We start from the raw sequence: 55,185 nt of genomic DNA, 5'->3' as shown, positions 1-55,185 counted from the left end.
TGGTCAAGGAGAAGGGCGTTCGTCCGCTGGGCGAAGAAGGCAAGGGCGACAGCGACTGGGTGCTGCTGGACCTGGACGACGTCATCGTGCACATGATGACCGCCTCGGCCCGTCAGTTCTACGACCTGGAGCGCCTGTGGAAAGGTGCCGAGCAGAGCCGTGCCGCCGATGGCAAGCACCACAGCCCGGAGCACACCCACGAGCACTTCGCCAAGCTCAACAAAGACCAGGAATAAGGTAGCCCCGTGCGTCTGCGTCTGATCGCGGTCGGCTCGCGCATGCCCAAATGGGTCGAGGACGGCTGGCATGAATATGCCAAGCGCCTGCCGTCGGAGCTGTCCCTGGAGCTGGTGGAGATACCGCTCAACACGCGCGGCAAGAATGCCGACGTTGCCCGCCTGATCCGTCAGGAGGGCGAGGCCATGCTGGCCAAGGTCCAGCCGGGCGAGCGTATCGTCACCCTCGAGGTGCACGGCAAGCCGTGGAGCACCGAACAGCTGGCGGTCGAACTGGACCGCTGGCGCCTCGACTCGCGTACCGTCAACTTCATGGTCGGCGGCCCCGAAGGGCTGGCGCCGGAAGTCTGTGCGCGGGCCGAGCAGCGCTGGTCGCTGTCGCCGCTGACCTTGCCGCACCCGTTGGTAAGGATACTGATCGGCGAACAGCTGTACCGCGCCTGGACCGTGTTGTCCGGGCACCCTTACCACAAATAGTCGTAAGCCTTTTCAATGTCGCAGCCGATTCGCCTCAAGGACCACGAGAAAGACGCCCGCCTGGTGCGTAGCCGCGTCGTGGTCGGCGCAGTCGCGATCGTGCTGCTGATTTGCGTGTTGATCGCCCGGCTGTACTACCTGCAGGTCATTCAGTACGACTACCACTCCACGCTGTCGGAGAACAACCGGGTGCATGTGCAGCCGATCCCGCCGACACGCGGGCTGATCTTCGACCGCAACGGGGTGATCGTCGCCGACAACCGGCCAAGCTTCAGCCTGACCATGACCCGCGAGCGTTCCGGTGACTGGCAGCAGGTGCTCGATTCCATCGTCGAGGTGCTGGAGCTGACCGAGGACGACCGGGCACTGTTCGAAAAACGCATGCGCCAGGGGCGTCGGCCCTTCGAGCCGGTACCGATCCTGTTCGAGCTGACCGAAGAGCAGATCGCCCGGATAGCGGTGAACCAGTTCCGTCTGCCGGGTGTGGAGGTGGCGGCGCAGCTGGTACGCCATTACCCGCAGGGTGCGCACTTTGCGCATTCGGTCGGCTATGTGGGGCGCATCAACGAAAAAGAGCTCAAGTCCCTCGACCCGGTCAACTACAGTGGCACCCACCATATCGGCAAGACCGGTATCGAGCGCTTCTACGAAGCCGAGCTGCATGGCCAGGTCGGCTACGAAGAGGTCGAGACTAACGCCCGTGGCCGGGTGCTGCGGGTGCTCAAGCGTACCGATCCGATCCCCGGCAAGGACATCGTCCTGAGCCTGGACATCAAGCTGCAGGAAGCTGCCGAAGCGGCGCTGGGCGGTCGTCGTGGCGCGATCGTGGCGCTCGACCCGAACACAGGTGAAGTGCTGGCGATGGTCAGTCAGCCGAGCTTCGACCCCAACCCCTTCGTCACCGGCATCAGCTTCAAGGCCTATGCCGAGCTGCGCGACTCGATCGACCGCCCGCTGTTCAACCGCGTACTGCGCGGCCTGTACCCGCCGGGGTCGACGATCAAGCCGGCAGTGGCCATCGTCGGCCTGGACACCGGCGCGGTCACGGCCACCTCGCGGGTGTTCGACCCGGGCTACTACCAACTGCCCAACTATGACCACAAGTACCGCAACTGGAACCGCACCGGCGATGGCTGGGTCGACCTCGACACGGCGATCATGCGTTCCAACGACACCTATTTCTACGACCTGGCGCACAAGGTCGGCATCGACCGGCTTTCGGCCTACATGAACCGCTTCGGCATCGGCCAGAAGGTCGCGCTGGACATGTTCGAGGAATCCTCCGGGCTGATGCCGTCGCGTGACTGGAAGCGCGCGACCCGGCGCCAGGCGTGGTTCCCCGGCGAGACACTGATCCTCGGCATCGGCCAGGGCTACATGCAGGCCACGCCGCTGCAACTGGCCCAGGCCACCGCGCTGATCGCCAGCAAGGGCAAGTGGAACCGCCCGCACCTGGCCAAGACCGTCGAGGGCGTGCGCCCGGTGGACGAGAACCCGATGGAAGACATCGTGCTGCGTGACAAGGCCGACTGGAACAGGGTCACCCACGGCATGGAGATGGTGATGCACGGTGCCCGTGGTACCGCGCGCAAGGCCGCCATCGGCGCGCAGTACCGCATCGCCGGCAAGAGTGGTACCGCGCAGGTGGTCGCGATCAAGCAGGGCGAGAAGTATGACCGCAACAAGGTGCAGGAGCGTCACCGCGACCACGCCCTGTTCGTGTCCTTCGCCCCGGCCGAAAACCCGAAGATCGTGGTGTCGGTGATGGTCGAGAACGGCGAGTCCGGCTCCGGCGTGGCCGCCCCCGTGGTGCGCCAGGTGATGGACGCCTGGCTGCTCGACCAGAACGGTCGCCTCAAGCCTGAATACGCCAACCCCGCGGGCGCCCCGACCAATGTGTCGGTGACCACCCCGGCCGCCCCGCCAGCCAACCCTACAACCGCGCAGGAAACGGCCCGTGAAGAGTAATTTCGATCGCATGCTCTCCAGCGAGGACGTGATGCGCCGCCGCGCCAGCTTCCTGCAGCGCATCCACGTCGACGGCCCGCTGCTGGTGCTGCTGCTGACCCTGGCCGCCGGCAGCCTGTTCGTGCTGTATTCGGCCAGCGGCAAGAACTGGGACATGCTGCTCAAGCAGGCGTCCTCGTTCGGCCTGGGCCTGGTGTCGATGTTCGTCATCGCCCAGCTGGAGCCACGCTTCATGGCGCGCTGGGTGCCACTGGCGTACGTCGGCGGGGTGATCCTGCTGGTGGTGGTGGACGTGATGGGCCACAACGCCATGGGCGCCACGCGCTGGATCAACATCCCCGGGGTGATCCGCTTCCAGCCGTCGGAGTTCATGAAGATCATCATGCCGGCGACCATCGCCTGGTACCTGGCCAAGCGCACCCTGCCGCCGCACCTCAAGCACGTGATGATCAGCCTGATCCTGATCGGTGTGCCGTTCATTCTCATCGTGCGCCAGCCCGACCTGGGCACCGCGTTGCTGATCCTGGCCTCGGGCGCGTTCGTGCTGTTCATGGGCGGGCTGCGCTGGCGCTGGATCCTCAGCGTGCTGGCGGCGGCAGTGCCGGTGGCGGTGGCGATGTGGTTCTTCGTCATGCACGACTACCAGAAGCAGCGCGTGCTGACCTTCCTCGACCCGGAAAGCGACCCGTTGGGCACCGGCTGGAACATCATCCAGTCCAAGGCGGCGATCGGCTCGGGTGGGGTATTCGGCAAGGGTTGGCTGCTCGGCACCCAGTCGCACCTGGACTTTCTGCCCGAGAGCCACACCGACTTCATCATCGCCGTGCTCGGCGAGGAATTCGGCCTGGTGGGCATCTGCGCGCTGCTGCTGATCTACCTGCTGCTGATCGGTCGCGGCCTGGTGATCACGGCCCAGGCGCAGACGCTGTACGGCAAGCTGCTGGCCGGCAGCCTGACCATGACCTTCTTCGTATACGTGTTCGTCAATATCGGTATGGTGAGCGGCCTGTTGCCCGTGGTGGGCGTGCCGCTGCCCTTCATCAGCTATGGCGGAACTTCGCTCGTGACGCTGCTGTCAGCGTTTGGGGTTTTGATGTCGATCCACACGCACCGCAAATGGATCGCGCAGGTTTGAATAAGGTGAACAATTCAATGCAAGCAATGCGTGGCTGGGTGGCTCGCTGTGCCCCCTGGGTCGGGCTGTTGGGGCTGCTGGCCCCAGGTCAGCAGGCGAGTGCCGCCGATTATGACGGCTCGCCCCAGGTGGCCGAGTTCGTCGGCGAGATGACCCGCGACTACGGCTTTGCCGGCGAGCAACTGATGGCGGTGTTTCGCGAGGCGCAGCGCAAGCAGTCGATCCTGGATGCGATCTCGCGCCCGGCCGAGCGGGTCAAGCCGTGGAAGGAATACCGGCCGATGTTCATCACCGACGCGCGTATCGCCCGCGGTGTGGACTTCTGGCGCCAGCACGAGGCCACCCTGGCGCGCGCCGAAAAGGAATACGGCGTGCCTGCCCAGGTGATCGTGGCGATCATCGGCGTGGAGACCTTCTTTGGCCGCAACACCGGCAATTACCGGGTGATCGACGCGCTGTCGACCCTGGGCTTCGATTACCCGCCGCGGGCCGAGTTCTTCCGCAAGGAGCTGCGCGAGTTCCTGCTGCTGGCCCGCGAAGAGCAGGTCGACCCGCTGACCCTCAAGGGCTCGTACGCCGGCGCCATGGGCCTGCCGCAGTTCATGCCCAGCAGCTTTCGCGCCTATGCCGTGGACTTCGACGGCGACGGCCACATCAATATCTGGACCAACCCGGACGATGCCATCGGCAGCGTGGCCAGCTACTTCAAGCGCCATGGCTGGGTGGCCGGCGAGGGCGTGGTCAGCCGCGCCCAGGTGCGTGGCGAACGTGTCGACGAGGGCCTGAGCCCGGGTATCGAGGCGGTCAAGACCGTCGCGCAGTTGCGGGCACTGGGCTGGTCGAGTCATGATGCGCTGCGCGATGATCTGCCGGTCACCGCCTTCCGGCTCGAAGGCGACAACGGCCCGGAATACTGGCTGGGCCTGAAGAATTTCTACGCGATCACTCGCTACAACCGCAGCGTGATGTACGCCATGGCGGTACATCAACTCTCGGATCAGCTGGTCCAGGCAAGGGGCGCCAGGTAATGCGCGTACTGTTTACTGACACATCTCTCAAACTGATCGGTTGCGCGGCCCTGGGCCTGTTGCTGGTCAGCTGCTCCTCCAGCCGCCCGACGCCGCAAGGTGGCAGCAACGTGGTTCGCGCCAAGCCGGGCCTGGACATCAACCGGGCCCACAAGGACGGCGCGCCGTGGTGGGACGTGGATGTCTCGAAGATCCCCGACGCCACCCCAACGGTGCACACCGGCAACTACAAGGCCAACCCCTACACGGTGCTGGGCAAGACCTACTTCCCGATCCAGGACTCGCGCAATTACCGCGCCGAGGGTACGGCGTCGTGGTACGGCACCAAGTTCCACGGGCAGAACACCGCCAATGGCGAGGTGTACGACCTGTACGGCATGAGTGCGGCGCACAAGACCCTGCCACTGCCGGCCTACGTCAAGGTGACCAACCTGGACAACCAGCGCAGCGTGATCCTGCGGGTCAACGACCGTGGTCCGTTCTATTCGGACCGCATCATCGACCTGTCCTACGCCGCGGCCAAGAAGCTCGGCTACGCCGAAACCGGTACCGCCCGGGTGCGCGTCGAGGGCATCGACCCGCAGCAATGGTGGGCCCAGCGTGGTCAGCAGGCGCCGATGGTGCTCAACCAGCCCCAGGTGGCCCAGACCCAGCCGCTGCCGGCCAGTACCGGCACCGTCGAGCAATGGACCCCGCCGCCGCAGCAGCACGCGGCGGCCGTGGTGCCGGTGCAGGTTGCCAACAACGGCAGCGGGCCGGCCAGCAATGGTCTTTACTTGCAGGTCGGCGCGTTCGCCAACCCGGATGCGGCCGAACTGCTGCGCTCCAAGCTCAGCGGCATGGTCAGCGCGCCGGTGTTCATCAGTTCCATCGTGCGCAACCAGCAGACCCTGCACCGCGTGCGCCTGGGGCCGATCAACAGCCAGGGCGAGGCCCAGCAGATGCAGGACAGCGTGCGCCTGGCCAACCTGGGGCAACCCAAAGTCGTCACGGCAGACTGATCGGGGGGACTGATCGGTTTGTCATGCAGTCGGGCAGAGCAGCCATGTACAATGGCCGTTTTGCTCGCCAGGCCCAGCGCCTGGAATACGTTTTGCCCGCGAGGGCATGAGCCCAATAGCCATTTCGAGAGACGGATGAACATAACCAGCTTTGCCAAACGCCTTTGCCTGCTTGTACCGCTGATGATCGCTCCTGCCGCTTTCGCGGCAGAGCAGATGATGCCGTCGCCGCCGCAACTGGCAGCCAAGTCCTACGTGCTCATGGAAGCCTCCAGCGGCAACATCCTGGTCGAGAACAATGGCGACCAGCGCCTGCCTCCGGCGAGCCTGACCAAGCTGATGACCGCCTACATCGCCACCCTGGACATCCGTCGCGGGCAGATCGGCGAGAACGATCCGGTCACCGTCAGCGAAAACGCCTGGCGTACCGGCGGTTCGCGCATGTTCATCAAGGTCGGCACCCAGGTCAGCGTCAGCGACCTGCTGCACGGCATCATCATCCAGTCCGGCAACGACGCCAGCGTCGCCCTGGCCGAGCACATCGCCGGCAGTGAAGACGCCTTCGCCGACATGATGAACAAGACTGCCACCGACCTGGGCATGAGCAACAGCCACTTCATGAACCCCACCGGCCTGCCGAACCCCGAGCACTACTCCTCGGCGCACGACATGGCGGTGCTGGCACGGGCGATCATCCACGAGGATCCGGCGCACTACGCGATCTACTCGCAAAAGGAATTCTTCTGGAACAACATCAAGCAGCCCAACCGCAACCTGCTGCTGTGGCGCGACAAGACCGTCGACGGCCTGAAGACCGGCCACACCGACGAGGCGGGCTACTGCATGGTGTCCTCGGCAGTACGTGACGGCATGCGCCTGATCGCCGTGGTGTTCGGTACCAACAGCGAGCAATCGCGCGCTGCCGAAACCCAGAAGCTGCTGACCTACGGTTTCCGCTTCTTCGAGACCCAGACCTTCTACCAGAAGGGCACCGAACTGGCCCAGGCGCCGGTGTGGAAGGGCAAGACAGCCCAGGTCAAGGCAGGTCTTGCCGAAGACCTGAGCATGACTTTGCCTAAAGGCCAATTGAAGAAGCTGGCTGCAAGCATGACCATGAACCCGCAGCTGACCGCGCCCATCGCCAAAGGTGACGTGATCGGTAAAGTGGAAGTCAAACTGGATGACAATGTGGTACACAGCGCCGACCTGATCGCGCTGGACGACGTGGAGGAAGGTGGTTTCCTGCGTCGTGCGTGGGATAGCATTCGGCTATTCTTCTACGGGCTGTTCAACTGATATCGTGACCTGCCATGCCCCCGCACACTCACGCGGGGGCATTGTTGTTGCCACGGCTTACGAGGCCGTTACTGCCATGACCGAACCAGACGTCAAGTCGCACAAGATCGAATTCCCCTGCGCCGATTACCCGATCAAGATAATCGGCGACACCGTGGTCCATTTCAGGGACACGGTGATCGAGATTCTCAAGAAATACGCCGAGGTCGACCTCAAGACCCTGGCCGAGCGCCAGAGCAAGGAAGGCAAGTACACCACGGTGCAGCTGCACATCATTGCCACCAGTGAAGACCAGTTGCAGAACATCAACAGTGCCCTGCGCGCGACCGGAATCGTGAAAATGGTGCTCTGATGTCGGCCAGCCTCGGCTTTCGCGACCTCGGCCTGCTGCCTTACACGGCCGTGCTCGAGGCCATGCGTCGGTTCACCGACCAGCGTGGCCCGGGCACGGCCGATGAAGTGTGGCTGGTTGAACACCCGCCGGTGTTCACCCAGGGCCAGGCCGGCAAGGCCGAGCACCTGCTGCTGCCGGGAGATATCCCGGTGGTGCAGACCGACCGCGGTGGCCAGGTGACCTACCATGGACCGGGTCAGCTGGTGGCCTACCTGTTGCTCGATGTACGCCGCCTGGGCTTTGGCGTGCGTGACCTGGTCAGCCGTATGGAGCGCTGCCTGATCGAGCTGCTGGGCAGTTATGGCGTCGAGGCGGCGGCCAAGCCCGACGCGCCTGGCGTCTACGTCGACGGGGCGAAGATCGCCTCCCTCGGCTTGCGCATTCGCAATGGCTGTTCTTTCCATGGCCTTGCCTTGAACGTGGACATGGACCTTGCGCCATTCCGCCGGATTAACCCCTGCGGGTATGCGGGGCTGGCCATGACCCAGCTGCGCGATCAGGCAGGCCCGATCGAACTCACCGAGGTAAGGGCAAGGCTGCGCGGGCAGCTGGTCAAGCACCTCGACTATGCTGAGCAGACGACCCTTGCGGGCGGAATCGACTGAATATGAATACTGTTGTGCAAGAACCGCAGCAAACCCTTATTCCCACTCAGGACGTCAGCGCGCGCCCGGCCCCACGGCCCAAGGTCGAAGCTGGCGTCAAGCTGCGTGGCGCCGAAAAGGTTGCACGTATCCCGGTCAAGATCATCCCGACTGAGGAACTGCCGAAAAAACCTGACTGGATCCGCGTGCGCATCCCGGTGTCGCCGGAAGTCGACCGCATCAAGCAGCTGCTGCGCAAGCACAAGCTGCACAGCGTGTGCGAAGAGGCTTCCTGCCCGAACCTGGGCGAGTGCTTCTCGGGCGGCACCGCCACCTTCATGATCATGGGTGACATCTGCACCCGTCGCTGCCCGTTCTGCGACGTCGGCCACGGCCGGCCCAAAGCGCTGGATGTCGACGAGCCGATGAACCTGGCCGTGGCCATCGCCGACCTGCGCCTGAAGTACGTGGTGATCACCTCGGTGGACCGCGACGACCTGCGTGACGGCGGTGCCCAGCACTTTGCCGACTGCCTGCGCGAGATCCGCAAGCTGTCGCCGGGCGTGCAGCTGGAAACCCTGGTGCCGGACTACCGCGGACGCATGGACGTGGCACTGGCGATCACGGCGCAAGAGCCGCCGGATGTGTTCAACCACAACCTGGAAACCGTGCCGCGCCTGTACAAGGCCGCGCGTCCGGGGTCGGACTACCAGTGGTCGCTGACCCTGCTGCAGAAGTTCAAGGAGCTGGTGCCGCACGTACCGACCAAGTCCGGCCTGATGCTGGGGCTGGGCGAGACCGACGAGGAAGTGATCGAGGTGATGCATCGCATGCGCGAGCACAACATCGACATGCTGACCCTGGGCCAGTACCTGCAGCCATCGCGCAGCCACTTGCCGGTGCAGCGTTTCGTGCACCCGGACACCTTCGCCTGGTTCGCCGAGGAAGGCTACAAGATGGGCTTCAAGAACGTCGCCTCGGGCCCGCTGGTGCGTTCGTCGTACCATGCCGACCAACAGGCGCACGAGGCCAAGATCAAGCTGTGACCGGCGTGTGACTGGCTGAAAAAAGGCCCCCGTACCAGCGATGGTACGGGGGCCTTTTTGTTGATGGCTTCACTGGCTTCTTCGCCGGCAAGGCCGGCTCCTACAGGCTGTGGGAGCCGGCCCTGCTGTCGCGCTGTCAGCGCTTGCGCAGGCTTTCCAGCAACTTGTGCGTCGGGTAGCCATCGGCCGGCCAGCCCTGCGCCTGCTGCGCACTGCGGATGGCCTTGCGCGTGTTGGCGCCGATGATCCCGTCTGCGGTGCCCGCGTCATAATTGTTGGCGCTGAGCAGTTGCTGCAGCTCGATCCGCTCGCTGCGGCTCAGCGGCAGGTCATCCTTGGGCCACGACCCGCGAATGAAGCCCGAGTTGTCGAAGCGTTCCGCCAGCAGGCTTACGGCCAGCGCATAGGACGACGAGTTATTGTACTTGAGGATCGCGCGGAAGTTGTCCAGCACCAGGAATGCCGGGCCACGGGCGCCCGCCGGCAGCAGCAGGGCGGCCGACAGCTGTTCGGTACCAGCCGGGGCACGGGCACCGGCTGGCAGGGTCACACCCAGTTGCTGCCACTCGGCCACGCTCTTGCGCAGGCTGCCATCGGCCAGCCAGTAGTCGAAGCTGCCTGGCACCTGGACTTCGAAGCCCCAGGGCTCGCCACGTTTCCAGCCGGAGCTTTGCAGGTAGTGCGCGGTGGAGGCCAGCGCATCGGCCGAGCTCTTCCAGATGTCGCGGCGACCGTCGCCGTCGAAGTCCACGGCGTGGGTGTTGTAGGTGGTCGGAATGAACTGGGTCTGGCCCATTGCGCCGGCCCACGAACCCAGCATGGCCTCGGGCTGGATATCGCCGTTCTGCAGGATCTGCAGGGCCGCGATCAGCTGCGCCTGGGCAAATGCCGGGCGGCGTCCTTCATAGGCCAGGGTGGCCAGGGAGCGGACCACCGACTTGCTGCCCTGGAACTGGCCGAAGTTGCTCTCCATGCCCCATACCGACACCAGTACGCTGCGGTCCACGCCATAGCGTTGCTCCAGCTGGCTGAGCAGGACGGCATGCTGGTCGAGCAGCTTCTTGCCGTTGCGAACGCGCAGGGGCGACAGCGCGCCCTCGAGGTATTCCCACACCGGCCGGGTGAATTCGGGTTGGCTGCGGTCGGCCTTGATCACGTCCATGTCGGGGGTGATGCCGATGAACGCGCGGTCGAAGGTGGCCGGGGTGATGCCGGCCTGCAGGGCCTGCTGACGAAAGCCGGCTTGCCATTGGGCAAAGGTCTGCAGGGGCTGGATTTCCGGGCTGGCGTCGGTGTTCGGGGTGGGCAGGGTGACCACCGGGGCAGGTTGCGCGGGAGCCAGGGGCAGGGTGTCGGCGACGGTAGGTTGCTCGGCACAGGCGACGAGCAGGATAAGGCTGGAAGCTGCGGTCAGCTGGCGAAGTTGCCGGCGACGGGAGGGGCATAAGGGCATGCATGGGTCCAGGTATTTCAGGTCAGGTGACGACCATATCATGCCTGTGGGTTTCTTGCTTTCATGCGGCCAAAAAGTGAGAAGCCTCCCAATCTCTCGATTGGAAGGCTTCGCGGCGGTAGCTGCCTTTGCCTTTGCCGGCGGGTTCCTGACGGCTGCGGAACAAGGGCTGGGCGATGATCGATTTGGCCTTGTTGGGCCGGTGCTTTGCGGGCTTTTTGCTCATGGCAGAGGTCCTGCTCAGATGGGTGTGGGCGCAATATAGGCGCTGAACCCCTCGCAGGCAAGGGCAGAGCCGGCATTGCCGGCGATGGGTTGCGCAGCGGCCCCCGGAAGCTTCGCCGGTGCTGACCGTCAGGGGGGTTACTCGGCAGGCAATGCCAGCCGCTGACCTGCCATCAACAGCGACAGCCGCGACAGGCTCACCCAGGGCGAGCCCTGGGCCTGGCCCTTTATTTGCGCATCGATGCGCTGGGCATCCTGCAGCAGCTGCGCCCAGCGTTGCGCCGAGTAACGCTGCAGGGCCTTGCTCATCAACGGCTTGCGCTTGTCCCACACTGGCGGGCGAGCCTGGCTGAACGCCTTGTCCAGCGGCACGCCCTGGGCGAACTGCTGGGCCAGGCCGGCCAGTACACGCAGCTCGCGCGCCAGTGCCCAGAGGATCACCGGTGGCTCGACCCCTTCGCCGCGCAGCCCCTCGAGCATGCGCAGCGCATGCGCGGCCTCGCCGTTGAGGATCGCATCGACCAGGCCAAACACGTCGAAACGTGCACTGTCGGCCACTGCTGCCTGCACGGTTTCCACGGTGATCGTGTTGCCGTCGGCCAGCAGCTTGAGCTTTTCGATCTCCTGCGCTGCGGCCAGCAGGTTGCCTTCGACCCGTGCGGCGATCAGCTCCACCGCATCACGCTGGGCCGAGAGCCCGGCCTGGGCCAGGCGCTGGTTGATCCATTGCGGCAGCTGCTGGGTGTCGACCGGCCAGATCTGCACGAACTGCACCTGCTGGCCTTCGATCAGGGCCTTGCCCCACTTGGTCTTCTGCGCGCTGCCATCAAGTTTGGGCAGGCTGACCAGCAGCAGGGTGTCGTCGGCCGGGCGCACACAGTATTCGATCAGTGCCGCCGCGCCCTTGTCGCCGGGCTTGCCCGATGGCAGGCGCAGCTCCAGCACACGCTTTTGCGCGAACAGCGACAGGCTGGCACCGGCCTGCAGCAGGGTGCCCCAGTCGAAGTTGGCGTCGGCGCTGAACACCTGGCGTTCGTCGAACCCTTGCTGGCGAGCCGCCAGGCGCACCGCATCGGCGGCTTCCTGGCACAGCAATGGGTCGTCGCCACTGATCACGTAGACCGGTGCGAGGTTGCCTTGCAGGTGTTTGGGCAGTTGGGCAGGTGTGAGCTTCATAGGACAGATAGACGGGGCGCCGAAGCGCCCCGTTCAGGCTCAGTTGGCCGGCAGTTCCAGCGGCGATTGCTGGGGGGTTGCATCCTGGGCACGGCGTGCAGCTTCAAGCGCCTGGGCTTCGGCCTTGGCCCGCTCATCGGCCTGCTGTTGCAGGCTTTCGAGCTGCTCGGGGGTCAGTTGCTGCAGGCGCAGCACCATGCGCTGTACCAGCTCGCGACGAATCTCGTCACGGATCTGGCCCGCTTCCTGATCGGAACCGGTCAGGTTGTTGCTGTCGTGCACGTAGACCTTCTGCACTTCGATCTTGTCGTTCAGCAGGCTCAGGTTGTCCAGGCCCTTGATTTCGTAGCTAAGCTCGGTGGTCAGCTCGTACTCCACCGAACGGCCGGCGCCGGCATAGCTGGCCGCGCGCTGGTTTTCCTGTTCGTTGGTCAGGATCAGCTTGTACGGCGCACCTGTGTGCACGTTGACGCCGCTGGTTTGCAGTACCTGGCGCAGCTGGGTCACGGTTTCGCCATAGGCGTTGCGCGCGCTCAGGTCGAGTTCCTTGAGGCTCAGCTCGGTGACACCTGTGCCGCGCAGCTGGAAACCGCAGGCGCTGAGCAGGACCGCCAGGCCCATCACCAGCAGATTGCGTTTGATCATCTTGTTGCTCCCTTGAACCTTGTAGGCGATGCGGGCGCCATCAAGGCGCCCGTTGCTCTCAGTTGGCGACGATATTGACCAGCTTGCCAGGTACCACGATGACCTTGCGGATGCTCAGGCCTTCGGTGAAACGCAGCACGTTCTCGTTGCTGCGCGCGGCGGCCTCGATTTCTTCACGGCTGGCGCCGGCCGGCATTTCGATGTGCCCGCGCAGCTTGCCGTTGACCTGGATGACCAGTTCGAGGGTGTCCTGCACCAGCGCGCTTTCGTCGACCGCCGGCCAGCCGGCATCGATGATGGCCTGGGTGTGGCCCAGACGCTGCCACAGCTCGTGGCTGATGTGCGGGGTGATCGGCGCCAGTATCAGGGCCACGGTCTCCAGGCCTTCCTGGATCAGTGCACGGTCCAGGTCGGTGGCTTGCGAGGCCTTTTCCAGCACGTTCATCAGGGTCATCACCTGGGCGATGGCGGTGTTGAACTTGTTGTGCTGGCCCACGTCGATGCTGGCCTGGCGGATCGCCGAATGGGTGGCACGGCGTACCAGCTTCTGTGCGTCGTTCAGGTTGCCCAGCTCCAGCTTGCCCGGCAGGCCCTGGCCGACGTGGGCCTGGGCCAGGCGCCAGACGCGGCGCAGGAAGCGGTTGGCACCCTCGACGCCGGAGTCGGACCATTCCAGGCTCATGTCGGGCGGCGAAGCGAACATCATGAACAGACGGCAGGTGTCGGCACCGTAGGCTTCGATCATCGATTGCGGGTCGACGCCGTTGTTCTTGGACTTGGACATCTTCTCGGTGCCACCGATGATCACCGGCAGGCCGTCGGTCTTCAGGCGCGCACTGATGGCCTTGCCCTTGGCATCCAGCTCGACTTCGACGTCGGCCGGGTTGAACCAGTCCTGGCCGCCGTTGCTGGCGACACGGTAGTAGGTGTCGGCCACGACCATGCCCTGGGTCAGCAGGTTCTTGAACGGCTCGTTGGAGGTGACCAGCCCTTCGTCGCGCATCAGCTTGTGGAAGAAGCGTGCATACAGCAGGTGCAGGATCGCGTGCTCGATACCGCCGATGTATTGATCGACCGGCAGCCAGTGGTTGGCCGCTTTGGGGTCGACCAGGCCCTGGTCGTAGTTGGGCGAGGCATAACGGGCGAAGTACCAGGACGACTCGACGAAGGTGTCCATGGTGTCGGTTTCGCGCTTGGCCGGCTGGCCGCATTTCGGGCAGCTGCATTCGTAGAATTCAGGCAGGCGCGCCAGCGGCGAGCCGGCGCCGTCCGGAACCACGTTCTCCGGCAGGATGACCGGCAGTTGGTCTTCCGGCACCGGTACGTCGCCACAGGCGTCGCAATGGATGATCGGGATCGGGCAGCCCCAGTAGCGCTGGCGGCTGATGCCCCAGTCGCGCAGGCGGAACTGGGTGCGAGATTGGCCCAGGCCCTTGGTGATCAGGGCGGCTTCGATGGCATCGAAGGCGCCAGGGAAGTCCAGGCCGTCGAACGCGCCGGAGTTGATCAGCTGGCCGTGCTCGTTGTAGGCGGCCTGCCATTCGCTGCCCACTTGATCGCCGGCACTGGTGCGCACCACGGTCTTGATCGGCAGCTTGTACTTGGTGGCGAACTCGAAGTCGCGTTCGTCGTGGGCCGGTACGGCCATGACTGCGCCGTCGCCGTAGTGCATCAGCACGTAGTTGGCGACCCACACCGGGAGCTTCTCGCCGGTCAGCGGGTGCTCGACCAGCAGCGAAGTGGCCAGGCCCTTCTTCTCCTGGGTGGCGACGTCGGCTTCGGCAACGCTGCCGCTCTTGCACTCGTCGATGAACGCCTGCAGCTCAGGGTTGCCCTTGGCTGCGAGGGTCGCCAGCGGGTGCTCTGCGGCCACTGCCACGTAGGTGGCGCCCATCAGGGTGTCGGGGCGGGTGGTGAAGACTTTCAGCGTGCCCGCTTCGCCGATGCTGGCCTGGTCGTAGGGGAACTGCACTTCCATGCCGCGCGACTTGCCGATCCAGTTGCGCTGCATGGTCTTGACCTGTTCAGGCCAGCCCGGCAGCTCGTCGAGGCTTTCCAGCAGCTCGTCGGCGTAGGCGGTGATCTTGAAGTAGTACATCGGGATTTCGCGCTTTTCGATCAGCGCGCCGGAACGCCAGCCACGGCCGTCGATGACCTGCTCGTTGGCCAGTACGGTCTGGTCGGCCGGGTCCCAGTTCACGGTGCCGTTCTTGCGGTAGATCACGCCCTTTTCGAACAGGCGGGTGAACAGCCACTGCTCCCAGCGGTAGTAGTCCGGCTTGCAGGTGGTGATCTCGCGGGTCCAGTCGATCGCCAGGCCCAGGCTCTTTAGCTGGGTCTTCATGTAATCGATGTTTTCGTAGGTCCACTTGGCCGGTGCCACGTTGTTCTTCATCGCGGCGTTTTCCGCCGGCATGCCGAAGGCGTCCCAGCCCATTGGCTGCAGGACGTTCTTGCCGAGCATGCGCTGGTAGCGCGCGATCACGTCGCCGATGGTGTAGTTGCGCACGTGCCCCATGTGTAGCTTGCCGCTTGGGTAAGGGAACATCGACAGGCAGTAGTAGGTGTCCTTGCCTGGCTGTTCACTGACGTCAAAAGAGTGGTGCTCGTTCCAGTAAGACTGGGCGGCGGCTTCGATTTCGCGGGGCTGATAGAGTTCGTGCATGGCTACTTTGCGCTGAGAAATGGGAGACCTTATCCAGGCTGGTTCAAAACCGTTGTGCCCGGCAATCCGGTGTCAAGAGTGAACGCCGTAGCATACATGACCCCCGTCCATCGTGGGAAACCCTGATTGCACCGGATCGGCCGGCGTTCCGTTGGTCGCGGCAACGGGCTGGTTTTGGGAGTGCCGCTAAGCTGACGTGTGGGGGGAGATGAATCTTATCTTCAATGAGGTGAACGGATGGGAGAGTCGCAGCTGGAACCACTGAAGCCGGAGATTTACGAGCGGTTGCTCGATCGCCTGGGGCTTGCCCTGGATGTTGCCCGTACGGCCGCTCGATTGCGTGATGAAATGCCTGCCGAACTGGAACTGCGTGGCCTGAGCCGCGCCGAATTCGACGTGATCAGGGCCTATCTGGCGTCGTTGCCGGAGGGTGCGCCGGGTCGTGCCGAGGCGATGCAGCAAGCGCAGCCGCCGTCCAGGGCCAAGGTCGTCTGGCTCAAGCAGGCGGCGCGTTCCACCCACACGGCAAAGCCCGGAAAGCTGCACTGCAAATAGATAGGCAGTTGCCGGGCACAATCAGGCGCAGGCGGAGTGCGCCACTGGCACCATGATTCCCATTGATCGGCGCCTGGCGGCATTGTTGCCAGGCGCCGTTTGTCTGTAGCCTTGGGCATCCATGGAGGTGCCTGATGCCATTTCGCTATTTCATCAAACAACTGATTCTGCCGCCCGGCGTGCTGCTGTTGCTGCTGCTGGCAGCGTGGTGGCTGCGCCGGTCCTGGCCGCGTACCTCGCTATTGTGTTTCATCGCCGGCCTGGGCGGGCTGTGGCTGATGAGCCTGCCGGTGGTGGTGGAGTTCACGGCGCGCCAGCTGGAGCGTGTGCCGCCGCTTGCGCCGCAGCATTGGCAGGCGCTGGCCGGGCAGGCCGACGCGATCGTGGTGTTGGGCGCCGGGCGCGAGCGCGGTGATCCGGCCTGGGGTGGCGCCGACCAGCCCACCGGCGTGGCACTGGAGCGCATGCGCTACGCGGCGCAACTGGCCAAGGCCAGCGGCCTGCCGCTGTTGACCAGCGGTGGGCTGCACTACGGTACGCCGCCGAGCGAGGCGCGATTGATGGCCGATTCGTTGCAGCGCGATTTCGACGTGCCGGTACGCTGGCTCGAAGAGCAGAGCCGTACCACCTGGGAGAACGCCCAGATGAGCGCCGCGCTGCTGTTGCCGCAGGGCGTGAAGCGTGTGGTGGTGGTCACCCAGGCCTGGCACATGCCGCGTGCGGTGTGGAGTTTCGAACAGGCGGGGTTCGACGTGGTGGCGGCGCCGGTTGGCTATCTGGGGCATGCCTATGCACGCCCGTTCGGCGGCTGGATGCCCGAGAGCCGCGCCATGTGGCAGAGCGGCCAACTGCTCAACGAAGCAGTCGGCCTGCTGGGTTATCGCCTGTTCTACTAGACCGTCTTGGCAATGCGGCTGGCCAGCAGGGCCCAGCCGAACAGGCCCAGGCACAGGAGGGTCAGCGGCCAGGAGCGCCAGTGCAGGTAGGGCGTGAGTTTCTGCATCGGCACCACTTCACCGTAGAGGATGCCGCGTTCGAACTGCGGAATCTGCGCGGTGATCTTGCCGAACGGGTCGATCAGGCCGGTGACGCCGTTGTTGGTGGCGCGGATCATCCAGCGCCCGGCTTCCAGCGCGCGCATCTGCGCCATCTGCAGGTGCTGGATGGGGCCGATCGACTTGCCGAACCAGGTGTCATTGCTGATGGTCAGCAGGATGTCGCTCTTGGCGGCAAGGCTGGCGGCCAGTTCCGGGTAGACCACTTCGTAGCAGATCATCGGCGCCAGGTGGTAGCCCTTGGCCTGCAGCATGGCCTGGTCTTCGGGGCCGCGAGCGAAGTCCGACATCGGCAGGTCGAAGAAGGCGATCAGGCCACGCAGCATGTCCTGCAGGGGCACGTACTCGCCAAAGGGCACCAGCTTCTGCTTGAGGTAGGTGCCGTCACCCTCGCCGACCACGGTGATGCCGTTGTAGTAGCGTCGCTGCTGGTGCACCACCTCACGTACCGGCACACCCGTGATCAGCGCCGAATGCCGGTCAGTGGCGAAGCTGCCCATCATGTCCAGGTAGCCCTGGGCCTGCTCCTTGAGCACCGGCACTGCGGTTTCGGGCCACACGATCAGGTCCACGGGCCGGGAACTGAAGCTCATGTCGCGGTACAGCGCCAGTTGCCGGTTGAGCTGCTCGGGGTCCCACTTCAGTTCCTGCTCGATGTTGCCCTGGATTGCCGCGACCTTCAGCGGCTCGCCCGAAGGCACGGTCCAGGCATGGCCCTTGAGCGCCAGGCCGATGATCCACGGGGCGAACAGCAGCAGTGCGCCGATGGCCATGAAGCCCTTGCGCTCGCGCAGGCGATGCAGGTTGCACAGCAGGGCGGCGGTCAGGGCCAGGGTGAAGGACACCAGCCACATGCCGCCCAGCGGGGCCAGGCCCGCCAGCGGACCGTCCAGCTGACTGTAGCCGGCATAGAGCCACGGGAAACCGGTGAGAAACCAGCCGCGGAACGCCTCCTGGCCCACCCACAGGGCGGCAAAGCACAGGGCGTCGGCCAGCGGTGCTTCAGGGCGGCGCAGCCAGCGCGCCCACAGCCAGGCCGGCAGGGCGAAAAACCACGCGATGGCGGCGAAGAACAGCAGCATCAGGCCGCCGGCCAGCAGCGCCGAGGCGCCGCCGTAGTCGTGGATGCTGACGTAGATCCACCAGGTGCCAGCACCGAACAGGCCGAAGCCGTAGCACCAGCCGCGCCACAGCGCCTGGCGCGGGCTCAGCTCGCGCAGGCCCAGGTAGAACAGCGCCAGCGACAGCAGCGACAGCGACCAGATGTCGAATGGGGCCAGGCTCAGCGGGGTGAGGGCGCCGGCCGCCACGGCCAGCAGGTTACCGGGCCAGCCGGGGCGGGTGATCCAGCGCATGGTTGTCCTTAACGGGTGATGGGGGTCAGGCGCAGCAGGTGAATCCGGCGGCTGTCGGCATTGAGGATGCGAAAGCGGTACGGGCCGATCTCGGTGGTTTCGTTGCGCTTGGGCAGGTGGCCGAAGGCGCTCATGACCAGGCCGCCGACGGTGTCGAACTCGTCGTCGGAGAACTCGCTGTCGAAGAATGCATTGAAGTTCTCGATCGGCGTCAGGGCCTTGATCAGGAAGTCGCCGCTGGGCAGCGGCTTGATGTAGCTGTCTTCCTCGACGTCATGCTCGTCCTCGATGTCGCCGACGATCTGCTCCAGCACGTCCTCGATGGTCACCAGGCCCGCCACGCCGCCGTATTCGTCGATGACGATGGCCATGTGGTTGTGGTTGGCGCGAAACTCGCGCAGCAGCACGTTCAGGCGCTTGGACTCGGGCACGAAGGTGGCCGGGCGCAGCAGGTCCTTGATGTTGAAGCTGTCGCCGTTCTCCTTGAGGATCAGCGGCAACAGGTCCTTGGCCAGCAATACGCCAAGCACGTCGTCGTGGCTCTCGCCGACCACCGGGTAGCGCGAATGCGCGGCGTCGATCACTGCCGGCAGGAACTCGCGCGGGGTCTGCGACGCCTTGATGCTGATCATCTGCGAGCGCGGCACCATGATGTCGCGCACCTGCAGGTCGGCGACCTGGATCGCACCTTCGACGATGGTCAGGGCCTCGCTGTCGAGCAGCTTGTTCTGGTGCGCTTCGCGCAGCAGCTCGAGGAGCTCCTGGCGGTTTTTCGGCTCATGGGCAAAAGCCTGGGTCAGTTTGCCCAGCCAGGACTTTTGCCCGTTGCTCGATCGATCTTCGCTCATGGCGGTTACTCGTGATCCTTGCAGATATCAGTGTGGGGTGCGTCGTGTTCGTCGTCGGCGTACGGGTCGGGGTGACCCAGTTCGGCAAGCAACGTTCGTTCCAGTGCTTCCATTTCCTCGGCCTCATCGTCGTCGATGTGGTCGTAGCCCAGCAGGTGCAGGCAACCGTGGATGACCAGGTGGGCCCAGTGGGCTTCGAGGGCTTTGCCCTGCTCGGCGGCCTCGCGCTCCACCACCGCCACGCAGATCACCAGGTCGCCCAGCAGCGGGATGTCGAGCAGGTCGTCGGGCACATCGGCCGGGAAGGACAGCACGTTGGTGGCGTAGTCCTTGTGCCGCCAGGTGTGGTTCAGCTCGCGACCTTCGGCTTCGTCGACCAGGCGGATGGTCAGTTCAGAATCGGCACTGCGCTGGCGCAGGGCCAGGGCGCACCATTGGCGGAACTGTTCTTCACTCGGGGCGCTTGCCTGGGTGGCCAGTTGCAGATCGAGCTCAAGCATCGTGCGGTTTGCCTTCGGTCGGGCCCGCCTGTGCATTCTCGAAGCGCTCGTAGGCTTCGACGATGCGCTGGACCAACGGGTGGCGCACGACGTCCTTGGGCTGGAAATGGGTGAAGCTGATGCCCGGCACGTCCTTGAGCACGCTGATGACGTGGGCCAGGCCCGACTTGGTGCCGCGCGGCAGGTCGACCTGGGTGATGTCACCGGTGATCACGGCAGTGGAACCGAAGCCGATACGGGTGAGGAACATCTTCATCTGCTCGACGGTGGTGTTCTGGCTCTCGTCGAGGATGATGAAGCTGTTGTTCAGGGTGCGGCCGCGCATGTAGGCAAGCGGAGCGATCTCGATCACCTGGCGTTCGATCAGCTTGGCCACGTGTTCGAAGCCGAGCATCTCGTACAGGGCGTCGTACAGCGGGCGCAGGTACGGGTCGATCTTCTGGGCCAGGTCGCCGGGCAGGAAGCCGAGCTTCTCGCCGGCCTCGACTGCCGGGCGTACCAGCAGGATGCGACGCACCTGTTCACGCTCCAGCGCGTCGACCGCGCAGGCCACGGCCAGGTAGGTCTTGCCGGTACCGGCAGGGCCGATACCGAAGTTGATGTCGTTGCCGAGGATTTCCTTCACGTAGCGCTGCTGGTTGAGCCCGCGCGGGCGAATCATGCCCTTGCGCGTGCGCAGCGAAACGCTGACTTCGTTGACCGCCGGGTTCTCCAGCGCTTCAACGGCCGATTCCTGCAGGAACAGGTGGACCATTTCCGGGGACAGCTCGGTGGCCTTGGTCTCGCGATAGAGACGGCGCAGCAGCTGTTCGGCAGAGGAGGTCAGTTTGGGTTCGCCGATCAGTTCGAACTGATTGCCGCGGTTGCGGATCTCGATGGCCAGGCGCTGTTCGATCAGGCGCAGGTGCTCGTCGAACTGCCCGCACAGGTTGGCGAAGCGATGAGCCTCGAAGGGCTCGAGGATGAAGCGATGAGGTTCTATGGGTGCGTTCAAGGTCGTTTTTAGCCGCCCTACGGCAATTTGGATGAATTCAAGGATAACCCCACCCGCGCTACGGTGAAAGCGCTGAAACGATCAAGGGTCGCCGGGCCGCTCGTCGGGCCCGGCGCAGGCCCTTATTGCACCAGCGAACCGAACAGCGAATGTGGCCGTGCATCGTCGATATGGATGTCGACGAACTGGCCGATCAGCGTGGGATTGTCGCAGCGGAAGTTGACGATACGGTTATTCTCCGTGCGCCCCTGCAACTGCCCCGGATCGCGTCGCGAATAGTCGGTTACCAGGATGCGCTGCAGGGTGCCGACCATCTGTCGGCTGATCTCGAAGCCCTGGTGGTCCAGGCGGTGCTGCAGTGCAGCCAGGCGTTCCTTCTTCAGCGCCTCGGGGGTGTCGTCCGGCAGGTCGGAGGCCGGGGTGCCCGGACGCGGGCTGTAGATGAACGAGTAGGAGAAGTCGAAGCCGACCTCGGCCACCAGCTTCATGGTGTTCTCGAAGTCTTTCTCGGTTTCGCCGGGGAAGCCGATGATGAAGTCGGAACTGATGCAGATGCCCGGTACCGCCGCCTTGAGCTTGCGCAGCTTGGACTTGTACTCCAGCACCGTGTGCCCGCGCTTCATCGCCGCCAGCACGCGGTCCGAGCCCGACTGCACCGGCAGGTGCAGGTGCTTGACCAGCTCCGGCACCTCGGCGTGCGCCTGGATCAGGCTGTCGGAGAACTCCAGCGGGTGCGAAGTGGTGTAGCGGATGCGGTCGATGCCGTCGACGGCCGCCACCACCCGGATCAGCTCGGCGAGATCGGCCACGCGACCGTCGTGGGTCTGGCCCCGGTAGCCGTTGACGTTCTGGCCCAGCAGGGTGACTTCACGCACGCCGTTCTCGGCCAGGTGGATGATCTCGGCCAGCACGTCGTCGAACGGGCGGCTGACCTCTTCGCCGCGGGTATAGGGCACCACGCAGAAGGTACAGTACTTGCTGCAGCCTTCCATCACCGACACGTAGGCGGTGGGGCCGTCGATACGCGGTTCGGGCAGGTGGTCGAACTTCTCGATCTCGGGGAACGACACGTCGACTTGCGGCAGGCGCGTGGTGCGCGCCGCGTCGATCATCTCGGGCAGGCGGTGCAGGGTCTGCGGGCCGAACACCACGTCGACATAGGGCGCGCGCTTGCGGATCGAATCACCTTCCTGGCTGGCCACGCAACCGCCCACGGCGATCACCATGTCGGGCTTGGCGTCCTTGAGCTCGCGCCAGCGGCCGAGCTGGGAGTAGACGCGGTCCTGGGCCCGTTCGCGGATCGAGCAGGTGTTGAGCAGGATGACGTCGGCGTCTTCGGCCCGCTCGGTCACCTCCAGCGCTTGATGTTCACCCAGCAGGTCGACCATGCGCGAGCTGTCATACTCGTTCATCTGGCAGCCATGGGTTTCGATATAGAGCTTCTTGGCCATGCGTGATCATCAGGTGATTCAAAGAACCGCGCATTATAGGGCGCGTGGTCGAGGGTTCCTAGCGCTGTCGTTCGGGCGGCTATGTTATAGTTTGCGGCTTATTTCCCCCTGTGACTGTTCCAGCCCCCAATGACCAAACGCGAAGCTCCCATCTACAAAGTCATCTTTCTCAACCAGGGCCAGGTGTTCGAGATGTACGCCAAACAGATCTACCAGAGTGACCTGTGGGGTTTTCTGGAGATCGAGGAATTCGTGTTTGGCGAGCGCACTCAGGTCGTGGTCGACCCGAGCGAGGAGAAGCTCAAGGCTCAGTTCGAGGGTGTGGTGCGCAGCTTCGTGCCCATGCATTCGATCGTGCGCATCGACGAGGTCGAGCGCCTGGGCACGCCGAAGGTCAGTGAAGCCCGTGGCGTCAGCAACGTGATGCCGTTCCCGATGCCGATGCCCGAGAAGTAACGGCTGCGTTACGGAAGGGGTGCGAAGGGGGTGCGACCGTCGACGGTCTGCAGCTCCAGCAGGTACTTGCGAAAGATCTGGCCGAGTACCTGTGTGGCCATCTCCAGTTCGTCGCGCTGCATTTTTGCCGACACTTCGTCGGCCATGTCCAGCGCGTCTTCAGCGCCGTTCACCGCGGCCATCTTCAGCACGATATAGGCCTGCACGTTGTTGGCAGCGACGCCTTCGCCGCGAAAGAACATGCTGCCCAGGCGATATTGCGCTTCGGCGTGGCCTTGCAGCGAGGCCTGCTCGAAATAGTTGAGTGCCTTGTTCAGGTCTTGCGGGGCGTTCTTGCCGTCGTAATAGAACTCGCCCAGCTCGTACTGCGCCTGTGCGTCGCCGGACTGCGCGGCCTGCTGGCAGCTGGCCAGGGCCTGTTGCAGTTCGTCGGCAGGCGTATTGAGGGTGCAGCGGCCTGCTGCCGGGATCAGCAACGAGTTACCGCCTGCGGTGGCCAGCAGGGGCTGAAGTAGCAACAGGCAGCCCAGTGCGAGGGCGCGGCCGGCGCGGTTCATGGTGATCGACTTACCTCTGCAAAGCTGCGGCCAATGTGTCTGGTGGCACATTATGGGATAAGCAGCGCCCACCTTACAAAGTCTTTACTCGATTTTCTGCCGAGGGAGGAAGGCGGGGAGGCTTGCGGTGGCTGTTCTGGCGTCTTTGCCGGCCAGGCCGGCCCGTGCAGTTTGCATGAGATTGCATGCAACCTGCAGGGGCCGGCCTGGCCGGCGAAGCGGTTTCACAGCTTGGCGAAGGCCCGCTCGGCGGCATCCAGGGTGATCTTCAGCTCGGTCTCGCCGTGGGCGATGGAGGTGAAGCCGGCTTCGAATGCGCTCGGCGCCAGGTACACGCCGCCTTCGAGCATCAGGTGGAAGAAGCGCTTGAAGCGCTCGGCATCGCTGGCCATCACGTCGTCGAAGGTGACGATGTCGTCGGCGCCGCTGAAGTACAGGCCGAACATGCCACCGGCCTGGGTGGTGACGAACGGCACGCTGGCCGCATCGGCGCGCTGCTGCAGGCCATCGAGCAGGCGGCTGGTGAAGGCGCTCAGCTCGTCATGGAAGCCCGGACGGCTGATCAGCTTGAGGGTGGTCAGGCCCGCGGCCATGGCCAGCGGGTTGCCCGACAGGGTGCCGGCCTGGTACACCGGGCCCAGCGGCGCGATCTGTTCCATGATGTGGCGCTTGCCGCCGAAGCAGCCCACCGGCATGCCGCCACCGACGATCTTGCCGAAGGTCGACAGGTCCGGGGTCACCCCGTAGTGCGCCTGGGCGCCGCCCAGGGCCACGCGGAAACCGGTCATCACTTCGTCGAAGATCAGCACCACGCCGTGCTGGTCGCACAGGCTGCGCAGGCCTTCGAGGAAGCCCGGCGCCGGTGGCACGCAGTTCATGTTGCCGGCCACCGGCTCGACGATGATGCACGCCACGTCCTGGCCGACTTCACCGAGCATCTTCGCTACCGCGTCGATATCGTTGAACGGCAGGGTCAGGGTGTGCTTGGCGAACGCCGCCGGCACGCCGGCCGAGCTTGGTACGCCCTGGGTCAGCAGCCCGGAGCCGGCCTTGACCAGCAGGCTGTCGGAGTGGCCGTGGTAGCAGCCTTCGAACTTGATGATGCTGTCGCGACCGGTGAAGCCACGGGCCAGGCGGATCGCGCTCATGGTCGCTTCGGTGCCGGAGCTGACCATGCGCACCATTTCCATCGACGGCACGATCGAGCAGACCAGGTCGGCCATCTCGGTTTCCATCGCGGTCGGGGCACCATAGGACAGGCCGTGGGCCAGTTGCTTGCGCACCGACTCCAGCACGTCCGGGTGGCTGTGGCCGAGAATCATCGGGCCCCACGAGCCGACGTAGTCGACATAACGCTTGTCGTCTTCGTCAGTGACATAGGCGCCTTCGGCGTGCTTGAAGAACAGCGGCGTGCCGCCCACGCTCTTGAACGCACGCACGGGCGAGTTCACGCCACCGGGGATGTGCTTCTGGGCATTGGCAAACAGGGTTTCGGAACGAGACATGTCGGGCTCTCTCAGGCAGATGCGAACAGGGCGTTGAAGGCGCGGGCGCGGCGAGTGACCTCGGCCGTGCTGTCGGCGCCGAACAGGCCGTGAATCACCGCCAGCAGGTCGGCGCCATGGGCGACCAGCGGTGCGGCGTTGTCCAGGGTGATGCCGCCGATCACGGCAATCGGCAATTTGATGCGGCCACGGGCGTCCTCCAGCAGCTGCACGTTGCAGGCCGGGGCGCCGGGTTTGGTGACCGAGTTGAAGAAGCGGCCGAAGGCGACATAGTCGGCGCCTTCGCGGGCCGCCTGCTCGGCCAGGTCCAGCTGGGCGTGACAGGTGGAGCCGATGATCGCGCTGCGCCCCAGCAGGGTGCGCGCCGGGGTCAGCGGGCCGTCGGTCTGGCCCAGGTGCACGCCGACGTCCAGGCGCGCGGCCAGCTCGGCATCGTCATTGATGATCAGGCGGGTGTTGTAGCGCTCGCACAGGGCCTTGAGCGCTTCGGCCTCGCCCAGGCGACGTGCGTGGTCCTGGCTCTTGTCGCGGTATTGCAGCAGGGTCACGCCACCTTCGAGGGCCGCTTCGACGTAGGCAAGAAAGCGGCCAGCCAACAGTTGGCTGTCGGTGATGGCATACAAACCACGTAACTTCATCGTGCAGGCCTCGGGGCGGTCGGTCAGGAACAGAAATCCAGGGGCAGGCGGCGTGGCACGTACTGGCCCTGGCCGAGTTTTTCGGCGTCACGCAGGGTGCGCCAGGTGTAGTCCAGCGCCGAGCGTACCGCGCTGTGCAACTGTTCGCCCAGGGCCAGGCGTCCGGCCAGGGCGCTGGCCAGGGTGCAGCCCGAGCCATGGTAGTCGCCCGGCAGGCGCTGGCAGGTCCAGGTGTGGTGCTCGCCGTCGCGGCTGTACAGGCGGTTGTGAATTTCGTGTTCGTCGCCGTGGCCGCCGGTGATCAGCAGGTGCTTGACGAATGGCAGCAGTTTTTCGGCGCATTCATCGGCACTGCCTTCGGGCAGCTCGGCCAGGATGCGGGCCTCGGGCAGGTTGGGCGTGGCAATCGTGGCCAGCGGCAGCAGCCGTTCGCGCATGGCGTAGCCGACCTCGTCCTTGCCCAGGCGACCACCGCCACCGGCGCGCAGCACCGGGTCGCACACCAGCGGCAGGTGCGGGTGGGCGCTGAGCAGTTCGACGATGGTGTCGACCATGGCCAGCGAGCCAAGCATGCCAAGCTTCACCGCCGCGACGGTCGAGTCGGTCAGCACGGCATTGGCCTGGGCCAGCACCCACTCGCGGTCGAGCACGCGGAAGTCACTGACATTGACGGTATTCTGCACGGTCAGGGCGGTGACGGCCGGGGCGGCGTGACAACCTTGAGCGATCAGGGCTTCGATATCTGCCTGCAAGCCGGCGCCGCCACTGGGGTCGTGGCCGGAGAGACAGAGGACAACGGGGCGGGAGCTGTAGGTATTCATGGTGTGCGAGCTTACCACCAAACGCTTTTGGCGGGTCTTCCAGGCAGGTGGTGTTTTTGATCGACAGGTCAGATTGCATCTCTGATATAGGCTGAAAGCCGCGAGATAGAGCCTCTGAATTGAATTGAAACAACACCGCTGGAAGCGCCGGGAACCTATGCTAGAGTGCTCGCCAATCGATAACAGGTACTGTCGGATTTCGTCGCCTCAAACGGACAGGAGGCCAACGCGACGCGACTGCACATGCCACGCCGGGGCTGTATGCGTAATTTGCTGACTTTCTTGCTGTGCTGTTTGCCACTGTTGGCCAGCGCTGCCGATTTCGACGACACCACCCGGCAGTTGCCGCTGGGCCGCCTGATGCAGGTGTATGAAGACCCCGATGGCAGCGCCAGCATCGCCCAGGTGAGCTCGCCGGACTTCGCCAGCCGGTTCGAGCCGCACCAGGCCGACGTGCTCAACGCCGGCTATTCGACCTCGGTCTTCTGGATCAGGCTCGACCTGCGCTACACCGCCACGGCCCAGGCCGCGCCACGTCACTGGTTGCTGGAACTGGCCTACCCGCCACTCGATTACCTGGAGCTCTACCTGCCCGATGCCGCCGGGCACTACTACCTGGCGCAGCGCACCGGGGATGCCTTGCCCTACGCCAGCCGCCAGATCCGCCAGAACAACTACCTGTTCAATCTGCCGTTCGCCCCCGGCCAGGCGACCACTTTGTACCTGCGCCTGCACAGCGAGGGTTCGGTACAGGCGCCGCTGACGTTGTGGTCGAGCGATGCGTACCTGGAGGCGCAGCCCACGCGGCTGTATGTGCTGGGGCTGATCTACGGCGTGCTGCTGGGGATGCTGGTGTACAACCTGTTCATCTTCATCAGTGTGCGCGACAGGAGCTACCTCTACTACATCCTCTACATCGCCTCGTTCGGCCTGTACCAGGTCTCGGTCAATGGCGCCGGGGTGGCGTACTTCTGGCCGGACCACCCGTGGTGGGCCAACGCCGCCACCCCGTTGTTCATCGGCGCCGCGGGCCTGTTCGGTTGCCAGTTCGCGCGCAGTTTCCTGCAGATGGCCAGCCACAGCCGCGCCTTCGACCGCTTCCTGCAGGGGCTGATGGCCTGTTCGGTGCTGGTGATGGTGATGTCGCTGGCGCAGGACTACGGGATCGCCCTGCGCCTGGCTACCGCGCTGGCGCTGCTGTTCACGGTGAGCATCTTCGCCGCCGGGCTGTTCGCCTGGTGGCGCGGCATGCGCGTGGCACGCTACTTCATCATCGCCTGGTCGGCCTTTTTGCTCGGCGGGCTGGTCAACACCCTGATGGTGCTGGGCTACCTGCCCAATGTGTTCCTGACCATGTATGCCAGCCAGATCGGTTCGGCGCTGGAGGTGGGGCTGCTGTCGCTGGCCCTGGCCGACCGCATCAACAGCATGCGCGAAGAACAGGCGCGCACGCTGCGTGAGGCCGGGCTGACCCTGGAGCAGGCCAACCTGCAGCTGGCGCGCAGCAATCGCCTCAAGGACGAGTTCCTGGCCACCGTTACCCATGAGCTGCGCACCCCCATGAACGGTGTGATCGGCTCGCTGGAACTGATGCAGATGGCCACCAGCGAGCAGGAGCGTACCCCCTACCAGCACACCGCCAACGCTGCCGCGCAGAACATGATGCGCATGGTCGACGACATCCTGATTCTCACCGAGCTCAAGGCCGGTCGCCTGCAGGTGCAGACCGAGCTGTTCAGCGTGCATGGATTGCTTCACGAACTGCGCGTGCGCTTTCTGCCCAAGGCCCAGGAAAAGGGCCTGTTCTTCAACCTGGACCCGGGCATGGATCTGCCGGACGTGATCCACGGCGACCGGCGCAAGCTGGCCATGTGTCTGAGCTACCTGCTCGACAACGGGCTCAAGTTCACCCATCGCGGCGGCGTGCTGCTCAAGGTGCGGGCCACGCCCATGGGCGTCGATCAGGCGAGCCTGACCTTCAGTGTGCGCGACAGCGGTATCGGCTTTCACTGCCTGGACGAGGCAGCGCCCTACCAGCGTTTCTTCCAGGTCGATGGGTCGATGACGCGCGAGTACGGCGGCCTGGGCATTGGCCTGTCGATCTGTCGCAAGTTGGCGCTGTTGATCGACGCACAGCTGAGCCATCAGTCGAGCCCGGGCGAGGGCAGTTGCTTCGAACTGACCCTGACGGCCCGGGTGCCCAGCGGGTTTTCCGGGGCGCCCAGATCGGGGCAAATCGCGGCTGATTAGGCGTTTTTGTCACTTTGAGCCGGGGGCGGGGCGTGATTCACTGGGGTCACGTCCGGATCTGCCAGGAGCCCCCGATGAACCTGCACCAGTACGCTGAAACCCACGAAGTCACCAACCAGCCGCCCAGCCTCGACGGCGCCAATCTGTATCGCCTCGACCTGCCGCTGCAGCAATGGTCGCGCCATTACGGCGCAGGCTGGGCCGAGGCACGTATCGATGCCTACGGCGCGCTGGCCGGTGGGCCGCTGATGGCCGCAGGCTTTCTGGCCAACCAGAACAAGCCGCAGTTCAGCAGCCATGACCGTTATGGGCATCGGATCGATCTGGTGGAGTTTCACCCGGCCTACCATGAGCTGATGCGGACTGCCATCGAGCATGGCCTGCCCTCGCTGCCTTGGGCCGAGCCGCGTGCCGGCGCGCATGTCGCCCGTGCCTCGATGACCTACCTGCACAGCCAGGCCGAAGCCGGTAGCGGCTGCCCGCTGACCATGACCTTTGCCGCAGTGCCGGCGCTCAGGCTGCAACCGGAGCTGGCCGAGTACTGGGTACCCAAGGTGCTGGCCACCGCCTACGACCCGCGCAATGTCGGCGACCGGCACAAGGTGGGGGTTACGCTGGGCATGGCCATGACCGAGAAGCAGGGCGGTACCGACGTGCGTGCCAATACCACCCGGGCCTACCCGGTGGGCGCGCCGGGGCCGGGCCAGGCCTACGAGCTGGTGGGCCACAAGTGGTTCTGTTCGGCACCGATGTGCGACGCGTTCCTGACCCTGGCGCAGACCGACAAGGGCCTGAGCTGCTTTTTGCTGCCGCGCCATCGCCCGGATGACACGCGCAACCAGTTCTATATCCAGCGCCTGAAGAACAAGCTGGGCAACTGTTCGAACGCGTCCAGCGAGGTGGAGTTTCGCGGCGCACTGGCCTGGATGATCGGCGAGGAAGGCCGTGGCGTGCCGACCATCATCGAGATGGTGGCCATGACCCGTTTCGACTGCATGGTCGGCTCCAGCGCGCTGATGCGCCAGGCCCTGACCCAGGCCGCGCACCACTGCGCCCACCGCACGGTCGGGGGCCGGGTGCTGGCCGAGCAGCCATTGATGCAGAACGTGCTCGCCGACCTGGCCCTGGAAAGCGAGGCGGCGCTGGCCCTGAGCCTGCGCATGGGGCATGCGCTGGACCAGCCCGACGACCCGCACCAGGCGCGCTTTGCGCGGCTGATGACGGCGGTGGGCAAGTACTGGATCTGCAAGCGCGCGCCGGCCATGATCAACGAGGCCGCCGAATGCATGGGCGGCGCCGGTTACGTGGAAGAGAGCATCCTGCCCCGGCTGTACCGCGAGGCCCCGGTCAACTCGACCTGGGAAGGCTCGGGCAACGTTCAGTGCCTGGACGTGTTGCGTGCCCTGTCCAAGGAGCCCGGTGTACTGGACACGCTGTTTGCGGAGCTGGGCGATGGCCATGGCGACCCGCGTCTGGCCGCACACATCGGCAACCTCAAGTCGGCCTTCGCCGATACCGGCGACATCCAGTACCGCGCCCGCCAGCTCACCGAGGACATCGCCCTGGCGGTGCAGGCCAAGCTGTTGCTGGAGGCCGGCAACGCGGCGGTCAGTGACGCCTTCATCGGCAGCCGGCTGTCCGGCAGCGGCCGGGTCTACGGCACGTTGCCGCGCGGGGCGGACGTGGCGGCGCTGGTGCAGCGGGCCACACCGAACTGGCCGCTCTAACGTGCGTGCCTTTGCCGGCGGATATAGGCAAGATGGGCCCATGCATGTCAGACAGACAGGAAGTACATTGTGAGCCGTACCGATGAAACCTTCGTTGTCGTGGAAACCGCCGAGCAAGCCGTCGACCAGTTGGCCGCCTTGCACGAATCCGCCACCGCCGCACTGAGCCAGGCGCTCAAGCGCTACCTCAAGGACCGCACCGAGCCCAATGCGGCCGAGCGCGCACAGTTTCGTTACCCCGAACTGCGCCTGACCTACCAGTATCAGGGTGACGTACCGGTGATCACCCGGGCCTACGCCAAGGTTCAGTTGCCGGGCACCTACAGCATCACCGTGACTCAGCCGGCCGCGTTTCGCGGCTACCTGCTGGAGCAGCTCGGGCCCTTGATGCGCGACTTTACCGTGACGGTCGAAGTGGGCCTGAGCGAGCAGAACATTCCCTACCCCTATGTGGTCGAGCAGGGCGATGAACTGGCCGGCACCGGCATCACCGCTGCGGCGCTGGCGCGGGTGTTCCCCAGCACCGACCTGTCGGCGGCCACCGACGGCATCGCCGACGGGCTGTACGACTGGGCCAACGTCGACCCGCTGCCGCTGGCGCTGTTCGACGCGGCGCGGGTCGATTTCTCGCTGCGCCGACTGGTGCATTACACCGGCAGCGACTGGCGGCATGTGCAGCCATGGATCCTGCTCACCAACTACCACCGCTATGTCGACCAGTTCATCACCCACGGCCTGGAGCAACTGCGCCAAGACCCGCGCTTCGTGCGCATGGTGCTGCCGGGCAACGTGGTGATCGAAAAGGCCATGGACAATGGCGAAGCCCAGGCGCTGGTGGCCGGGGTGGTGTGGCACCGCTACCAGATGCCGGCGTATCACCTGATTGCTGCCGACGGCCATGGCATCACCCTGGTCAATATCGGCGTGGGCCCGTCCAACGCCAAGAACATCACCGACCATCTGGCGGTGCTGCGCCCGCACTGCTGGCTGATGATCGGCCACTGCGGCGGCCTGCGCCAATCCCAGACCATCGGCGACTACGTGCTGGCCCACGCCTACATGCGCCGCGACGGCATCCTTGACCGTGTGCTGCCGCCCAATATTCCGATCCCGGCCCTGGCCGAGGTGCAGCTGGCGTTGCAGGAAGCGGCGGCGCAGGTGACCGGCGAACGTGGCGACGAGCTGAAAAAGCGCCTGCGCACCGGCACCGTGCTGACCTACGACGACCGCAACTGGGAGCTGCGCTGGGCCCAGGAGCGCCCGTTGATCAACCTGTCGCGGGCTGTGGCAGTGGACATGGAAAGCGGCACCATCGCCGCCCAGGGCTACCGCCTGCGCGTGCCCTACGGCACCTTGCTGTGCGTGTCCGACAAGCCGCTGCACAGCGAGATCAAGCTGCCGGGGGCGGCCAACGCCTTCTACAACCGGGCGGTCAGCCAGCACCTGAAGATAGGTATTGCGGCGCTCGACCTGCTGCGCACCGAACTGAACTCGCTGCACTCGCGTAAACTGCGCAGTTTCGACGAGCCGCCGTTCCGCTGAGGCCCCATGCCGTTACCCCCCCGTTCCAAGCCGCGGCCCGCCGCGGCCAAACCCGCCGGCCCGCGTCGCCAGGCCAAGGCGCCGCCGGCCGCGCCGCGCCTGCTCCTGTTCAACAAGCCCTTCGACGTGCTGACCCAGTTCAGCGACGGCGAGGGCCGCGCCACCCTCAAGGACTTCATCGATGTACCGGGCGTATACCCGGCCGGGCGTCTGGATCGCGACAGCGAAGGGTTGTTGCTGCTGACCAATGACGGCCAGTTGCAGGCGCGCATTGCCGACCCCAGGCACAAGTTGCCCAAGACGTACTGGGTACAGGTGGAGGGCGAGCCGACCGAGGAGCAGCTGCAGCGCTTGCGCGAGGGTGTGCAACTGAATGACGGCATGACCTTGGCGGCCCAGGCGCGTCATCTGGAAGAGCCGCAACTGTGGCCGCGCAACCCGCCGGTACGCTTTCGCAAGAGCGTGCCGACCGCCTGGCTGGAGTTGGTGATCAAGGAAGGGCGCAACCGCCAGGTGCGACGCATGACCGCAGCGGTAGGCTTGCCGACCCTGCGCCTGGTGCGCGTGCGGATCGGCGACTGGAGCCTGGATGGGCTGGACCAGGGCTGCTGGCGCGAGGTGCCGGCGTGGCGCTAGACGCCTTCGATGAAGCCGATGACCACGCTCTTGATGACGAAGGCGAGAATGCCCAGGCCCAGCACGAAAAACAGGATGAAGGTGCCGAACTTGCCAGCCTTGGATTTTTTCGCCAGGTCCCAGACGATGAAGCCCATGAAACCAATCAGGATGGTGACCAGGATGGTCATCATCCATTCTTCGAACAACGCAGGATCCATCGATCTTCTCCGCCAGGTTGAAGCGCGCGATTATACGCCCGGCCCGCAGCGCTGACTAACGCAGGTGCGTAAGGGGCAGCTCGGTGCTGGCCAGCACCTGGTTGAGCACGAAGCTCGAACGCACGCTGGTGACGCCTTCGATGCGGGTCAGGTGGCCGAGCAGCAGCTTCTGGTAGTGGTCCATGTCCGGCACCACCACCTTGAGCTGGTAGTCGGCATCCATGCCGGTGACCAGGCTGCACTCGAGCACCTGGGGCAGGCTGCGGATGGCGGCCTCGAAGGTTTCGAAGCGCTCGGGGGTGTGTCGGTCCATGCCGATCAGCACGTAGGCGGTGAGGCTCAGGCCCAGCTTCTTGCGGTCGAGCAGGGCGACCTGGCGCGAGATGTAGCCATCGTCCTCCAGTTGCTTTACCCGCCGCGAGCAGGGCGAGGGCGACAGGCCGATCCGTTCGGCCAGTTCCTGGTTGGAGATGCGCGCATCGCGCTGCAATTCGGCAAGAATGCTCAGGTCGTATCGGTCGAGCTTGCTCATGAATGAAGCCTTTTCTGTTTCGGTTGCTGCGGATTATCAATCCTTAGTTAAAAATTGCGCAAGTAATGTTTTGTTGAGCAATTTTCGCAATCCTCTGTCGCGGCGCTTGCCTATGATGGTCAACAGAATCACTGCCCGGACACATGTCCACAGCGGCGGCCCCAATCAGGGGCGCTGCGGCCAGCAACCCCACCGGGTTGTGCTCGGCCCCCGGGCTGCACACTGTTCACAAGACAGCGTGAGGTGAGCCGGCGTCACAAGCGCCGAGCACGGACGAAAATCTCGAAGGGTGGCCTCAGGGTCACCCTTTTTTAATGTCCGCAATTTCATCTGGCGCCTGCTGGCGCGTGGCAGGCGGCCTGATAGAGTAGGCCATGAATGCCAGCGGGAGAGAAACAGCATGAAGTCGCGCATCTGGCAGTTGGCAGGTGTTGGTCTGCTTTGCCTGAGCCTGGGCGCACAGGCCCAGGACGAGCGTCGCGGACCACAGCAGGACCCCAATGGCGGCGAGCGCCCGCCTGCGTCCTCGCCGCTCAACGCGCGCCCGGACGAGGTCCGCCAGACCCAGCCGCCACGCCAGGGGTACTATCAGGACGTGCCGCGGCGCAATGACGCCAATCAGCACTGGCAGGCCGGCGGGCCGGGGCAGCGCCCTGGCGAAGGGCACGGCAATGGCTGGGGCCCCGGGCCTCAGTATCGGCCGGGGCACACCATAGACCGCTTCCCGGAACCGTACCGGCGCGTGCCGTATCGTGGCAGTGACTATTACTATTCCGGTGGTTACTGGTATCGCCCGCAGGGGCCGCATTACGTGGTGGTGGCGCCGCCTTACGGGGTACGGGTGAACTACCTGCCCGACTATGCGCGGCAGGTGTGGGTGGGCAGTGCGCTGTTCTTTCTGGCTGCAGGCACCTATTACCAGTACCTGGACGACAGCCGCGACTATGTGGTGGTAAGCCCGCCGATGGCTGCGGCGCCGGCGCAACCGGGCAATGGTTATGACGTGATTGCCTACCCGGCCAACGGGCAGTCGCCACAGCAGGTCGATCAGGACCGCTACCAGTGTCACCGCTGGGCGGTGCAGCAGACCGGGTTCGACCCGGCATCGGCGACCTACGCGCCTGCGGCGCAGGTGACGGACACCTATCGACGGGCGCTGGGGGCGTGTTTGAGCGGGCGCGGTTACAGCGTCAACTGAAGCGCAACAGCTTCGCCGGCAAGGCCGGCTCCTACACGCACAGCGTGAATCCCGTAGGCGCCGGCCTTGCCGGCGAAGGGGCTGCTTGTCACTCCACCGGGTCGGCATGCACCAGCACTTCGGCCTTGGGGTACTCCCGGCGGATCGCCGCCGCTGCCGCATCGCACAGCACGTGGGCCTCGGTCAGCGTCAAGGTGCCCGGCAGCTCCAGGTCCACCTGAACGAACCAGTGGTTGCCCGACACCCGGGTGCGCAGGTCATGCGCGCCCTGCACGCCAGGCACCGCGCACACCAGTGTCATCATCTGCTCGCTCACCTCGCCGGGCAGCTCCTTGTCCATCAGGATGGCCGAGCTTTCACGGGCGATCTGCAAGGCACTCCATAGAATGTACAGCGCGATGCCCAGCCCAAAGTACGCATCCACCTGTGGCCAGCCGAACCGCGCCAGCACCAGCGCGACCAGGATGCTGGCATTGAGCAGCAGGTCGGAGCGGTAGTGCAGCGAGTCGGCGCGCACGGCGGTCGAGCCGGTGAGGCGCACCACCCTGGCCTGCACCATCAGCAAGGCGACGGTCAGCCCCAGCGACAGCAGCATCACGACAATGCCCACCGTGGCATCACCCAGCGGCGTGGGATTTTTCAGGCGTTCGACCGCCTGTACGCCGATCAGTACCGCACTCACCCCGATGAACAGCGCCTGGGCCATGCCGGCCAGTGCCTCGGCCTTGCCGTGCCCGTAGCGATGATCGTCATCGGCCGGGCGCAGGGCATAGCGCACCGCGAGCAGGTTGAGGAACGAGGCCACGCCGTCGAGCATCGAGTCGGTCAGGCCGGCCAGCAGGCTGACCGAGCCGCTGAGCCACCAGGCCACCGCCTTGCTCACGATCAGGATGCTGGCGACCCCGAGGGAGGCATTGGTCGCCAGGCGCAGCAGGCGGGCGTGTTCGGCGCTGGTGTTCATCGGTCGTCCTTGTGCGGGCGGTCAGGCGGCGGGCTTGAGGCCGTACATCGCCAGTTGTTCAACGCTGCCCTTGTGCTGGATCAGGCGCGGGTCGTTCAGCGGCAGGCGCTGGCCCAGCTCGCTCTCCAGGATGGCCTGCAGGCGCACCTTGTCGACCTTGCCATCGGCAGCGATGGCCTTGTTCAGCGTGTGCGGGTCGACCTGGGCGGTCTTGCCGCCGGGCAGGTAGATGGCGCCGGTGGCAAAGTCGACGCCGAAGGCGATCAGCCCGGGGATCACGTAGAACAGGATACCGATGGCATCCAGTGCCACGATCACCGGATCGACCTTGCCTTCGATCTGGCCGCGACGGTCGGGAAAGAACAGGGTGCCGCAAGCCGTCAGCTGGGTCAGCAGGGCAGCAACCACGGCACCGCCGATAAGGCGTGAAGGAATACGCATGTGAATCTCCGCAAAGTAGGCCGCACCGCTACCGGCGAAATGCCGGAGGGTGCAGCTAAGACCATGATAAGGCAGGCTCGGTTCGCCGTTATACTCGGCCGATTGTTCGAGGGCTATGGGCAGTTCTTTACTGATCAATACGGCTCGGCGAGAACCGACGTATTCATGTCAGGCCTGTGCAATCAGCCCATTTCCCCCTTCGCTGCTGATCAGCAGGTTGGCTTTGTCGCCGTAGGTGCTGAACAGCCGCTTGGTGTCTTTCACGAACTTCACGTCCTGCTCCGCTCGGCGGGTCATTTCGCCATGCACATCCGCATGCAGGGTGGTCATCGCCGTGGCGGTTTCCTTGATGGTTTTTTCCAAGGCCTGGAAAAGTGGGCCCACTACGGGAAGCTTGGAGACTTCGATCCATGCGTAGTTCTGAAGGAAGGCGCAGAGAAACTCCCATGCGCTGTTGAGGCAGAAGTAAGTCCCCATTTTGCTCCGCTGCAGCGTGGCGATGATGTTCGACAGCGCGTCGCTCATGGCTTTGCTGTCGATAGCGTCGCTGGCGCTGATGCTGTTCAACAGTTCGATAATGCGGTCAAACAGCTCGGGCAGCCGGTTGCTGGCCTTGTAGTGTTCGAAAATCGCTTCGAAATCGATACCTTCAGGGCGTGTCTGATCCAGCATCCACTGATGGCATTTGATCTGTGGCAACAGCGTCACCAGATCGCGCATGAAGTCCGGGGTGGGCCGCTTGCTCTGGGCGTAGCCGGTGATGCACTTGATCAGTTCGTCAAGCCAGGCTGGGGTTCGCCCAGGGGGGATCAGCGCGCGCAAGCTAGTGGCAGCCTCATGCACTTTGGAAGCCTGTTGCTTTTTTTCGTGGGATAACTCGCCACCCATGATCCCCAGCAGTTTGTCGGAGGCATCGTACAGGCCGCTGCCTTGTCGATTGAGCAGAGTGGTCAGGTGGTCAAGCGCTTCTTTGTCGAGCATGGGCGCAGTCTCAAAATGTCTCCGGGCAGGGGCATCGTGCCGTTCCGCCTCGCTTTAACGGGACGATTTTGCCGGTTATGCGATGGCTAGGCCAGCAGGCGTCGTTGGTAACCGGCGCGTTGGTGAGGGCATGCCCTGCATTCCTTTATACTGCCGGGCTTGTTCGGGGGAATTCATGAGTTCATTGCCAATCGATGCCGTGCTGCCGGCCTTGCGCACCGCCTTGCAGCAGCGCCACGAAGCCGTGCTCGAGGCACCGCCGGGCGCCGGCAAGACCACCCGCGTGCCACTGGCCCTGCTCGATGAGCCGTGGCTGGCCGGCCAGCGCATCCTGATGCTCGAACCGCGCCGGCTGGCTGCCCGCGCGGCAGCCGAGCGGCTGGCCAGCGAACTGGGCGAGGCGGTGGGCGAAACCGTCGGTTACCGCATTCGCCTGGACAGCAAGGTCGGCCCGCGCACCCGCATCGAAGTGGTCACCGAAGGCATCCTCACCCGGCGCCTGCAGGACGACCCGGCGCTGGACGGGGTGGGCCTGTTGATCTTCGACGAATTTCACGAGCGCAGCCTGGATGCCGATCTGGCCCTGGCCCTGAGCCTCAACGGCCGCGAGCTGCTGCGTGACGAGCCGCCGCTGAAGATCCTGCTGATGTCCGCCACGCTGGAAGGGCAGCGCCTGTCTGCGTTGCTCGACGACGCCCCGGTAATCAGCAGCGAAGGGCGCATGTACCCGGTGCAGATGCGCTGGGGGCGGCCGTTCCAGCCCGGCGAGTTCGTCGAGCCGCGGGTGGTCGACACGGTGTTGCAGGCGCTGGCCGACGAGCCGGGCAGCCTGCTGGTGTTCCTGCCTGGCCAGGCCGAGATCCGCCGTGTGCACCAGGCCTTGCAGGAGGCCCTGGGTGAGCGACGCGAGATCCTGCTGTGCCCGCTGCACGGTGAACTCGATCTCGCGGCCCAGCGCGCCGCCATCGAGGCGCCGGCCGCGGGCCTGCGCAAGGTAGTGCTGGCGACCAACATCGCCGAAACCAGCCTGACCATCGACGGCGTGCGGGTGGTGATCGACGCCGGGCTGGCGCGGGTGCCGCGTTTTGACCCCGGCAGCGGCATGACCCGCCTCGATACCCAGCGCATCTCGCGCGCCAGCGCCACCCAGCGGGCCGGGCGCGCCGGACGCCTGGAACCGGGCGTGTGCTATCGGCTGTGGTCCGAGGCCCAGCATGACCAACTGGCTGCCTACGGCAGCGCCGAGATCCTGCAGGCCGACCTTGCCGGGCTGGCCCTGCAATTGACCCGCTGGGGCGTGGCCCCGGCGCAGCTGTGCTGGCTCGACCTGCCACCGGCGGCGGCCTATGCCCAGGCCCAGGACCTGCTGGTGCGCCTGGGGGCGCTCAGGCCGGGGCAGTTGCTGGCGCTGACCGAGCATGGTCAGGCCATGGCCGAGTTGCCGGCACATCCGCGCATCGCACACCTGCTTTTGCGCGGCCAGGACCTTGGCCTGGCCCAGATGGCCTGCGATGTGGCGGCACTGCTGGGCGAGCGTGACATTTTGCGCGGGGCGGGCGCCGACCTGCACAGCCGGCTGGCCCTGCTCAGTGGCGAAACCCGTGCAGCCCGAGGTGGGCAAGGCGGGGTGCAGCGGGCGCGACAACTGTCCCGCCAGTACCGCAGCTACCTGCGCGGCAAGGCCGGCGCGGCCGTGGCCGACCCCGAACATTCCCGCTGGCTCGGTGCCCTGCTGGCGCTGGCCTACCCCGACCGGGTCGCCCAGCAGCGCCGTGCCGGCGGCGCCGAGTACCGGTTGGCCAACGGGCGTGCGGCGCTGTTCGGTGAGGCCGACGCGCTGATGAAGCAACCCTGGCTGGTGATCGCCGACCTCGGCAGCCGCCAGGGGCAGCGCGAAGAGCGCATCTACCTGGCGGCCGAATTCGACCCGGCGCTGTTCGACGACGTGCTCGCCGAGCAGGTGCGCCACGTGGATCAACTGGACTGGGACGAGCGTGAGAACGTGCTGCGTGCCGAGCGCCAGCGCAGGGTCGGCGAACTGGTGCTCAGCCGCGAGCCGCTGACCGGGCTGGGCGAGGATGCGCGTGCGCGGGCGCTGCTTGACCTGGTGCGACGCAAGGGCCTGGAGCTGCTGCCCTGGACCCCGGAACTGCGCCAGTGGCAGGCGCGGGTGGCGCTGTTGCGCGGGCTGGATGTTGCGGCGGCAGGCCAGAGCGAATGGCCGGACCTGAGCGACGCGGCCTTGCTGGCCAGCCTTGAGCACTGGCTGCAACCCTACCTGGGCAAGGTCACCCGGCTCAGTCATTTTGCCCAGCTCGACCTGTCGTCCATCCTGCGCAACCTGCTGCCCTGGCCGCTGCCGCAGCGCCTGGACGAATGGGCTCCGGTGCACATCGGCGTGCCCTCGGGTTCCAACATCCGCCTGGACTACAGCGAGACGCCGCCGATTCTGGCGGTGCGCTTGCAGGAACTGTTCGGCCTGGCCGAAACCCCGCGCATCGCCCAGGGCCGCCAGCAGGTGTTGCTGCACCTGCTGTCACCGGCACGGCGCCCGGTGCAGGTGACCCAGGACCTGGCCAATTTCTGGCGCAGCACCTACGCCGAAGTGAAGAAGGACCTCAAGGGCCGCTACCCCAAGCACTACTGGCCGGACGACCCGCTGGTGGCCGAAGCCACCGCGCGGGCCAAGCCGCGCAAGTAGCCGCTAGGGCGGCGTCGGCAACAGCAGGCGCGCGCTCAGCGGCAGGTGATCGGAAATCTGCAGGGTGTCCTGCTGCAGCACCCGGGCGCTCAGGCGCTGCAGCTTGGGGCTGTGGAACAGGTAGTCCAGGGTGCGGTCCGGGCCGTTCAGGCGCGGGTCGTTGGGGTAGTGGGTCAGCCAGGCGCTGCGCTCGGCGCCACCGGCTTCGGCGTTGCTGGGGATCATCGGATACTTGTCCCACAGCAAGTGCAGGTCGCTGTCGGCGCCATAGTGCTGGCGCTGCTCGGGGGTGAGCCGGCGGTACTGGCCCAGCGGCAGCAGGTTGAAGTCGCCACCGATCAGCCACGGCGTGCCCTGGCTTTCCAGCTTGTCGAGCAGCGTGCCGAGCTGGCGCACCTGCTGGCGCTGGATATCGCTGCCGGGAACGAAAGGCGTCAGGTGGGTGTTGAGCACCGCCAGCGAGCCGCCATCACGCAGCGGCAGGTAGCTGGCCAGCACCGCCTGTTGCGGCTGCAGCAGGCGGCTCAGGGCGTTGTCGGGGGCCGAGGGCAGGGCCAGGCGTTCGGCCTGCTGGATGGGGTAGCGGCTCAGGGTCGCCAGGCCGCGGCCGACGCTGCCGAACACATGCCGGTCGGGCACGAAGTCCGCCTTCCAGTCGTAGGCCTGCACCGCACAGGGGTAGAGGTCGGCCAGGCGCTCGCGCAGCAGGGCCAGCTGGTCCTGGTAGGCGCTGGCCTTGGCGTTGGTGTCCAGTTCCTGCAACAGCACGATGTCGGGGTTGTCGGCGCGGATCACCCGCGCCACCTCGTCGAGGTTGAACGCCAGGTCCTGTTCGGTAGGGCGGGTGTCACTGCCCCGACCTTCGTCATACCAGAACACGTAGCCCTTGCCGGCCAGGTACTGGATGTTCCAGCTCATGACCTTGAGCATCTGGCCCGGCACCAGCGGCGTGGCCGTGCCACGGCAGGCCACCGGCAGGGCCTCGCGCGGCTCGGGTTGCCAGCTCAGGTGACTGGCCAGCAGCCACAGCAGGGCAAGTATCAGCAGCAGGGTCAGCAGGGCATTGCGCAGTAGTCGGATCATCGGCTCGGCTTGGCGTCGCAGGTGAACCCGCAGCATACCCGAGCCGTTCGTCGCCTGCTTGGTTCAGCTCGGGTCGCGGGCCAGCGGCGGCTCGGTGACCAGCATGAACATGCGAAAGCTCACCAGAGTGCTGAACAGGGTGAGGAAGCCGTTGAAGCTGCCCACCAGCAGTTCCAGCCACAGCTCGGGCTCTTCGCCGATCAGGCTGCGGGTCAGCGCATCGATCAGCCACAACGGGATCATGGCCACGATCATGCACACCAGGATCTGCCAGAAGTGGCCCTTGCACAGCTCGAAGCTCTGACGCATGGCCGGCAGCGGTTGCAGGCCGCGCAGCACCAGTAGGTACTCGGCGAACACCAGGTTGACCATCACCCAGATGCCCGGAAGGATGAACAGCGCGCAGCCGGCCACGATCAGCAGCAGGCAGACGATCATCAGCAGCGCGAACGAGGGCCACAGGCGCAGCGACATGGCCAGCAGGTCGCGCTTGCGCGGCTCTTCACCCTGGCTGCGGGCGTCCAGGTAGAGGATCAGTGCGCCGCTGTAGAGCGGGTAGAACACCAGGCCCAGCAGCATGCCGTAGGCCAGGGTACGGGTCTGGCTGCCGAACTGTGCATAGATCGCCTGGGCCAGCAGCGTTTCGATGACGATCAGCGGCAGGCACAGCTTGGCGATGCTCAGCAGGTGGCGGCGGAAGAAATACAAGGAGTCTTGCAGAACGCTAAGCGGATTCATCAGTCGATATCGCAGTGACAGAGCAGGCCGCTACTTTAGCCCAGCGGTCGAACCTGAACAAAGTTTCATGCCGCGGGCCGATTGAATCGCCCATGCTGGAACCCCATCTAGTGCTCACCTGTAATCCCCCGGCTATCCAGTGAGGTCGCCCCATGAACCACGAAGAACAAACCTTGATCGACGGCCTGTTCGGCCGCCTCAAGCAAGCCGAGAGCGAAGGCGCACCGCGTGATGCCCAGGCCCAGGCGCGCATTGCCGAGCACCTGCAGCAACAGCCGTCGGCCCCTTACTACATGGCCCAGGCGATTCTGGTGCAGGAGGCCGCGCTCAAGCGCCTCGATGAACAGAACAGGCAATTGCAGGCCGATCTGAACCAGGCCCGCGCACAGGTGGCGGCCACTGCGCCGAGCAGCGGCGGCTTCCTGTCGAGCATCTTCGGCGGGGGGGCACGGCAACCCGAGCCGCAGCCGCAGCGCGCGGCCCAGCCGGCCCCGGCACCTGCCACCAGTGGTGGTGGCTGGCGTGAACCGGCCAGCGGCTTTGGCGGGCCCGGCGTGGCCCCTCAGCAGCAGGGTTTCAACGCCGCGCCCCAGGCCGCACCGGCCCGCGGCGGCGCCAGCAGCTTTCTGGGCGGTGCACTGCAGACCGCCGCCGGCGTGGCAGGCGGGGTGATGCTGGCGCAGGGTATCAGCAGCCTGTTCGGGCACCACGGGTCGCAGCCCCAGGAAGTCACCGAGATCATCAACGAAGCGCCGGCACCGGCCAGCGACAGCGGCTGGGGCGGTAACGACGAGCAGCGCCTGACCGCCGACAACGGTGGCTACGGCAATGATCAGGGCGGCTTCATGGACGCCGACTACGGTGACGATGGCGGCGGCTTCTTTTCGGACGACGATTCCTTCGTCTGAGCCGCGCACATACCCGTACTGCCGTCAGGCTGGCATACTGGGCGCCGAAACGGCCCCGGTATGCGGGGCCGGCCCCTGGCGTGACGAGGAAGTGCGGTGAAGAAGATTGCGGTGTTCGCCGATGTCCAGAACCTCTACTACACCGTGCGCCAGGCCTATGGTTGTCATTTCAACTACGCCGCCTTCTGGGCGCACGTCAGCCAGGACGGCGAGATCGTCGAGGCGGTGGCCTATGCCATCGACCGCGGCGACAGCAAGCAGCAGCAGTTTCAGCAGATCCTGCGCAACCTCGGTTTCACGGTCAAACTCAAACCCTATATCCAGCGCAGCGACGGCTCGGCCAAGGGCGACTGGGACGTGGGCATCACCCTGGACGTGATCGACGCCGCCTCGCGGGTCGACGAAGTGGTGCTGGCCTCCGGCGATGGCGATTTCGACCTGCTGCTGGAACGGGTGATCAACCGTCATGGCGCCGAAGCGGTGGCCTATGGCGTACCGGGGCTCACCGCCAACTCGCTGATTCGCGCCGCCACCCGCTATGTGCCCATCGAAGGCGCACTCCTGCTCAAGCACTGAGAGCTACCCGAGGTTTTTGTGGAACGTATTGCGGTCATCGACTTTGAAACCACCGGCATCTCGCCGGGTGCCTACTGCCGCGCCACGGAAGTGGCGGTGGTGATGCTCGAACGCGGGCGCATCGTCGATCGCTACCAGAGCCTGATGAATGCCGGCGTGCCGGTACCGGCCTTTGTCGCCGGGCTGACCGGTATCACTACTGCCATGCTGCGCGGTGCGCCGGCCAATGCGCAGGTGATGAACGAGGTGGCCGAGTTCGTCGGCAGCACGCCCTTGCTGGCGCACAACGCCTCGTTCGACCAGAAGTTCTGGGACTACGAACTGAGCCTGATCGGACGCTCGCGGGTGCAGTCGTTCGCCTGTTCGATGCTGCTCTCGCGGCGCCTGCTGCCGGCTGCGCCGAACCACAAGCTCGGCACCCTGACGCGCTGGGCCGGGCTGCCCGACACCGGCACCGCTCACCGGGCCATGGCCGATGCCGAGATGGCCGCCAACCTGGCCCAGCACCTGGCCGGCGAACTGCGCCAGCGCCACGGTATCAGCGAGGTGTCGCACCCGCTGTTCTGCAGCCTGCAGAAGGTTCCGGCAGCCAAGGTTGCCGAAACCCTCAAGCGCTACCGCTAGGCTTTCTTGCCGTTGCTGTCGAGCTGGCTGAGCGGCACCCGTCGCTCTACCGCGCTGGACAGGATGATCGAGGTCTTGCTGAACCCGAACTGCGCCACGTGGTTGATCAGCTCTTCGAGTTCCGGCATCGAGCCGACCGCCGCCTGCATGATCACGCACGGATCGCCGGTGACTCGGTGGCACTCGGTGATCTGCGGGATACGCGCCAGGTCCTCATAGGTCTGCTGGTTGCCGTGGCTGGCCAGGCGCAGCTCGATCACGCACTGGATCGGCAAGCCGATCCGGCTCATGTCGACCTTGGCCTGGTAGCCGGTGATGACCCCGCTGGCCTCGAGCTTGGCCACCCGCTCGGCCACCGCCGGGGCCGACAGGTTGACCTTGCGCGCCAGTTCGGCGAAGGAGGCGCGGCCGTTGTCGAGCAAGGCGGCGAGGAGCATGCGATCGTACTTGTCCATGGGGCGTGGGTACCAGGTGTTGAAACGATGGCGAATCGGGCAAACATCCGTTTTTTCGAAAGTCTGGTGGCCGTATAAACAGGGTTTGTAACTTAAAATTACCCGTTTGGCTTTCTAAACTACAGCTCCAAAACCCTGATTTCGAGCCTCCCATGCCTGCCTCCCGTCGCTTTCCGCTGGTGCTGATCGGTGCCTTCCTGGCCTTGTACCTGGTGTGGGGGTCGACCTATCTGGTGATCCGCATCGGTATCGAGTCGTGGCCACCGCTGCTGATGGCCGGGGTGCGCTTTCTGATTGCCGGCAGCCTGCTGTATGGCTTTCTGCGCTGGCGCGGGGTGCCGGCGCCCAGCTGGGCGCAATGGAAGGCCGCCGGGGCCATCGGCATATTGCTGCTCAGCTGCGGCAACGGTGGCGTGACCCTGGCCGAACATGCGGGCGTGGCGTCCGGGGTCGCAGCCCTGGCGGTGGCGACCGTGCCGCTGTTCACCCTGGTGTTCGGGCGATTTTTCGGGCACCGCAACACGCGTCTGGAATGGGCCGGTATCGGCCTTGGCCTGGCCGGCATCGGCCTACTCAACCTGGGCTCCAACCTGCAGGCCAGCCCGCTGGGCGCGGCGCTGATCCTGTTTGCTGCAGCGTCCTGGGCCTTCGGTTCGGTGTGGAGCAAGAGCCTGCCGCTGCCGGCCGGGCCGATGGCCAGTGCCGCCGAAATGCTGGTGGGCGGCGCGGCGCTGCTGCTGGGCAGCGCGCTCAGCGGTGAACGCATGACCCAGATGCCGACCGCTGCCGGCTGGGGGGCGTTGCTCTACCTGGTGTTCTTCGGTTCGATCCTGGCCTTCAGTGCCTACATGTACCTGCTCAAGCATGTGCGCCCGGCGGCGGCCACCAGCTATGCCTACGTCAACCCGGCGGTGGCGGTGCTGCTAGGCATCCTGTTCGCTGGCGAGCAGATCGGCGTGGAGGAGTGCGTGGCGATGGCGGTGATCATCGGCGCGGTGGTGTTGATCGGCGTTCCGCAATGGCGCAAGGTGCCGGCCAGCGTGGCCACCCCGGCTGACGCCTTGAGGGGTGAGTTGTCCAAGTGAAGCGTCGTATTGCCATGGCAGGCTTGTTGGTTGGGATGCTGTCCGGTTGTGATGAACAGGAAGTCGGCCTGGAGTTTCAGGTATCGGTTATCGACAATTACGCCCACGGCCATGCAGACCGGTATTACGCCGAAGCGGTCCGTAACCTGCTGGCCGAACAGCAGATCGACCTGGCCCGAGTGGAAATGTGGGCCGACGACGAGACCCCTTGGGTGGTGAACCTGCGCATGCCAGGCGACGTATTGACCCCGGCGCGGCGTGAGGCTCTGCAGGCAACGGTCGACGCCGTGCTGGCTGCGCGCCAGGCAGTCACCGGCAACGTCACCCTGACCCTCGCGGATCAACCTGACCAGCCGATCGCGTTGCGGTTGGCCTTCCCCAACGATGTCGCGATCAAGACCCATCCTACGCTCAGCGAAGCGATGCGCTCGCTGATCGAGAACACGGCGCGTGGCGAGGTCGATTGCCGGGTCCCGGTGAGGCTCAGGGCCAACCTGCCCTTCGAGGTGCTCGACTACAGTCAGGGCGTGATGACGCTGCGCACCCCGGACCAGAAGCTCAGGCGCACGCCGGTGCGCCTGGAGTTCGCTGATGGCGGGTTGCGTAGTCAGGTAGCGCGCGGCCAGGTAGCCGTCAGCTTCAGCCGCGAGAAGGACCGCGACCACATGATTTTCGAACTGGGGTCGCTGGGCATGCACAGCTGGACGCCGATGTCGGCGCGCGATTCGAGTCTGAACGAGATCTACGGCCTGTGCCGTTCGCGCGCCAGCCAGCTGGGCAGGCCGCTGTCGCTGTTTGTCGGCAATGGCCTGGATCGCCTGACGTACGTGTACCTGCCGCCTGTGGATTGAAGCTCGGTGAACCCGCGCGAACAGGGTAAACTTGCGCCATTGCTGAATTCCCCAGACGGTATTGCCATGACATTCGCCAAACTTGGCCTGATTGAACCCTTGCTGCGCGCGCTCGAGCACCTCAAGTACACCACCCCGACACCGGTGCAGGCGGCGGCCATCCCGGCCGTGCTGGCCGGCCGCGACCTGATGGCGGCGGCGCAGACCGGCACCGGCAAGACTGCCGGCTTCGCCCTGCCACTGCTGCAGCGCCTGGTGATGGAAGGCGAGAAGGTCGCCAGCAACTCGGTACGTGCGCTGGTGCTGGTGCCGACCCGCGAGCTGGCCGAACAGGTGCACGCCAATATCGTCGAGTACGCCGAACACCTGCCGCTGCGCACCTACGCGGTGTACGGCGGGGTGAGCATCAACCCGCAGATGATGAAACTGCGCAAGGGCATCGACCTGCTGGTGGCCACGCCCGGGCGCCTGCTCGACCTGTTCCGCCAGAACGCGGTCAAGTTCAACCAGTTGCAGGCGCTGGTGCTCGACGAGGCCGACCGCATGCTCGACCTGGGCTTTGCCGAAGAGCTGCGCTCGATCTACGCGGCGTTGCCGGTCAAGCGCCAGACGCTGCTGTTTTCCGCAACCTTCTCCGACGAGATCCGCCTGATGGCCGGGCAGATGCTCGATGACCCGCTCAGCGTCGAGGTCAGCCCGCGCAACGTGGCGGCCAGCAGCGTCAAGCAGTGGGTCGTGCCTGTGGACAAGAAGCGCAAGCCCGAGCTGTTCATGCACCTGCTGCGCAAGCAGCGCTGGAAGCAGGTGCTGGTGTTCGCCAAGACCCGCAACGGTGTGGATGCGCTGGTGGAGCGCCTGCAGGCGCAGGGCGTGAACGCCGACGGCATCCATGGCGATCGCCCGCAGGCCACGCGCCAGCGTGCGCTGGACAGCTTCAAGGCGCGCGAGATCCAGATCCTGGTGGCCACCGATGTGGCGGCGCGCGGGCTGGATATCGACGACTTGCCGCTCGTGGTCAACTTCGATTTGCCGATCGTGGCCGAGGACTACATTCACCGTATCGGGCGTACCGGGCGTGCGGGCAATACCGGCGAAGCCATTTCGCTGGTGTGTGCCGACGAGGTGAACATGCTGTCGGCCATCGAGATGCTCACGCGCAAGACCTTGCCGCGCCATGAAGAGCCGGATTTCGTGCCGGAGCATCGGGTGCCGGAAACCGACGCCAGCGGGCAGGTGGTGAAGAAGCCGAAGAAACCGAAGAAGCCCAAGCAGGGCAGCGGCAAGGGCAGCCTGGGGCGCTGGACCGACAGCGGGGATACCCCCGCAGCCGCGCCGCAGGTCAAGCCGGTGCGCAAGGTGCCGACGTTCAATACCGGGCCGCGCAAGCGCAAGCCTTGATTGGGCACGGGCTGCGCTGCAGCCCTTTCGCCGGCAAGGCCGGCTCCTACAAGGGCTGTGCTTACCCTATAGGCGCCGGCCTCACCGGCGCAGCCACTCCAGCACCCCCAACCCCGCCCTTCGCCCACTGGCAAAGCACGCCGTCAGCAGGTAGCCGCCGGTCGGTGCCTCCCAGTCGAGCATCTCGCCCGCACAGAACACCCCCGGCAACCGGGGCAGCATCAGGTGCCGATCCATCGCCTCGAACTTCACGCCGCCGGCGCTGCTGATCGCCTCGTCCAGCGGGCGCGGTCGTACCAGCGTGATCGGCAACGCCTTGAGCGCTGCCGCCAGGCGCGCCGGGTCGGCAAACACCTCGGGCCCGGTCAGCTCGCGCAGCAGCGCCGCCTTCACCCCGTCCAGGCCCAGCTGACCGTGCAGGTGCCTGGCCATCGAGCGCGAACCACGGGGTTTGCGCAGCGCCGCCTCGATCTTGTCCACAGGCCGGTTCGGCAGCAGGTCGAGCAGCACCGTCGCGCTACCTTCGCGGTTGATCGCTTCACGAATCTGCGCCGACCAGGCATACACCAGGCTGCCCTCGACGCCGCCCTCGGTCAGCACGAACTCGCCCAGGCGCGGCGCCTGGCCGGCCAGGCTCAGGGCGATGTTCTTCAGCGGTGCACCGGCGAACCTGCCCTTGAGCACGTCGCTCCAACCCGTTACCTCGAAGCCGCTGTTGGCTGCCTGCAACGGCGAGATATCCACACCCCGCGCCTGCAGCCAGGGCAGCCAGGCAGCGTCCGAGCCCAGCCGCGCCCAGCTGCCGCCGCCCAGCGCCAGCACCACGGCATCGGCCTGCACGCTCACCTCGCCCTGTGGACAAGTGATCCGCAGGGCGCCGTCGGCATCCCAGCCGTGCCAGCGATGCCGGGTGTGGATAACTACCCCGGCATCGCGCAGGCGCTTGAGCCAGGCGCGCAGCAGCGGGGCGGCCTTCATGTCGCGCGGAAACACCCGGCCGGATGTCCCGACGAAAGTGTCGATGCCCAGGCCGTGTATCCATGCCCGCAGTGCGTCGGCATCGAAGCCGTCGAGCAGGCGCGCGATGTCGTGTTCGCGTTCTGCATAGCGCGAGATGAACGCGGGGTAGGCTTCGGAATGGGTGATGTTCATGCCGCCCACGCCCGCCAGCAGGAACTTGCGCCCCACCGAGGGCATGGCGTCGTACAGGTCTACCCGCACACCAGCCTGGCTGAGGACCTCGGCGGCCATCAGCCCGGCCGGCCCGCCTCCGATAATGGCAACGTGGGGGGCGGTGGTTGGGGGAGTATCGGTCATGGGCGGCTGCAGGCTGGGGATAAAAGAGCGGGCATTCTACCCGACACGGCCCCGCCCAGGCACTGTACAAAAAACGATCAGTACGGTGCAGGCCCCGTGCCACAAGGGCCGGATGGGCTTGCGCTCAGGTTATCCACAGGCAGCTCCACAGTCATTGTGGGTAATCGAGTACCCGTTGTGCGCTGTGGTGCAGTATGCCGTGGCGTCGGGCCAGGGCGTGGCGGTCCTTGCTGTAGCCGCCGCCGATCAGGCCGACCACCGGGATATCGCGCCCCAGGCAGTGGCGCAGCACGGCTTCGTCGCGGGCAGCGACGCCTGCGTCGGTCAGTTGCAGGTAGCCCAGCGCATCGTCCTTGTGCACGTCCACGCCGGCGTCGTACAGCACCAGGTCGGGCTGGTACAGCGGCAACAGGTAGTTCAGCGCGTCGTGCACCACCTTCAGGTAGTCGGCGTCGCCCATGCCGCGCGGCAACGGGATGTCCCAGTCGCTCTGGGCCTTGCGTGCCGGAAAGTTCTGTTCGCAGTGCAGCGACACGGTGATCGCGTCCGGGGTGTCGTGCAGGATGCGCGCGGTGCCATCGCCCTGGTGCACGTCGCAGTCGAAGATCAGCACCCGGTGCACGCGCCCGGCTTCGAGCAGGTAGCGGCTGATCACCGCCAGGTCGTTGAAGATGCAGAAGCCGGCCGGGTGATCGTAGTGGGCGTGGTGCGTGCCGCCGGCCAGGTGGCAGGCGATGCCATGCTGCAGGGCCTGTTCGGCGGCCAGCAGCGAGCCGCCGACCGCGCGCACGGTGCGCCGTGCCAGCGCTTCGCTCCAGGGCAGGCCCAGGCGACGCTGATCTTCGCGGCTCAGGTCGCCATTCATGTAGCGCTCGATGTAGCCCCGCTCGTGGGCCAGGGCGAGGATGTCGCTGGGGCAGAGCTCGGGGCGCAGCAAGGCCGCATCGGTGGTCAGGCCGCTGTCGACCAGGTGGTCGCGCAACAGGCGGAACTTGTCCATCGGGAAGCGGTGCCCGGCAGGAAACTCCGGGCTGTAGTCGTCGTGGTAGATCAGGGGCAGGGGCATGGCAGCTTCTAACCGGGGCAGGCCTCGATCTTGCCAGTTGCTGTACAGCCAGCGCCAGCGATCTACACTGCGCGCAGGTTCTCGACAGGGGTGCACCCATGCTGGCTTCCTGGACGTTCTGGGCGATTCTGTCGGCGATATTCGCCGCCTTGACCGCCATATTTGCCAAGGTTGGCGTGACCGGCATCAATTCGGACTTCGCCACCCTGCTGCGCACGGTGGTGGTGCTGGTGAGCCTGGCGCTGATTCTGTTCGCCACCGGCCAGTACCAGTCACTGGGGTCGATCTCGCCGCGCAGCTACCTGTTCCTGCTGCTGTCGGGGCTGGCCACCGGCGCCTCGTGGATCTGCTACTTCCGCGCCCTGCAGCTGGGGCAAGCCTCGCAGGTAGCGCCTGTGGACAAACTCAGCGTGGTGCTGGTGGCGGTGCTCGGCGTTACCCTGCTGGGCGAGCGACTCGACCTGCGCCAGTGGGGCGGCATCAGCCTGATCACTCTGGGCGTAGTGATGCTGGCATGGCGTTAGCGCGCAGAGGTGTTGCCGGTAACTCCAGCGGTGCCTTCAGCGGTGCCTGCAGCGCGGTGCGGCCATAGAAGCACAGCGCGGTCGGCAGGCAGGTCAGCCAGACGAAAATCCCCGCCCAGAAGGTGTGCGACATGTAGTGCCAGCCCTGCATCACGCGGGTGGTGCCGTACACCATGCCCAGCAGCACGATGAACCCCAGCAGCTTGCGTGCGTGCGCCCAGCGCCAGCGGCGGGCCACGAAGTACAGCGCCATCAGGGTGAAGCCGCTGGAGGCATGCCCGCCGGGCCAGCAGCGCCCGTCACCGGCCTTGTGCAGCAGGTCGAACTGTTGGTACCACTCCAGGCGCGGATGGGTACCGCCGTAGAATGTGGTCTCTACCGGGCAGTACACCCCTGTGTGGCTCTTGAGGTAGTGAATGATGGCGGTGCACAGTGCGAATGCCACCACCACGAACAGCAGGTCGCGCCGGTGCCGGGTGGTGAAGCGCAGCACGCCGGCAATGCGGCTGCGTTGCAGCAGCCGGGTGGCGGCGGCCTGCGGATGGCGGGCGAAAAGCGGCCACACGAAGGACAACAGGGCGCCGATCAGTGCGGCTTCGCCTGTCCAGTTGGGCAGGACGCGGGGCCACTTGTGGGTCACTTTCTCGAACCAGGCGTCGTGCAGCAGGGTGAACTGGCCGCTGGCCGGGTCGATGAACAACTGGCTGAACCAGCGGTCGAGGCCGGTGAGGTCGAAGGCCACGAACACGACCAGTGCCAGCAGCAGGGGCAGGCCCAGGTGGGTGAGGTAGAACGACTGGCGTGGCGACATGCTCATTGCTCCGCCCTGGCCAGCAGCTTGCGCCATTCGGGGGCGTTCATGCGGCCGAGGATTCTCGGTTTGCCGCTGGCGCCCACCGAGACGAATACGGCTTCGGCGTAGGCGCTGGAGCGTTCGCCACCGGGCACGTTCAACTGGCGTTCGAGCTGGTCGATGCAGCCGCTGTGGGTCACCAGCACCAGGTTGCGCTCGGCGGCCTTGCGCGCCAGGGCGTTGTCGGCGAACCCCTTGTTGCATTGCTGCAGCCAGTCCTCACTGGCCGCCAGCTTGCCGAACATGAAGTGTGCGGTTTGCTGGGTGCGGGTCAGGGGGCTGGCCAGTATGTCGGCATGCTCCAGGCCCAGGCGCTGCAGCCCTTCGCCCACCTGCGCCGCAGCCTGGCTGCCCGCCTGGGTGATACCTTGTGGATCATCCAGGCACGGGTTGCGCGAGCGGTCGCAACGCTCGGCATGCCGCACCAGCACGATGACTTCACCTTTGGCCCAGTCGGCATACACACCGCTGTTGCGCATCTGTCTTTCGCTACCCAGGTCCACGATCGCCAACCCTCTGACCAGCCACAGGCTTGAAACGGCCAGTGCAAGCAAGGTGCACAGGCCCAGCAGGAACGTCGCCGAAGGCAGGCGTCGTCGTCGCCCTGGACGGGCTGGGGTCAAGGTCTGGTCGAGTACTGCATCTTGCAACATTGGGCCGCTCCGGCTACCGCGAGAATGTCTGCACGGTAAGCAACGGCCTGTGGTGAATCGGTGAAGGCGATGTGAAAGCCTTGTGGGGCAAGGGGCAACAGCACGTTGCAGTTTCAATTCAATGAAGTAATAAGTTGTTACTCTCGGACATAAACTGAAACGCGGCGTAAATAATGTAAATCGGCTTTGAGTGATAATTGCTCGTAAATAGTATTGCGCATCATTTTCTGATGGTGGGCATTACCAATGGCACAACTTTCAATAAAAAGCCGTCGTTCTGAATCCGGTCATCTGTGTACTGCACTGGGGTTGGCGGTAGCCTCCTGGTCGACAGCCAGTATTGCGCAAACTTCCACACCGGCTGCATCGTCCACCGCATCGTCGGTGGAACTCGATGCCACCGATGTGAAGGGCGTGCACCATGAAACGTTCAAGGTCGATAACGCCTCCTCGCCCAAGTTCACCGCCCCGCTGCGCGACACGCCAAAGTCCGTGACCATCATCAATGAAGCGCTGATCAAGGAGCGTGGCGCCACGTCCCTGACCGATGTACTGCGCACCACTCCCGGCATCACCCTGGGCGCGGGCGAGGGTGGCACGCCACTGGGCGACCGCCCGTTCATTCGCGGCTTCGAAGCCAGTACCGATATCCAGATCGACGGCCTGCGCGACCTGGGCCGCGCCTCCCACGAGGCGTTCAACATCGAGACCGTGGAAATCGTCAAGGGGCCGGGCTCGGCCTACAGCGGCCGGGGTTCCACCGGTGGCTCGATCAACCTGGTGAGCAAGGCGGCCAAGGCCGAGGACTTCATTGGCGGCAGCTTTACCCTGGGTACCGACCAGCTGCGTCGCACCACCCTCGATGTCAACCAGTACCTGGGCGAGCAGGACCTGGCGTTTCGTCTCAACGCGATGAAGCACGAGGCCGACACCCCCGGGCGCGACCATGTCGAGGTTAGCCGCTGGGGCATTGCGCCGACGATCACCTGGGGCCTGCAGGGCCCGACCCGGGTCACCGCCAGTTACTACCACCTGCAAACCGACGACATTCCCGATCAGGGCCACCCGGTTTCGTTGATTACCAACAAGCCGGTGAAGGTCGACCGCGACAACTTCTACGGGCTGGTGGATCGAGACTTCCGGAAAACTTCCGCCGACCTTGCCACCTTCAGCATTGAACATGACTTCAATGAACACCTGAGCCTGCGCAATACCCTGCGCGGTGGCCGCACCATGCAGAACTATGTCATGAGCCGTCCGGTGTTCGCCAATGTGGGCCAGGAAGAGAGCGGGCTGGTGTCCCGGGGCTTTCGCCCGCGCAATGTGGTCAACACGTCGCTGATCAACCAGACCGACCTGTTCGGTACCTTCGACACCGGCACCATCAAGCACACTTACGCAGCCGGTATCGAAGTCAGCCGCGAAACCATCACCGACAAGGACAAGTACCAGGGCAACAACGGACGCCCGGGCGACCTTTACGACCCCAACCCGCACGACGGGGGCTGGACCCTGTTGCCGGGCACCGGCCAGGTCACCAGCAAGTACCAGACCGACACCCGCTCGCTGTATGTGTTCGACACGCTCGGCCTGCATGAGCAGTGGGACCTGAACCTGGGCCTGCGCTACGACGACTACGACGTGAAGAACCGCGTCGCCGGTGGCGCCGAGTCGTCCAGCGAGCTGTGGAACTACCAGGTGGGTATCGTCTTCAAGCCATTGCCCAACGGCAGCATCTACCTGTCCTACGGCACCTCGTCCAACCCGTCGGGCGAAAACACCCAGTCCGGTGGTGCCGATGGTGCCGGTGCCGGCAACCTCAACGGCAACAAGGCCAACCTCGACCCCGAACGCTCGCGCAGCCTGGAGCTGGGCACCAAGTGGGACGTGTTCAACGAGCAGCTGTCGCTGACCGCAGCGGTGTTCCGTACCGAGAAGACCAATGCACGCGTGACCGATCCAGTCTCGGGCCTGGTGGCACTGGATGGCGACCAGCGTGTCACCGGCCTGGAGCTGGGCGCCACCGGACGCATCACCGATGCCTGGGCGGTGTGGGCCGGCTACACCTACCTGGATGCCGAAGTGGTGAAGGCCGGTGGCAACGGCGCCAACGACGGCAACCAGTCCAAGTTCATCGCGCCCAACAGCTTCAGCCTGTGGACCTCGTATGACATCGATGCACGCTGGACAGTCGGCGCTGGCGCCAACTACATGGACGAGCGCTACATGAATGACGCCAATACCATCACCGTCGACGACTACTGGCGCTACGACGCGATGGTCGGCTACAAGGTCAACAAGAACCTCGACCTGCAGCTCAACCTGCTCAACCTGACCGACGAAACCATCTACGACGCCTCGCACGTGGGCCTGTTCGCCACGGTGGCCCCGGGGCGTTCAGCCGAGTTGACTGCCAACTTCCGTTTCTGAGGCTGGGCGCTCGGGCATTGCCTGCCTACGCTGTACACTGCAAGGCAGTGATCACGGAGCAGGCAATGACCCCGATACTTGAACTGGAGAGCGCGCGGCTGCGGCTGCGCCAGTGGCAGGACGACGACCTCGCCGAGTTCGCCGCCCTGTGTGCCGACCCACTGGTGATGCAGTACTTCCCGGCGCCGCTGAGCCGGGTCGAAAGCGCCGCACTGATTGGCCGCATCCGCGGCCATTTTGCCGAGTACGGGTTCGGCCTGTGGGCCCTGGAGCGCCAGGACAGCGGGGCGTTCATCGGCATGACCGGCTTGCTCAATGTGAGCTTCGATGCGCCGTTCACCCCGGCGGTGGAGATCGGCTGGCGCCTGGCGCGGCGCCACTGGGGCCAGGGCTTCGCCAGCGAGGCGGCCTGGACCTGCCTGCGCTGTGCGTTCGCCCAGCTGGGCCTGGACGAAGTGGTGTCGTTCACTACCCAGGGCAATCTGCCGTCGCAGAAGGTGATGCAGGCCATCGGCATGCAGCCCGATCCGCTGGGCGACTTCGAGCACCCGCGCCTCGAGCCAGGCCACCCCTTGCGCCCCCATGTGCTGTACCGGATCAACCGCGCCCAGTGGCAGGCCACCTTGCATGGCTGAATCGCAGAACATACAGGCCGCCAATGACAAACCCTGTATTATTTGCGCCCTGGGCCTTGCTTTGGAGAATCTCGAATGAGCCACGTGTTGGACGATCTGGTCGACCTGTTGAGTCTGGAGGCGATCGAGGAAAACCTGTTCCGCGGACGCAGCCAGGACCTGGGCTTTCGTCAGCTGTACGGGGGCCAGGTACTCGGCCAGTCGCTGTCGGCGGCCAGTCAGACGGTCGAAGAGGCGCGCCACGTGCATTCGTTGCACGGCTATTTTCTGCGTCCGGGCGATGCGTCGATGCCGGTGGTGTATTCGGTGGACCGCGTGCGTGACGGCGGCAGCTTCAGCACCCGCCGGGTGACGGCGATCCAGAAGGGCCAGCCGATCTTCACCTGCAGCGCCTCGTTCCAGTACGACGAGGAAGGCTTCGAGCACCAGGGCCAGATGCCCCAGGTGGTCGGCCCCGAGAACCTGCCGTCGGAAGTGGAACTGGCCGAGCGCATGGCCGATCAGTTGCCCGAGCATATTCGCGACAAGCTGCTGTGCGCCAAGCCCATCGAAGTGCGCCCGGTGACCGAGAAGGACCCCTTCAACCCCAAGCCTGGCGACCCGGTGAAGTACGCGTGGTTTCGTGCCGACGGCAACCTGCCCGACTCCCAGGCGCTGCACAAGTACATGCTGGCATACGCCTCGGACTTCGGCCTGCTGACCACTTCGCTGATGCCCCATGGCAAGTCGGTGTGGCACCGCGACATGCAGCTGGCC

The 55,185-nt window shown here is 65.4% G+C and carries 55 protein-coding genes (2 of these 55 running past the window's edge); 29 read left to right on the top strand and 26 right to left on the bottom strand.

The genetic code is table 11. From position 1 onward, the window contains the following. The 10 genes from rsfS to lipA form a co-directional block, all read left to right on the top strand. Window positions 1-236: the 3' portion of a ribosome silencing factor gene (gene rsfS, locus NJH59_RS04255; protein WP_088514344.1), read on the top strand. Its footprint begins 190 nt before the window's first position; the window shows 236 of its 426 coding nt (coding positions 191-426); the start codon falls outside the window, past its left edge; it ends in the stop codon at window positions 234-236. Between the two features lie 9 nt (window positions 237-245). Beyond that, a complete protein-coding gene (gene rlmH / locus NJH59_RS04250) occupies window positions 246-713 on the top strand; it encodes a 23S rRNA (pseudouridine(1915)-N(3))-methyltransferase RlmH (protein WP_010222895.1) in 468 nt (155 codons plus the stop codon). A 15-nt stretch (window positions 714-728) separates the two neighbouring features. Next, window positions 729-2,681, top strand: a complete 1,953-nt coding sequence (mrdA, locus tag NJH59_RS04245) for a penicillin-binding protein 2 (protein ID WP_054916341.1) — start codon at window positions 729-731, stop codon at window positions 2,679-2,681. A 31-nt stretch (window positions 2,682-2,712) separates the two neighbouring features. Further along, window positions 2,713-3,816: a rod shape-determining protein RodA gene (gene rodA / locus NJH59_RS04240; RefSeq protein ID WP_043863944.1), complete on the top strand. Its 1,104-nt coding sequence runs from the start codon at window positions 2,713-2,715 to the stop codon at window positions 3,814-3,816. A gap of 17 nt (window positions 3,817-3,833) precedes the next feature. Then, window positions 3,834-4,844, top strand: coding sequence for a lytic murein transglycosylase B (gene mltB / locus NJH59_RS04235; protein ID WP_043863903.1), 1,011 nt, complete (start codon window positions 3,834-3,836; stop codon window positions 4,842-4,844). Beyond that, window positions 4,844-5,845 carry a septal ring lytic transglycosylase RlpA family protein gene (locus NJH59_RS04230; protein WP_043863902.1) on the top strand — a complete coding sequence of 334 codons (1,002 nt, stop codon included), beginning with the start codon at window positions 4,844-4,846 and terminating at the stop codon, window positions 5,843-5,845. Before mltB ends, NJH59_RS04230 begins: the two co-directional genes overlap by 1 nt. A 135-nt stretch (window positions 5,846-5,980) precedes the next feature. Next, window positions 5,981-7,141, top strand: a complete 1,161-nt coding sequence (locus NJH59_RS04225) for a D-alanyl-D-alanine carboxypeptidase family protein (protein ID WP_043863901.1) — start codon at window positions 5,981-5,983, stop codon at window positions 7,139-7,141. A 76-nt stretch (window positions 7,142-7,217) separates the two neighbouring features. Further along, window positions 7,218-7,493, top strand: coding sequence for a DUF493 domain-containing protein (locus tag NJH59_RS04220; protein ID WP_043863900.1), 276 nt, complete (start codon window positions 7,218-7,220; stop codon window positions 7,491-7,493). After that, the gene (gene lipB, locus NJH59_RS04215) at window positions 7,493-8,140 is read left to right on the top strand and encodes a lipoyl(octanoyl) transferase LipB (protein WP_043863899.1); all 648 of its coding nucleotides are present in this window, start codon (window positions 7,493-7,495) and stop codon (window positions 8,138-8,140) included. The genes NJH59_RS04220 and lipB overlap by 1 nt, the downstream gene beginning before the upstream one ends. Before the next feature lie 2 nt (window positions 8,141-8,142). Then, window positions 8,143-9,165, top strand: a complete 1,023-nt coding sequence (lipA, locus tag NJH59_RS04210; RefSeq protein ID WP_043863898.1) for a lipoyl synthase — start codon at window positions 8,143-8,145, stop codon at window positions 9,163-9,165. A gap of 136 nt (window positions 9,166-9,301) precedes the next feature. On the opposite strand, the gene NJH59_RS04205 is transcribed toward lipA, so the two are convergent. The 5 genes from NJH59_RS04205 to leuS all read right to left on the bottom strand — a co-directional run bounded on the left by NJH59_RS04205 (window position 9,302) and on the right by leuS (window position 15,329). Then, window positions 9,302-10,618: a lytic murein transglycosylase gene (locus NJH59_RS04205; protein WP_253086441.1), complete on the bottom strand. Its 1,317-nt coding sequence runs from the start codon at window positions 10,616-10,618 to the stop codon at window positions 9,302-9,304. Between the two features lie 61 nt (window positions 10,619-10,679). Next, window positions 10,680-10,844 carry an alternative ribosome rescue factor ArfA gene (gene arfA / locus NJH59_RS04200; protein WP_054916343.1) on the bottom strand — a complete coding sequence of 55 codons (165 nt, stop codon included), beginning with the start codon at window positions 10,842-10,844 and terminating at the stop codon, window positions 10,680-10,682. A 137-nt stretch (window positions 10,845-10,981) separates the two neighbouring features. Beyond that, on the bottom strand, window positions 10,982-12,019 hold the full coding sequence (gene holA / locus NJH59_RS04195) for a DNA polymerase III subunit delta (protein ID WP_253086440.1): 1,038 nt from the start codon (window positions 12,017-12,019) through the stop codon (window positions 10,982-10,984). Between the two features lie 39 nt (window positions 12,020-12,058). Next, a complete protein-coding gene (gene lptE / locus NJH59_RS04190) occupies window positions 12,059-12,664 on the bottom strand; it encodes an LPS assembly lipoprotein LptE (protein WP_236177045.1) in 606 nt (201 codons plus the stop codon). A gap of 58 nt (window positions 12,665-12,722) precedes the next feature. Continuing rightward, complete coding sequence (gene leuS / locus NJH59_RS04185) at window positions 12,723-15,329, bottom strand: leucine--tRNA ligase (protein WP_054916346.1); 2,607 nt, start codon at window positions 15,327-15,329, stop codon at window positions 12,723-12,725. Between the two features lie 237 nt (window positions 15,330-15,566). On the opposite strand from leuS, the gene NJH59_RS04180 reads away from it, so the two are divergent. Together NJH59_RS04180 and NJH59_RS04175 are read left to right on the top strand one after the other, a co-directional pair. Then, window positions 15,567-15,884: a hypothetical protein gene (locus NJH59_RS04180; RefSeq protein ID WP_043863893.1), complete on the top strand. Its 318-nt coding sequence runs from the start codon at window positions 15,567-15,569 to the stop codon at window positions 15,882-15,884. A gap of 134 nt (window positions 15,885-16,018) precedes the next feature. Next, window positions 16,019-16,780 (top strand): YdcF family protein, encoded by a 762-nt coding sequence (locus NJH59_RS04175; RefSeq protein WP_116052302.1) that lies wholly within the window; start codon window positions 16,019-16,021, stop codon window positions 16,778-16,780. Here NJH59_RS04175 and lnt read toward each other — a convergent pair. The 5 genes from lnt to miaB form a co-directional block, all read right to left on the bottom strand. Then, the gene (lnt, locus tag NJH59_RS04170) at window positions 16,777-18,294 is read right to left on the bottom strand and encodes an apolipoprotein N-acyltransferase (protein ID WP_043863891.1); all 1,518 of its coding nucleotides are present in this window, start codon (window positions 18,292-18,294) and stop codon (window positions 16,777-16,779) included. The two genes, NJH59_RS04175 and lnt, sit on opposite strands and share 4 nt — an antisense overlap. An 8-nt stretch (window positions 18,295-18,302) precedes the next feature. Next, window positions 18,303-19,142: an HlyC/CorC family transporter gene (locus tag NJH59_RS04165; protein ID WP_043863890.1), complete on the bottom strand. Its 840-nt coding sequence runs from the start codon at window positions 19,140-19,142 to the stop codon at window positions 18,303-18,305. Window positions 19,143-19,147: 5 nt separating this feature from the next. Continuing rightward, a complete protein-coding gene (ybeY, locus tag NJH59_RS04160; protein ID WP_043863889.1) occupies window positions 19,148-19,642 on the bottom strand; it encodes an rRNA maturation RNase YbeY in 495 nt (164 codons plus the stop codon). Next, window positions 19,635-20,636, bottom strand: coding sequence for a PhoH family protein (locus NJH59_RS04155; protein WP_043863888.1), 1,002 nt, complete (start codon window positions 20,634-20,636; stop codon window positions 19,635-19,637). The genes ybeY and NJH59_RS04155 overlap by 8 nt, the downstream gene beginning before the upstream one ends. A gap of 122 nt (window positions 20,637-20,758) precedes the next feature. Continuing rightward, entirely contained in the window at window positions 20,759-22,087 is a 1,329-nt protein-coding gene (gene miaB, locus NJH59_RS04150) for a tRNA (N6-isopentenyl adenosine(37)-C2)-methylthiotransferase MiaB (RefSeq protein ID WP_043863887.1), read from the bottom strand. 129 nt (window positions 22,088-22,216) lie between these two features. Between miaB and NJH59_RS04145 the strand changes: the two genes are divergently transcribed. Next, window positions 22,217-22,543 carry a DUF1820 family protein gene (locus tag NJH59_RS04145; protein WP_043863886.1) on the top strand — a complete coding sequence of 109 codons (327 nt, stop codon included), beginning with the start codon at window positions 22,217-22,219 and terminating at the stop codon, window positions 22,541-22,543. 8 nt (window positions 22,544-22,551) lie between these two features. Here the strand turns inward: NJH59_RS04145 and NJH59_RS04140 are convergent, their stop codons facing one another. The 4 genes from NJH59_RS04140 to NJH59_RS04125 all read right to left on the bottom strand — a co-directional run bounded on the left by NJH59_RS04140 (window position 22,552) and on the right by NJH59_RS04125 (window position 26,064). Then, on the bottom strand, window positions 22,552-23,100 hold the full coding sequence (locus tag NJH59_RS04140) for a tetratricopeptide repeat protein (protein WP_043863885.1): 549 nt from the start codon (window positions 23,098-23,100) through the stop codon (window positions 22,552-22,554). A 224-nt stretch (window positions 23,101-23,324) separates the two neighbouring features. Then, complete coding sequence (gene hemL, locus NJH59_RS04135; protein ID WP_054916347.1) at window positions 23,325-24,605, bottom strand: glutamate-1-semialdehyde 2,1-aminomutase; 1,281 nt, start codon at window positions 24,603-24,605, stop codon at window positions 23,325-23,327. Window positions 24,606-24,616: 11 nt separating this feature from the next. Beyond that, on the bottom strand, window positions 24,617-25,243 hold the full coding sequence (gene thiE, locus NJH59_RS04130; RefSeq protein ID WP_210014050.1) for a thiamine phosphate synthase: 627 nt from the start codon (window positions 25,241-25,243) through the stop codon (window positions 24,617-24,619). Between the two features lie 23 nt (window positions 25,244-25,266). Beyond that, window positions 25,267-26,064 (bottom strand): hydroxymethylpyrimidine/phosphomethylpyrimidine kinase, encoded by a 798-nt coding sequence (locus NJH59_RS04125; RefSeq protein ID WP_054916370.1) that lies wholly within the window; start codon window positions 26,062-26,064, stop codon window positions 25,267-25,269. A 261-nt stretch (window positions 26,065-26,325) separates the two neighbouring features. Between NJH59_RS04125 and NJH59_RS04120 the strand changes: the two genes are divergently transcribed. From NJH59_RS04120 to NJH59_RS04105, 4 genes are all read left to right on the top strand, one after another. Further along, complete coding sequence (locus tag NJH59_RS04120; RefSeq protein ID WP_054916371.1) at window positions 26,326-28,314, top strand: sensor histidine kinase; 1,989 nt, start codon at window positions 26,326-26,328, stop codon at window positions 28,312-28,314. 74 nt (window positions 28,315-28,388) lie between these two features. Next, window positions 28,389-30,041, top strand: a complete 1,653-nt coding sequence (locus NJH59_RS04115; RefSeq protein ID WP_253086439.1) for an acyl-CoA dehydrogenase family protein — start codon at window positions 28,389-28,391, stop codon at window positions 30,039-30,041. Between the two features lie 69 nt (window positions 30,042-30,110). Next, window positions 30,111-31,583: an AMP nucleosidase gene (gene amn / locus NJH59_RS04110; protein WP_043863881.1), complete on the top strand. Its 1,473-nt coding sequence runs from the start codon at window positions 30,111-30,113 to the stop codon at window positions 31,581-31,583. A 6-nt stretch (window positions 31,584-31,589) separates the two neighbouring features. Further along, window positions 31,590-32,219 (top strand): pseudouridine synthase, encoded by a 630-nt coding sequence (locus tag NJH59_RS04105; RefSeq protein ID WP_253086438.1) that lies wholly within the window; start codon window positions 31,590-31,592, stop codon window positions 32,217-32,219. On the opposite strand, the gene NJH59_RS04100 is transcribed toward NJH59_RS04105, so the two are convergent. Continuing rightward, window positions 32,216-32,419, bottom strand: coding sequence for a DUF2788 domain-containing protein (locus NJH59_RS04100; protein ID WP_043863879.1), 204 nt, complete (start codon window positions 32,417-32,419; stop codon window positions 32,216-32,218). The genes NJH59_RS04105 and NJH59_RS04100 overlap by 4 nt on opposite strands. A 55-nt stretch (window positions 32,420-32,474) precedes the next feature. Further along, the gene (locus NJH59_RS04095) at window positions 32,475-32,951 is read right to left on the bottom strand and encodes an Lrp/AsnC family transcriptional regulator (protein ID WP_043863878.1); all 477 of its coding nucleotides are present in this window, start codon (window positions 32,949-32,951) and stop codon (window positions 32,475-32,477) included. A gap of 400 nt (window positions 32,952-33,351) precedes the next feature. Here NJH59_RS04095 and NJH59_RS04090 point away from each other — a divergent pair, with 400 nt between their 5' ends. Beyond that, window positions 33,352-34,149 (top strand): DUF6515 family protein, encoded by a 798-nt coding sequence (locus tag NJH59_RS04090; protein ID WP_253086437.1) that lies wholly within the window; start codon window positions 33,352-33,354, stop codon window positions 34,147-34,149. A gap of 88 nt (window positions 34,150-34,237) precedes the next feature. Here NJH59_RS04090 and NJH59_RS04085 read toward each other — a convergent pair whose 3' ends face one another. The 3 genes from NJH59_RS04085 to NJH59_RS04075 form a co-directional block, all read right to left on the bottom strand. Continuing rightward, window positions 34,238-35,110 carry a cation diffusion facilitator family transporter gene (locus NJH59_RS04085; RefSeq protein ID WP_100634112.1) on the bottom strand — a complete coding sequence of 291 codons (873 nt, stop codon included), beginning with the start codon at window positions 35,108-35,110 and terminating at the stop codon, window positions 34,238-34,240. A gap of 21 nt (window positions 35,111-35,131) precedes the next feature. Next, window positions 35,132-35,551, bottom strand: coding sequence for a hypothetical protein (locus NJH59_RS04080; protein WP_043863875.1), 420 nt, complete (start codon window positions 35,549-35,551; stop codon window positions 35,132-35,134). A gap of 168 nt (window positions 35,552-35,719) precedes the next feature. Further along, on the bottom strand, window positions 35,720-36,532 hold the full coding sequence (locus NJH59_RS04075; RefSeq protein ID WP_116052297.1) for a hypothetical protein: 813 nt from the start codon (window positions 36,530-36,532) through the stop codon (window positions 35,720-35,722). Between the two features lie 175 nt (window positions 36,533-36,707). Here NJH59_RS04075 and hrpB point away from each other — a divergent pair, with 175 nt between their 5' ends. Continuing rightward, window positions 36,708-39,233, top strand: a complete 2,526-nt coding sequence (gene hrpB / locus NJH59_RS04070) for an ATP-dependent helicase HrpB (protein WP_253086436.1) — start codon at window positions 36,708-36,710, stop codon at window positions 39,231-39,233. Window positions 39,234-39,236: 3 nt separating this feature from the next. Here hrpB and NJH59_RS04065 read toward each other — a convergent pair whose 3' ends face one another. Further along, window positions 39,237-40,316: an endonuclease/exonuclease/phosphatase family protein gene (locus tag NJH59_RS04065; protein ID WP_253086435.1), complete on the bottom strand. Its 1,080-nt coding sequence runs from the start codon at window positions 40,314-40,316 to the stop codon at window positions 39,237-39,239. A 63-nt stretch (window positions 40,317-40,379) separates the two neighbouring features. Beyond that, entirely contained in the window at window positions 40,380-41,054 is a 675-nt protein-coding gene (locus NJH59_RS04060) for a hypothetical protein (RefSeq protein ID WP_043863873.1), read from the bottom strand. Between the two features lie 152 nt (window positions 41,055-41,206). Between NJH59_RS04060 and NJH59_RS04055 the strand changes: the two genes are divergently transcribed. The 3 genes from NJH59_RS04055 (at window position 41,207) to NJH59_RS04045 (ending at window position 43,162) form a co-directional block, all read left to right on the top strand. Further along, complete coding sequence (locus NJH59_RS04055; RefSeq protein ID WP_253086434.1) at window positions 41,207-41,962, top strand: DUF2076 domain-containing protein; 756 nt, start codon at window positions 41,207-41,209, stop codon at window positions 41,960-41,962. A 96-nt stretch (window positions 41,963-42,058) separates the two neighbouring features. Further along, complete coding sequence (locus NJH59_RS04050) at window positions 42,059-42,538, top strand: NYN domain-containing protein (RefSeq protein WP_043863871.1); 480 nt, start codon at window positions 42,059-42,061, stop codon at window positions 42,536-42,538. An 18-nt stretch (window positions 42,539-42,556) separates the two neighbouring features. Further along, window positions 42,557-43,162 carry a PolC-type DNA polymerase III gene (locus tag NJH59_RS04045; protein ID WP_253086433.1) on the top strand — a complete coding sequence of 202 codons (606 nt, stop codon included), beginning with the start codon at window positions 42,557-42,559 and terminating at the stop codon, window positions 43,160-43,162. Here the strand turns inward: NJH59_RS04045 and NJH59_RS04040 are convergent. Beyond that, the gene (locus NJH59_RS04040) at window positions 43,159-43,617 is read right to left on the bottom strand and encodes an Lrp/AsnC family transcriptional regulator (RefSeq protein WP_253086432.1); all 459 of its coding nucleotides are present in this window, start codon (window positions 43,615-43,617) and stop codon (window positions 43,159-43,161) included. The genes NJH59_RS04045 and NJH59_RS04040 overlap by 4 nt on opposite strands. Before the next feature lie 152 nt (window positions 43,618-43,769). Between NJH59_RS04040 and yedA the strand changes: the two genes are divergently transcribed. The 3 genes from yedA (at window position 43,770) to NJH59_RS04025 (ending at window position 46,951) form a co-directional block, all read left to right on the top strand. Beyond that, window positions 43,770-44,702 (top strand): drug/metabolite exporter YedA, encoded by a 933-nt coding sequence (yedA, locus tag NJH59_RS04035; protein ID WP_058540581.1) that lies wholly within the window; start codon window positions 43,770-43,772, stop codon window positions 44,700-44,702. Next, complete coding sequence (locus NJH59_RS04030) at window positions 44,699-45,553, top strand: hypothetical protein (protein ID WP_253086431.1); 855 nt, start codon at window positions 44,699-44,701, stop codon at window positions 45,551-45,553. Before yedA ends, NJH59_RS04030 begins: the two co-directional genes overlap by 4 nt. A 66-nt stretch (window positions 45,554-45,619) precedes the next feature. Continuing rightward, window positions 45,620-46,951, top strand: coding sequence for a DEAD/DEAH box helicase (locus NJH59_RS04025; RefSeq protein WP_054916356.1), 1,332 nt, complete (start codon window positions 45,620-45,622; stop codon window positions 46,949-46,951). 81 nt (window positions 46,952-47,032) lie between these two features. Here NJH59_RS04025 and NJH59_RS04020 read toward each other — a convergent pair whose 3' ends face one another. Further along, window positions 47,033-48,268 (bottom strand): TIGR03862 family flavoprotein, encoded by a 1,236-nt coding sequence (locus NJH59_RS04020; protein WP_253086430.1) that lies wholly within the window; start codon window positions 48,266-48,268, stop codon window positions 47,033-47,035. A gap of 151 nt (window positions 48,269-48,419) precedes the next feature. Beyond that, window positions 48,420-49,334 (bottom strand): histone deacetylase, encoded by a 915-nt coding sequence (locus NJH59_RS04015; protein WP_054916358.1) that lies wholly within the window; start codon window positions 49,332-49,334, stop codon window positions 48,420-48,422. Window positions 49,335-49,432: 98 nt separating this feature from the next. Between NJH59_RS04015 and NJH59_RS04010 the strand changes: the two genes are divergently transcribed. Next, window positions 49,433-49,858 (top strand): EamA family transporter, encoded by a 426-nt coding sequence (locus tag NJH59_RS04010; RefSeq protein WP_043863863.1) that lies wholly within the window; start codon window positions 49,433-49,435, stop codon window positions 49,856-49,858. On the opposite strand, the gene NJH59_RS04005 is transcribed toward NJH59_RS04010, so the two are convergent. Both NJH59_RS04005 and NJH59_RS04000 read right to left on the bottom strand, forming a co-directional pair. Continuing rightward, window positions 49,824-50,669 carry a phosphatase PAP2 family protein gene (locus tag NJH59_RS04005; protein ID WP_253086429.1) on the bottom strand — a complete coding sequence of 282 codons (846 nt, stop codon included), beginning with the start codon at window positions 50,667-50,669 and terminating at the stop codon, window positions 49,824-49,826. The two genes, NJH59_RS04010 and NJH59_RS04005, sit on opposite strands and share 35 nt — an antisense overlap. Window positions 50,670-50,671: 2 nt before the next feature. After that, entirely contained in the window at window positions 50,672-51,364 is a 693-nt protein-coding gene (locus NJH59_RS04000) for a histidine phosphatase family protein (RefSeq protein WP_253086428.1), read from the bottom strand. A gap of 384 nt (window positions 51,365-51,748) precedes the next feature. Here NJH59_RS04000 and NJH59_RS03995 point away from each other — a divergent pair, with 384 nt between their 5' ends. From NJH59_RS03995 to tesB, 3 genes are all read left to right on the top strand, one after another. Next, entirely contained in the window at window positions 51,749-53,794 is a 2,046-nt protein-coding gene (locus NJH59_RS03995) for a TonB-dependent siderophore receptor (protein WP_235384365.1), read from the top strand. Between the two features lie 65 nt (window positions 53,795-53,859). Then, window positions 53,860-54,429: a GNAT family N-acetyltransferase gene (locus tag NJH59_RS03990; RefSeq protein ID WP_043863860.1), complete on the top strand. Its 570-nt coding sequence runs from the start codon at window positions 53,860-53,862 to the stop codon at window positions 54,427-54,429. A 75-nt stretch (window positions 54,430-54,504) separates the two neighbouring features. Next, window positions 54,505-55,185, top strand: the 5' portion of a protein-coding gene (gene tesB, locus NJH59_RS03985) for an acyl-CoA thioesterase II (RefSeq protein WP_043863859.1). It continues 189 nt past the right edge of the window; 681 of the gene's 870 nt are visible here — the first part of the coding sequence; it begins with the start codon at window positions 54,505-54,507; the stop codon falls past the right edge of the window.

This window comes from Pseudomonas sp. VE 267-6A, assembly GCF_024126555.1.
Classification (GTDB): Bacteria; Pseudomonadota; Gammaproteobacteria; order Pseudomonadales; family Pseudomonadaceae; genus Aquipseudomonas; species Aquipseudomonas palmensis.
The sequence above is the reverse complement of the archived record's forward strand: the minus strand, read 5'-3'. Positions and strand labels throughout refer to the sequence as shown.

What these genes read in the sequence shown, in the direction of transcription:
- NJH59_RS04225 (WP_043863901.1), top strand. Translation starts at nt 5,981, where the DNA reads ATGAACATAACCAGCTTTGCCAAACGCCTTTGCCTGCTTGTACCGCTG.
- NJH59_RS04020 (WP_253086430.1), bottom strand. Translation starts at nt 48,268, where the DNA reads ATGACCGATACTCCCCCAACCACCGCCCCCCACGTTGCCATTATCGGA.
- ybeY (WP_043863889.1), bottom strand. Translation starts at nt 19,642, where the DNA reads ATGCTTGAGCTCGATCTGCAACTGGCCACCCAGGCAAGCGCCCCGAGT.
- NJH59_RS04080 (WP_043863875.1), bottom strand. Translation starts at nt 35,551, where the DNA reads ATGCGTATTCCTTCACGCCTTATCGGCGGTGCCGTGGTTGCTGCCCTG.
- holA (WP_253086440.1), bottom strand. Translation starts at nt 12,019, where the DNA reads ATGAAGCTCACACCTGCCCAACTGCCCAAACACCTGCAAGGCAACCTC.
- thiE (WP_210014050.1), bottom strand. Translation starts at nt 25,243, where the DNA reads ATGAAGTTACGTGGTTTGTATGCCATCACCGACAGCCAACTGTTGGCT.
- leuS (WP_054916346.1), bottom strand. Translation starts at nt 15,329, where the DNA reads ATGCACGAACTCTATCAGCCCCGCGAAATCGAAGCCGCCGCCCAGTCT.
- NJH59_RS04100 (WP_043863879.1), bottom strand. Translation starts at nt 32,419, where the DNA reads ATGGATCCTGCGTTGTTCGAAGAATGGATGATGACCATCCTGGTCACC.
- NJH59_RS04090 (WP_253086437.1), top strand. Translation starts at nt 33,352, where the DNA reads ATGAAGTCGCGCATCTGGCAGTTGGCAGGTGTTGGTCTGCTTTGCCTG.
- NJH59_RS04180 (WP_043863893.1), top strand. Translation starts at nt 15,567, where the DNA reads ATGGGAGAGTCGCAGCTGGAACCACTGAAGCCGGAGATTTACGAGCGG.
- yedA (WP_058540581.1), top strand. Translation starts at nt 43,770, where the DNA reads ATGCCTGCCTCCCGTCGCTTTCCGCTGGTGCTGATCGGTGCCTTCCTG.
- NJH59_RS03990 (WP_043863860.1), top strand. Translation starts at nt 53,860, where the DNA reads ATGACCCCGATACTTGAACTGGAGAGCGCGCGGCTGCGGCTGCGCCAG.
- NJH59_RS04205 (WP_253086441.1), bottom strand. Translation starts at nt 10,618, where the DNA reads ATGCCCTTATGCCCCTCCCGTCGCCGGCAACTTCGCCAGCTGACCGCA.
- NJH59_RS04175 (WP_116052302.1), top strand. Translation starts at nt 16,019, where the DNA reads ATGCCATTTCGCTATTTCATCAAACAACTGATTCTGCCGCCCGGCGTG.
- NJH59_RS04015 (WP_054916358.1), bottom strand. Translation starts at nt 49,334, where the DNA reads ATGCCCCTGCCCCTGATCTACCACGACGACTACAGCCCGGAGTTTCCT.
- NJH59_RS04120 (WP_054916371.1), top strand. Translation starts at nt 26,326, where the DNA reads ATGCGTAATTTGCTGACTTTCTTGCTGTGCTGTTTGCCACTGTTGGCC.
- NJH59_RS04220 (WP_043863900.1), top strand. Translation starts at nt 7,218, where the DNA reads ATGACCGAACCAGACGTCAAGTCGCACAAGATCGAATTCCCCTGCGCC.
- arfA (WP_054916343.1), bottom strand. Translation starts at nt 10,844, where the DNA reads ATGAGCAAAAAGCCCGCAAAGCACCGGCCCAACAAGGCCAAATCGATC.
- lipA (WP_043863898.1), top strand. Translation starts at nt 8,143, where the DNA reads ATGAATACTGTTGTGCAAGAACCGCAGCAAACCCTTATTCCCACTCAG.
- NJH59_RS04115 (WP_253086439.1), top strand. Translation starts at nt 28,389, where the DNA reads ATGAACCTGCACCAGTACGCTGAAACCCACGAAGTCACCAACCAGCCG.
- lptE (WP_236177045.1), bottom strand. Translation starts at nt 12,664, where the DNA reads ATGATCAAACGCAATCTGCTGGTGATGGGCCTGGCGGTCCTGCTCAGC.
- NJH59_RS04025 (WP_054916356.1), top strand. Translation starts at nt 45,620, where the DNA reads ATGACATTCGCCAAACTTGGCCTGATTGAACCCTTGCTGCGCGCGCTC.
- rodA (WP_043863944.1), top strand. Translation starts at nt 2,713, where the DNA reads ATGCGCCGCCGCGCCAGCTTCCTGCAGCGCATCCACGTCGACGGCCCG.
- mltB (WP_043863903.1), top strand. Translation starts at nt 3,834, where the DNA reads ATGCAAGCAATGCGTGGCTGGGTGGCTCGCTGTGCCCCCTGGGTCGGG.
- NJH59_RS04125 (WP_054916370.1), bottom strand. Translation starts at nt 26,064, where the DNA reads ATGAATACCTACAGCTCCCGCCCCGTTGTCCTCTGTCTCTCCGGCCAC.
- NJH59_RS04075 (WP_116052297.1), bottom strand. Translation starts at nt 36,532, where the DNA reads ATGCTCGACAAAGAAGCGCTTGACCACCTGACCACTCTGCTCAATCGA.
- NJH59_RS04165 (WP_043863890.1), bottom strand. Translation starts at nt 19,142, where the DNA reads ATGAGCGAAGATCGATCGAGCAACGGGCAAAAGTCCTGGCTGGGCAAA.
- NJH59_RS04060 (WP_043863873.1), bottom strand. Translation starts at nt 41,054, where the DNA reads ATGAATCCGCTTAGCGTTCTGCAAGACTCCTTGTATTTCTTCCGCCGC.
- hemL (WP_054916347.1), bottom strand. Translation starts at nt 24,605, where the DNA reads ATGTCTCGTTCCGAAACCCTGTTTGCCAATGCCCAGAAGCACATCCCC.
- NJH59_RS04085 (WP_100634112.1), bottom strand. Translation starts at nt 35,110, where the DNA reads ATGAACACCAGCGCCGAACACGCCCGCCTGCTGCGCCTGGCGACCAAT.
- NJH59_RS04040 (WP_253086432.1), bottom strand. Translation starts at nt 43,617, where the DNA reads ATGGACAAGTACGATCGCATGCTCCTCGCCGCCTTGCTCGACAACGGC.
- NJH59_RS04140 (WP_043863885.1), bottom strand. Translation starts at nt 23,100, where the DNA reads ATGAACCGCGCCGGCCGCGCCCTCGCACTGGGCTGCCTGTTGCTACTT.
- NJH59_RS04005 (WP_253086429.1), bottom strand. Translation starts at nt 50,669, where the DNA reads ATGTCGCCACGCCAGTCGTTCTACCTCACCCACCTGGGCCTGCCCCTG.
- hrpB (WP_253086436.1), top strand. Translation starts at nt 36,708, where the DNA reads ATGAGTTCATTGCCAATCGATGCCGTGCTGCCGGCCTTGCGCACCGCC.
- lnt (WP_043863891.1), bottom strand. Translation starts at nt 18,294, where the DNA reads ATGCGCTGGATCACCCGCCCCGGCTGGCCCGGTAACCTGCTGGCCGTG.
- NJH59_RS04145 (WP_043863886.1), top strand. Translation starts at nt 22,217, where the DNA reads ATGACCAAACGCGAAGCTCCCATCTACAAAGTCATCTTTCTCAACCAG.
- NJH59_RS04095 (WP_043863878.1), bottom strand. Translation starts at nt 32,951, where the DNA reads ATGAGCAAGCTCGACCGATACGACCTGAGCATTCTTGCCGAATTGCAG.
- mrdA (WP_054916341.1), top strand. Translation starts at nt 729, where the DNA reads ATGTCGCAGCCGATTCGCCTCAAGGACCACGAGAAAGACGCCCGCCTG.
- NJH59_RS04000 (WP_253086428.1), bottom strand. Translation starts at nt 51,364, where the DNA reads ATGTTGCAAGATGCAGTACTCGACCAGACCTTGACCCCAGCCCGTCCA.
- NJH59_RS04055 (WP_253086434.1), top strand. Translation starts at nt 41,207, where the DNA reads ATGAACCACGAAGAACAAACCTTGATCGACGGCCTGTTCGGCCGCCTC.
- NJH59_RS04065 (WP_253086435.1), bottom strand. Translation starts at nt 40,316, where the DNA reads ATGATCCGACTACTGCGCAATGCCCTGCTGACCCTGCTGCTGATACTT.
- lipB (WP_043863899.1), top strand. Translation starts at nt 7,493, where the DNA reads ATGTCGGCCAGCCTCGGCTTTCGCGACCTCGGCCTGCTGCCTTACACG.
- NJH59_RS04105 (WP_253086438.1), top strand. Translation starts at nt 31,590, where the DNA reads ATGCCGTTACCCCCCCGTTCCAAGCCGCGGCCCGCCGCGGCCAAACCC.
- miaB (WP_043863887.1), bottom strand. Translation starts at nt 22,087, where the DNA reads ATGGCCAAGAAGCTCTATATCGAAACCCATGGCTGCCAGATGAACGAG.
- NJH59_RS04010 (WP_043863863.1), top strand. Translation starts at nt 49,433, where the DNA reads ATGCTGGCTTCCTGGACGTTCTGGGCGATTCTGTCGGCGATATTCGCC.
- NJH59_RS04230 (WP_043863902.1), top strand. Translation starts at nt 4,844, where the DNA reads ATGCGCGTACTGTTTACTGACACATCTCTCAAACTGATCGGTTGCGCG.